Annotated in this window: 43 protein-coding genes, 2 pseudogenes and 1 riboswitch; of the genes and pseudogenes, 12 read left to right on the forward strand and 33 right to left on the reverse strand. The window is 53.5% G+C overall.

What is annotated here, in order from left to right; genetic code table 11:
* Positions 1-342: 342 nt before the first annotated feature.
* Complete coding sequence (locus NWF35_RS12190) at positions 343-1,998, reverse strand: esterase/lipase family protein (RefSeq protein WP_301239418.1); 1,656 nt, start codon at positions 1,996-1,998, stop codon at positions 343-345.
* Between the two features lie 72 nt (positions 1,999-2,070).
* Positions 2,071-2,994 carry an RluA family pseudouridine synthase gene (locus NWF35_RS12195; RefSeq protein ID WP_301239419.1) on the reverse strand — a complete coding sequence of 308 codons (924 nt, stop codon included), beginning with the start codon at positions 2,992-2,994 and terminating at the stop codon, positions 2,071-2,073.
* Between the two features lie 189 nt (positions 2,995-3,183).
* Here NWF35_RS12195 and NWF35_RS12200 point away from each other — a divergent pair, with 189 nt between their 5' ends.
* Together NWF35_RS12200 and NWF35_RS12205 are read left to right on the forward strand one after the other, a co-directional pair.
* Entirely contained in the window at positions 3,184-3,336 is a 153-nt protein-coding gene (locus NWF35_RS12200) for a hypothetical protein (protein WP_301239421.1), read from the forward strand.
* Positions 3,337-3,482: 146 nt separating this feature from the next.
* The gene (locus NWF35_RS12205; protein WP_301239423.1) at positions 3,483-3,647 is read left to right on the forward strand and encodes a hypothetical protein; all 165 of its coding nucleotides are present in this window, start codon (positions 3,483-3,485) and stop codon (positions 3,645-3,647) included.
* A 257-nt stretch (positions 3,648-3,904) separates the two neighbouring features.
* Here NWF35_RS12205 and NWF35_RS12210 read toward each other — a convergent pair whose 3' ends face one another.
* The 5 genes from NWF35_RS12210 to NWF35_RS12230 form a co-directional block, all read right to left on the reverse strand.
* Complete coding sequence (locus tag NWF35_RS12210; protein WP_301239425.1) at positions 3,905-4,375, reverse strand: hypothetical protein; 471 nt, start codon at positions 4,373-4,375, stop codon at positions 3,905-3,907.
* Between the two features lie 190 nt (positions 4,376-4,565).
* Positions 4,566-5,186, reverse strand: a complete 621-nt coding sequence (gene srtD / locus NWF35_RS12215; protein WP_301239426.1) for a class D sortase, LPxTATN-specific — start codon at positions 5,184-5,186, stop codon at positions 4,566-4,568.
* A 1-nt stretch (position 5,187) separates the two neighbouring features.
* Positions 5,188-6,411, reverse strand: coding sequence for a hypothetical protein (locus tag NWF35_RS12220; protein ID WP_301239428.1), 1,224 nt, complete (start codon positions 6,409-6,411; stop codon positions 5,188-5,190).
* Positions 6,412-6,946: 535 nt separating this feature from the next.
* Entirely contained in the window at positions 6,947-8,653 is a 1,707-nt protein-coding gene (locus NWF35_RS12225) for a transglutaminase domain-containing protein (RefSeq protein ID WP_301239429.1), read from the reverse strand.
* A 28-nt stretch (positions 8,654-8,681) separates the two neighbouring features.
* Entirely contained in the window at positions 8,682-8,894 is a 213-nt protein-coding gene (locus tag NWF35_RS12230) for a hypothetical protein (RefSeq protein ID WP_301239430.1), read from the reverse strand.
* Between the two features lie 138 nt (positions 8,895-9,032).
* Between NWF35_RS12230 and NWF35_RS12235 the strand changes: the two genes are divergently transcribed.
* Positions 9,033-10,388 carry a tetratricopeptide repeat protein gene (locus NWF35_RS12235; RefSeq protein WP_301239432.1) on the forward strand — a complete coding sequence of 452 codons (1,356 nt, stop codon included), beginning with the start codon at positions 9,033-9,035 and terminating at the stop codon, positions 10,386-10,388.
* A 360-nt stretch (positions 10,389-10,748) separates the two neighbouring features.
* Here the strand turns inward: NWF35_RS12235 and ligA are convergent, their stop codons facing one another.
* The 5 genes from ligA to NWF35_RS12260 all read right to left on the reverse strand — a co-directional run bounded on the left by ligA (position 10,749) and on the right by NWF35_RS12260 (position 17,388).
* Complete coding sequence (gene ligA / locus NWF35_RS12240; protein ID WP_301239434.1) at positions 10,749-12,770, reverse strand: NAD-dependent DNA ligase LigA; 2,022 nt, start codon at positions 12,768-12,770, stop codon at positions 10,749-10,751.
* 156 nt (positions 12,771-12,926) lie between these two features.
* A complete protein-coding gene (pcrA, locus tag NWF35_RS12245; RefSeq protein ID WP_301239435.1) occupies positions 12,927-15,116 on the reverse strand; it encodes a DNA helicase PcrA in 2,190 nt (729 codons plus the stop codon).
* 18 nt (positions 15,117-15,134) lie between these two features.
* On the reverse strand, positions 15,135-15,884 hold the full coding sequence (gene pcrB, locus NWF35_RS12250; protein WP_301239437.1) for a heptaprenylglyceryl phosphate synthase: 750 nt from the start codon (positions 15,882-15,884) through the stop codon (positions 15,135-15,137).
* Positions 15,885-16,017: 133 nt separating this feature from the next.
* Complete coding sequence (locus NWF35_RS12255) at positions 16,018-16,323, reverse strand: YerC/YecD family TrpR-related protein (RefSeq protein ID WP_205492387.1); 306 nt, start codon at positions 16,321-16,323, stop codon at positions 16,018-16,020.
* Positions 16,324-16,401: 78 nt separating this feature from the next.
* Complete coding sequence (locus NWF35_RS12260) at positions 16,402-17,388, reverse strand: DUF3048 domain-containing protein (protein ID WP_301239439.1); 987 nt, start codon at positions 17,386-17,388, stop codon at positions 16,402-16,404.
* 489 nt (positions 17,389-17,877) lie between these two features.
* Here NWF35_RS12260 and NWF35_RS12265 point away from each other — a divergent pair, with 489 nt between their 5' ends.
* The 4 genes and pseudogenes from NWF35_RS12265 to NWF35_RS12280 all read left to right on the forward strand — a co-directional run.
* On the forward strand, positions 17,878-18,147 hold the full coding sequence (locus NWF35_RS12265) for a hypothetical protein (protein WP_301239440.1): 270 nt from the start codon (positions 17,878-17,880) through the stop codon (positions 18,145-18,147).
* 166 nt (positions 18,148-18,313) lie between these two features.
* Entirely contained in the window at positions 18,314-19,603 is a 1,290-nt protein-coding gene (locus tag NWF35_RS12270) for a UDP-glucose dehydrogenase family protein (protein WP_301239442.1), read from the forward strand.
* Between the two features lie 179 nt (positions 19,604-19,782).
* A pseudogene (locus NWF35_RS12275) lies at positions 19,783-20,039 on the forward strand (transposase).
* Positions 20,040-20,043: 4 nt separating this feature from the next.
* Positions 20,044-20,220, forward strand: a pseudogene (locus NWF35_RS12280) (RNA-guided endonuclease TnpB family protein); the annotation flags it as partial.
* Between the two features lie 216 nt (positions 20,221-20,436).
* Here NWF35_RS12280 and NWF35_RS12285 read toward each other — a convergent pair.
* The 3 genes from NWF35_RS12285 to NWF35_RS12295 form a co-directional block, all read right to left on the reverse strand.
* Complete coding sequence (locus NWF35_RS12285) at positions 20,437-22,026, reverse strand: MDR family MFS transporter (RefSeq protein ID WP_301239444.1); 1,590 nt, start codon at positions 22,024-22,026, stop codon at positions 20,437-20,439.
* On the reverse strand, positions 22,010-22,513 hold the full coding sequence (locus NWF35_RS12290; protein WP_301239445.1) for a MarR family winged helix-turn-helix transcriptional regulator: 504 nt from the start codon (positions 22,511-22,513) through the stop codon (positions 22,010-22,012). The genes NWF35_RS12285 and NWF35_RS12290 overlap by 17 nt, the downstream gene beginning before the upstream one ends.
* Positions 22,514-22,679: 166 nt before the next feature.
* Entirely contained in the window at positions 22,680-24,449 is a 1,770-nt protein-coding gene (locus NWF35_RS12295; RefSeq protein WP_301239446.1) for an adenine deaminase C-terminal domain-containing protein, read from the reverse strand.
* A gap of 115 nt (positions 24,450-24,564) precedes the next feature.
* Between NWF35_RS12295 and NWF35_RS12300 the strand changes: the two genes are divergently transcribed.
* The 3 genes from NWF35_RS12300 to NWF35_RS12310 all read left to right on the forward strand — a co-directional run bounded on the left by NWF35_RS12300 (position 24,565) and on the right by NWF35_RS12310 (position 25,686).
* Positions 24,565-24,825 (forward strand): YgaP family membrane protein, encoded by a 261-nt coding sequence (locus NWF35_RS12300; protein ID WP_301239447.1) that lies wholly within the window; start codon positions 24,565-24,567, stop codon positions 24,823-24,825.
* Positions 24,826-24,847: 22 nt separating this feature from the next.
* Positions 24,848-24,979, forward strand: coding sequence for an EYxxD motif small membrane protein (locus NWF35_RS12305; RefSeq protein WP_301239449.1), 132 nt, complete (start codon positions 24,848-24,850; stop codon positions 24,977-24,979).
* A 71-nt stretch (positions 24,980-25,050) separates the two neighbouring features.
* Positions 25,051-25,686: a CBS domain-containing protein gene (locus tag NWF35_RS12310; protein WP_301239451.1), complete on the forward strand. Its 636-nt coding sequence runs from the start codon at positions 25,051-25,053 to the stop codon at positions 25,684-25,686.
* Between the two features lie 14 nt (positions 25,687-25,700).
* On the opposite strand, the gene NWF35_RS12315 is transcribed toward NWF35_RS12310, so the two are convergent.
* Genes NWF35_RS12315 through NWF35_RS12330 form a run of 4 tightly spaced genes read right to left on the reverse strand, consistent with a single transcriptional unit; the run spans position 25,701 to position 29,859 of the window.
* On the reverse strand, positions 25,701-25,928 hold the full coding sequence (locus tag NWF35_RS12315) for a hypothetical protein (RefSeq protein ID WP_301239452.1): 228 nt from the start codon (positions 25,926-25,928) through the stop codon (positions 25,701-25,703).
* On the reverse strand, positions 25,925-27,118 hold the full coding sequence (locus tag NWF35_RS12320) for a Ger(x)C family spore germination protein (RefSeq protein ID WP_301239453.1): 1,194 nt from the start codon (positions 27,116-27,118) through the stop codon (positions 25,925-25,927). The genes NWF35_RS12315 and NWF35_RS12320 overlap by 4 nt, the downstream gene beginning before the upstream one ends.
* Positions 27,115-28,230, reverse strand: coding sequence for a GerAB/ArcD/ProY family transporter (locus NWF35_RS12325; RefSeq protein WP_363321617.1), 1,116 nt, complete (start codon positions 28,228-28,230; stop codon positions 27,115-27,117). The genes NWF35_RS12320 and NWF35_RS12325 overlap by 4 nt, the downstream gene beginning before the upstream one ends.
* A 54-nt stretch (positions 28,231-28,284) precedes the next feature.
* The gene (locus NWF35_RS12330; RefSeq protein WP_301239454.1) at positions 28,285-29,859 is read right to left on the reverse strand and encodes a spore germination protein; all 1,575 of its coding nucleotides are present in this window, start codon (positions 29,857-29,859) and stop codon (positions 28,285-28,287) included.
* A gap of 301 nt (positions 29,860-30,160) precedes the next feature.
* Here NWF35_RS12330 and NWF35_RS12335 point away from each other — a divergent pair, with 301 nt between their 5' ends.
* Positions 30,161-31,333, forward strand: a complete 1,173-nt coding sequence (locus NWF35_RS12335; protein ID WP_435873890.1) for a S8 family peptidase — start codon at positions 30,161-30,163, stop codon at positions 31,331-31,333.
* Positions 31,334-31,799: 466 nt separating this feature from the next.
* Here the strand turns inward: NWF35_RS12335 and NWF35_RS12340 are convergent, their stop codons facing one another.
* Entirely contained in the window at positions 31,800-32,336 is a 537-nt protein-coding gene (locus NWF35_RS12340; protein WP_301239457.1) for a GrpB family protein, read from the reverse strand.
* Between the two features lie 171 nt (positions 32,337-32,507).
* Here NWF35_RS12340 and NWF35_RS12345 point away from each other — a divergent pair, with 171 nt between their 5' ends.
* Entirely contained in the window at positions 32,508-32,720 is a 213-nt protein-coding gene (locus NWF35_RS12345) for a hypothetical protein (RefSeq protein WP_301239458.1), read from the forward strand.
* A 36-nt stretch (positions 32,721-32,756) separates the two neighbouring features.
* Here the strand turns inward: NWF35_RS12345 and purD are convergent, their stop codons facing one another.
* From purD to purE, 13 genes are all read right to left on the reverse strand, one after another.
* On the reverse strand, positions 32,757-34,028 hold the full coding sequence (gene purD / locus NWF35_RS12350; protein ID WP_301239460.1) for a phosphoribosylamine--glycine ligase: 1,272 nt from the start codon (positions 34,026-34,028) through the stop codon (positions 32,757-32,759).
* Between the two features lie 210 nt (positions 34,029-34,238).
* Entirely contained in the window at positions 34,239-34,520 is a 282-nt protein-coding gene (locus NWF35_RS12355) for a hypothetical protein (protein ID WP_301239461.1), read from the reverse strand.
* A 201-nt stretch (positions 34,521-34,721) separates the two neighbouring features.
* Complete coding sequence (gene purH, locus NWF35_RS12360; protein WP_301239462.1) at positions 34,722-36,263, reverse strand: bifunctional phosphoribosylaminoimidazolecarboxamide formyltransferase/IMP cyclohydrolase; 1,542 nt, start codon at positions 36,261-36,263, stop codon at positions 34,722-34,724.
* Positions 36,242-36,871: a phosphoribosylglycinamide formyltransferase gene (purN, locus tag NWF35_RS12365; protein ID WP_301239463.1), complete on the reverse strand. Its 630-nt coding sequence runs from the start codon at positions 36,869-36,871 to the stop codon at positions 36,242-36,244. The genes purH and purN overlap by 22 nt, the downstream gene beginning before the upstream one ends.
* Positions 36,868-37,905 carry a phosphoribosylformylglycinamidine cyclo-ligase gene (gene purM / locus NWF35_RS12370; RefSeq protein ID WP_301239465.1) on the reverse strand — a complete coding sequence of 346 codons (1,038 nt, stop codon included), beginning with the start codon at positions 37,903-37,905 and terminating at the stop codon, positions 36,868-36,870. The genes purN and purM overlap by 4 nt, the downstream gene beginning before the upstream one ends.
* Positions 37,902-39,317, reverse strand: a complete 1,416-nt coding sequence (gene purF / locus NWF35_RS12375) for an amidophosphoribosyltransferase (protein WP_301239467.1) — start codon at positions 39,315-39,317, stop codon at positions 37,902-37,904. Before purF ends, purM begins: the two co-directional genes overlap by 4 nt.
* A complete protein-coding gene (gene purL / locus NWF35_RS12380) occupies positions 39,287-41,506 on the reverse strand; it encodes a phosphoribosylformylglycinamidine synthase subunit PurL (protein ID WP_301239478.1) in 2,220 nt (739 codons plus the stop codon). Before purL ends, purF begins: the two co-directional genes overlap by 31 nt.
* A gap of 34 nt (positions 41,507-41,540) precedes the next feature.
* A complete protein-coding gene (gene purQ, locus NWF35_RS12385) occupies positions 41,541-42,224 on the reverse strand; it encodes a phosphoribosylformylglycinamidine synthase subunit PurQ (protein ID WP_301239468.1) in 684 nt (227 codons plus the stop codon).
* The gene (gene purS / locus NWF35_RS12390; protein WP_301239470.1) at positions 42,224-42,475 is read right to left on the reverse strand and encodes a phosphoribosylformylglycinamidine synthase subunit PurS; all 252 of its coding nucleotides are present in this window, start codon (positions 42,473-42,475) and stop codon (positions 42,224-42,226) included. The genes purQ and purS overlap by 1 nt, the downstream gene beginning before the upstream one ends.
* Positions 42,472-43,188 (reverse strand): phosphoribosylaminoimidazolesuccinocarboxamide synthase, encoded by a 717-nt coding sequence (gene purC, locus NWF35_RS12395; protein WP_301239472.1) that lies wholly within the window; start codon positions 43,186-43,188, stop codon positions 42,472-42,474. The genes purS and purC overlap by 4 nt, the downstream gene beginning before the upstream one ends.
* Before the next feature lie 107 nt (positions 43,189-43,295).
* Positions 43,296-44,594 (reverse strand): adenylosuccinate lyase, encoded by a 1,299-nt coding sequence (gene purB, locus NWF35_RS12400; protein ID WP_301239473.1) that lies wholly within the window; start codon positions 44,592-44,594, stop codon positions 43,296-43,298.
* Between the two features lie 203 nt (positions 44,595-44,797).
* Positions 44,798-45,979 carry a 5-(carboxyamino)imidazole ribonucleotide synthase gene (gene purK, locus NWF35_RS12405; RefSeq protein WP_435873889.1) on the reverse strand — a complete coding sequence of 394 codons (1,182 nt, stop codon included), beginning with the start codon at positions 45,977-45,979 and terminating at the stop codon, positions 44,798-44,800.
* The gene (gene purE, locus NWF35_RS12410) at positions 45,976-46,464 is read right to left on the reverse strand and encodes a 5-(carboxyamino)imidazole ribonucleotide mutase (RefSeq protein ID WP_301239475.1); all 489 of its coding nucleotides are present in this window, start codon (positions 46,462-46,464) and stop codon (positions 45,976-45,978) included. Before purE ends, purK begins: the two co-directional genes overlap by 4 nt.
* Positions 46,465-46,553: 89 nt before the next feature.
* A riboswitch (purine riboswitch) is annotated at positions 46,554-46,655 on the reverse strand.
* Positions 46,656-46,965: the final 310 nt, after the last annotated feature.

Below are 46,965 nucleotides of genomic sequence, written 5' to 3' on the forward strand. Positions count from 1 at the left end.
GCTAGTTCCTTTTTACTTACTCTCATGGTTTTACCCAGTGGGAGTGATTGGTTCGCCACTGGAACCTCATACCATGACGTACACAGGAAGAAACCCACTACCAGTGGGATGAGCACCGCTTGTACGTTCGATTATACAGCAAATTGGTTGCCCTTACCATCCCCAAAAGGGGATGCCAAGCAACGCCGCCTTCCATCCCACTATTGAAACCGTGGGCTTTCAGGAGACTTTTTCTGTAATAAACAGATCAGAATTTCCCGTCGAGCGACTCTAGCTGTCGATACGGAGTGGAGACGGGAAACCGAAGACCGCTGGATTTCCACTCCCGCACCCCTTCTCAACTCACCGTTTCATCGAGGACGCTTGCCCCGGAACGTACAGCGATTCAATCCAGGTCCGGGCAAATGGGTGGCCATCCGGGGTCCAACCGCTTACATCGACGGTGACATTATACACACCTGTTTGGGTGAAGACAGGCAGTGTACCGACAAATCCACCCGCCTGACGAGAAGGAACGAGGCGCATCTCCATTCTTTGCTGATTCATGGCTGTTGCCGTTTGGGCCGAAGGCGGCACGACACGGACGCGGACGTTCCAACGATCCCAACGAGCCGAAGACGCGGAGGGCATCACTTTGACCGTATACGCTACGGTCTTGCCCTTGACCGGGTGGATCTGATATTGCAGGCCAGACGAAGTAGTGTAGGTGACCGTCATCAGGTACGCATCATCCACGCTGTTTTGAATGCGTACTTTCCAGTTGCCGGCTGCCGGTTGCGCGATTCGGAAAGCGTTTATATTTGCATTCCGAAAAATCCCCTGATCCACACCGGTGAAGTATTGCGGACTTTGGCTGTTGTAGATCTGGCCAGTCGGGGACTCCAGCGTCACCTGTGCTCCGCCATGTCCAGTCATCACATTGAACACCACTTCGGCATTGCCGGATTCGACCGGTACCGTCTCCGTCACGGTTTGCCCTGCCGGGAGCGATTGCCCGCGCACCACCTGTTGGGGGGGAGCCGCTGCTTGCACGCGATTCTTGGTTGCGGACGCATGAGACGCTGGTTCCACCGTCATCGCCGTTTTGCCCGTTCGCAACAACGGTTCAATCCGGTTGAATGAAGCGGTACCGGTGCGGATAAAATCATGGTCGAAATTTTCCGTAAAAATGTGCGTCGCGTAGGGCAATTGGGTACTCCATACGTTAACCAGCCCATCATTGCTGCCATGCACTGACAGATAGGCTCCGCCTGTCCACAATGCGGAGGGGAATGGTCCCCAATTGGTACCCGCAGCGGTGTAGAACGGATTGTTGCTTACCTCGGCTCGTCCGTCCGTATCTGAGCGGAACTGGTCCATGTAACCCGTCTGGAGGACGTATACCCCATCACTTTTGACCCCCAGTAAATCAGCCAACCATCCCGCATACCAACTGTAAGCCAGGTCGGCCAGATGCGATCCGTGATGCGGGGACGCCAACGTGATCACCTTGCCCACATAGGGAGAGGCGCCGTAATACACCAACGCGGTCTGCGTGTCGATCCCGCCTTTGCTGTGCGCCACCACATTGACCGGTTGCCCGAAGTATTGTGAAATCTGGCGCAACAGTCCGGCCAGCAACTGACCGTTGTCCCACATGCTGGCACCGCCGTTGCCCGAAGCATCCCACAACTGGAGGAACGCCGTCCGGTATCCTGCATAGTACGCGTCTTCATACATATCATTGTGACCGTGATACACCGTGTCTTCCCACCAGCTTTCGGCCGTGCCGTTCAACCCCTGGACAAACACGATTGGCGGCTTGCTGGGATCAGCATTGGGCGGTGTCGCTCCCAAATACCATGTTCCCGGCGGATCAGTGGTAGTGGATACAACGCCCCCCTCCTGTCCCATCTTGACGGGAGGCGGAACGCTCGCCTTCCCGACTGCCGGTGCGCCGGGAACCAAGAGGATGCACATCAACAAGGCGGCGAAGACGAACCATTTCCTGTGTCTCACTGGGTATCGCTCCTTTCCGTGAATTGATTGTGCCTTTCTTTGGAAAGGAGCCAAATTCCTGCTACCTGTTTTTCACTTGTTTTCCGCCTGTTTCACCCGGTCCAACAGTTGTTTCATATCCGCAGGCAAGGGGGATTCCCAGGTGCGCGGAGATTTGTCACGCGGATGGATGAGCGTCAATCGTGCCGCGTGCAGGGCTTGCCGCTCCATTCCCCAGATGGCCGCATCTTCCTCATTTCCGTATAAGGTGTCGCCAATGATCGGATGACCGAGATGCGCCAAATGGACGCGGATTTGATGGGTTCGCCCCGTTTCAAGCGAAAGGCGTACCAGCGACGCCTTGGAAAAATCTTCTTCCACCCGGTAGTGAGTGACTGCCTCCGCTCCGTCCGGGGTCACGATCCGGCGGCTAGTGTGGGCGGGGTCCCGACCGATCGGGACGTCGATCGTACCGGATGCCGGCGACACACGCCCGTGCACGATGGCCAAATATTCGCGTTCATACCGCTTATCCGCCATCTGCCCGGATAAAAAAGCATGGGCGTGTGCATGCTTGGCAAACACGATCAGGCCGGACGTATCTTTATCCAGCCTCGTCACCGGCCGCACCTGGTGAGCTTCTCCCCTCTCCCGCCAATGATGTACCAAACCATTGGCCAATGTCCAATCTCGGTAATCTTTGGTCGGATGCACAACAACACCGGGTTGTTTGTCCAACACCAACAGATCTTCGTCTTCATATACGATGTGCAGGGGAACGGGCTGAGGAGGAATGTGGGCTGGCACTTCGTCCGTCAGGGTCACAGTGATCACATCCCCTGTTTTCACACGGGAGGTCAGATAAGCGAATGAACCGTTGACCCGAACACCATCGGTCATCTTCAATCGGCGGAACTGACGGCGGGAAAACCGGAACCGGTTGCGTAGGACCTGACGGACCATCTTGCCGTCCTCTGTTTCGTCAACGCGATGCGTCATGACAGTGTAAGTTTCCATGTTTTCACCCCACTTACCAAACACAAAAACAAAAAAGATCGCGATACGGACGTATACTCCTGTATCAATCCATTATAGTCGTTTACATCGAAAAAGAAGAAATCGAAACCCGTTTCCCCATACATCCGCCTCATAATCCTCCGACCAATTCCCCATAATATGGGTATCACCATTAAGGAGGCCACAAAGATGGACACCAAAAAGAATGATCCCCGCTTCACAGAGATGGAAGACGCGCAAGAAACGGATGCGTCGCAGTTTATTCAAATGGCTTATGAACAAAACAACGAGGCGGCCGACGTCGCCGCGATGAACAAAGAAGCCGAAGAACTGGGCGATTAACGCATATGGAGCTGAAACAACGGTAAAACCAGTTGGGGAGGCGGAGATCAACCTGACCGCAACCGGGTGAATCGGTCCCGGTGGCGAAACGGATAGTGAAAAATCGCCTCTCCATCATGATTGACGTAAAAAGGAGCAAACACCTCATGGAACCGTTCCGCCAAGACCCTGTATCCGTCGACCGCCGCCTGTTGCCCGACGGGCGCGTACAGGTGGAATTCTCCGGCGAGCTCGCTACTTTCGACACGCCGGAACAAGCAGACCGGGCAATTTACGAATATTTGGCCAAACTTTACCCGGATGGAGAATGACGTCGTTTCACTTACCCCGAGGTTGGACACTTCGGGGCTGTTTTTTTGTCACCTGGTCATCGAATTCAGAGGATCTTTCCTTACAATGGTTCGTTGAATCCAGTATTCACTATCATATAGCCATCCAGCATACGTTGGTTATCTTGTTTTCAGTTGAAAAAAGAAAAAGGTTCCACCTGAAAGCTGCATGAAGCTCCCTTGTATGAGCTTGCAACATACCGTCTCCGGATTGGAACCTTTCAGCGGATAGAACCTATCTATCCGCCCATCTTTGTTTTATCAATCCCGATCAATTCTGTCCGCACCCACACGCCGTAAAAAACGGCAGCAAAGAAAAACGCCACAGTGCCTATGGCGGCGAACACCACGTACCCATTGGACATGTCCCCACGGTCGTGCACATTTCCCCAAATCCAAGCCGCAAGACAAACCAACGCCGGAAAAATGAACGCCCAACCACCCATCCAGGCCGCTTTCACCTGGTTTCGCCGATCTTTCGGATACATATCATGTAACACACGTCGGACGTACCACCAGATATACCACCTGCCCGCGATGAAATACACAATCAGCAAGGCCCCCCACATAATCAATGAACCGATACCTGAATCGATAATCCTCAACCGCCCAACCACGAATATCATCAACATCAAATAGACAAAAAAGAACACGGCGCACCCTGTAACGAACAGAAGATGGGGCAACCACAACCGTACTAGCTGTCTCATTGAATCCCCCCAACTCACGATCGGCCCGCAATGAAAATAGGCAGGTTGAAAAACACCTGCCGGCTGCCAGCTGACGATAAAACTCAAATCAAAGAGAAAACCGCTTGCCAGACGTGCGGCTCTTGCCGAAGGCAAAATGGGAACGACCTTTCGTGGGACTCAACAGTCCTTTACTCATGACCCTGCGATTCTATCTTACCATCTTCTTTTTCAAATCAATCCCGATCAATTCCGCCCGCACGATATACCGGTCGGGTGCACTGCCCACATAGTCAAACGGATAGCATGTGGTCAGCGTCAGGATCGGCTTGGGGAGAGGAACGACCACCGTACGGTCATTCGCGTCAGTCACCCACATGGTACGCACCTGATAAACGAACATCCCGTCAGCCGTTTGGACGTACAGTTTGTCCCCTTTTCGCACTTCTCCCATCCGGCGGAAGACCGTATCCCGGTGCCCGGACAGAACCACGTGCCCCGTTTCCCCCGGCATCACGGTACCGTAACCGACATAGTGGCCCACCCCTTTGGCCAGATCATCTGGACTTGTTCCTTCCACGATCGGCAAAATGGCCCCAATCCGGGGGATGATCAGTTTTCCGATCATCTCTCCCGAACGGGGCTGTTGGTGCGAAGTGATTCCTTGCGACAATGCAGGCCGGGGTGAGGTATCCAGTCCATCCTTCGCGATCGACATTGCCAGCTCCGGATCATACACCGCGATATGGAGTTGATCCCACCATTGAAAGCCGTTATACAACAGGGTCAGGCTTCCGATGATGATGAGCAGAATGGCGATCGCGCGCGTCATGTTATCCCCTCACCGTACGGAATTTGAGCAGGGCCAGACCGATCAGGAGCATCAGGCCGCCAAACAGCGTACCCATCGGGTAATCGGTGGCCGTCACCGGCAATTTGCCGCCTTTTTTGGCTTCGTTTATCATTTCTTTGCCTTTTTTCACGGGCATGATCGGCGGTTTTTTCTCATTTTTTCCATCCCCGTCTTTGGGCGGAAGCACCACCGTTTTACCGCCGTCCTTCACCTCGATACTGATCGTGTTGCCCGTTCCCATCGGCACACCGTCTACCTCACCGGCAAACATCGCGACGACATCATAGGTGCCCGGCTCCAGTTTGTCGATGGTATAGGTGAAAGACGTTCCTTTGTAATCCGGTTCGGACATGGTTTCCGTGATGGCTTCTTCGTCTTCCAGATGACCCACACCAATGTACCAGATGCCTTGGGCTTCTTTGGCATAGGTCAACTCGGCCTTAATCACGTGTTTGCCGTTTTCCGTCGTATAGGTGATTTTCATTCCCGGAATGGCGAAGTCATGGTCTTTTTCCAGCGTAACCTCTTTCCCGTCCACCGTTCCGGTGAACTTCACGTGCAGGGTATATTCACCCTCTTGATACAAATCTTCGAACACGGCCGTGCCGTTTTCGGAAGTTACGGGATCTAACCCGTCAATGGTGAATTCCCATTTCCCTTTGACGTCTTTGGCATTTTCAATCTCGGCTTTGAACAGGATGGCCCCTTCGTCATTCAGATCTTGGTGGATTTTGATGTCGTAGTTGCCGGGAACGTCCCCGGGTTGTTCATCGCCGTTTCCTTTTTGATCTTCATTCGTTCCATTTTGTTCGTCTTTGCCCTTGTCATTGTCATTGCCCGGTTTGGACTCATCCAGGTTCACCGATACGTTGCCGGACAACTCCTTATCTTCCGTTCCGTTGTCCACTTTTCCTTTAAAAGTAACCGTCAGTTCCAACACGCCACCTTGTTTCGTCAAGGAAGCCGGAAGCTCGAAGGTGACGGAAGGGCTTTTGGATTCTTTTTTGGTTTCGATATCTGTTTGCCCTTTCAGCGTCCATTCACCATCCGCTTGGGTCGCGCCCGGGATGGTCGCCGTAATCAGGTGTTTGCCGTCCTTAACTTCATGTTTGACATCCAACGCATCAGAACCAGAGTTGGCCCAGGCGGTGGGGATCACCGCAAACACCAACAGGAGGGCCATGAGGGCGGATACCAGTCTCAAGATTCCCAATCCTCCTAAAAGAAAAATAGGAATTACGAGAAAATGATAGCATAGGAGATTTTATTAAGGCAATATTTGTTTTTATTTGAAAAACCTATGTTTGTATACAAAATCGATAAACACGATAAATCGCCACCAATTAATTTTTTTGAAAGAAATTTCCATCTTCTTAGCCTAGCACACTGGTTACAGATGTGCCGCCCATCCGGGCACGTGCTAACCGGGGGATGGGCTGATGACACAGCCCTAGCTTGAGGGTTGCCCGAAACAAAAATGGACTGAGGGTGTTAACCACTCAAGAATCCCACGGCCTTAGCCGTGTAGAGTGTCAAAAACACAATGAAACCCATGAGACACCCTGCTAAGTGTCCCGATGGGCTTCGTTTCGGGAGGAATCTGCTCATTGGATTGGCTCTCCCATCTTTATCTATCCTTCATTTTTGGCCTCCTGCTGCGATGCCATTTTAAGATTCTTTAAAGGGTGACCTTTATGTCATGGAGGAAAGTGGTCACCCTGAGAGATGCAAAATACTTCTCAATACATCACGCCAGTACGCCGGTGTGTTCGGGCGAAGAAAGCCGGGTCCGGATCGAAGTAACGGGGATCGTATTTGGCCACGAAATGACCGTCCGGTGTCAAATACCCTGATCCCCAAGTAGGGTCCATCGTTAACCACCGACCGTCGATGCGTGCTTCCACCCACGCGTGCCGGTTGCCTTGGGACATACCTTCCACGAACCGCGCTTCGATCCCGATTGACCGCAACAAGGCGATGGTGAGAAAGGTATAGTCCTGACAGACCCCTTTTTTCTCGCGCAATGTCTTTAACGCGCTGTCATCCAGCTCGAATGCGTCTGTCCGAAATTTGTCCACATCATAACGCACATGAGTGGCGACGTATCGGTATATGGCTTTGGCTTTGGCTCGATCATCCGATTGGCCAGCAACGATCTGGCGGGCTAACGCTTTAATTTGCGGCGCATCTGACTGAATACCCCTGGACGGCAAAAGATAGCGTAGATCATTCGGTCCCGTGGCGTTCACCTCGAACTGGGCGACACGGAAAAAACGGAAATAGTCACGATGTTGGTGACTGATTTCCGGAACATTGACCGACACCTCATACCGTCCCGGGCCGAACCGGAGCCAAAAAACCCCGTCAAACCGATAATTTTTGACCGGGATAAAGTAAGTGGCTTCCTCACCGTCTTTTACCGTTTGAATGATCAATTCCCTCGTCTCACCGGCGTAAGGCGCGTCCGGGTCGATCCGACCGGCGATCCGATAATTGTATTTTCCGGTACCTCCACTTGTTTGCGGAACCGTGATCTGGATTCCCCGTTTTTCGTAATCAGCAAAATACCGGATCGGCGCTTTTCTCGATTGATCAGTATTATCCACCAAAACCTCCGCGCCTTCCTGGTAGTATCGCTGGCGCTTGGCATCCGGCACCAACACCCGTAACTGATGGATCCCCTTGCCGTAATAGAGGGGGATGTCAGCGGCAAATGCACCGTTTTTCACCGAAACCAACCGGTCCCAGGATTGTGAGCCTTTCACCAGTTGGATCATCACATCGTCGCGCCCATAAGTTTGACGGATCATGCCAGTCACATGAATTCGGCCGTTCGCCCGGACCAACCCCTGCGACGGCTGCGTGAGAGAAAGCCCCGTCTCCCACGCATACGGCGAATAGGCAATGTCCCGTTTTACCCGGGGATTGACGTTGACGACGGTAAATTGCGTCAGCTCGTAGAAAGTATCAGCTTTCTCACGGCTCGGCAAGCGAACCATCACCTGATACTCACCTTTACCGGCAAACAATCGGATGTTTTGCGCAAACCTCCCTTTTTTTATGGGGATATAGATATCAAATTCGTTCTCCGGACCTGACGACTGATCCCCCATTTTCCGGAGACTCACCCATACAAATGGCGATCGCAATCCGCGATCATTCTTCACCGTGCCGGAAAGGGAAAACGTTTCATTTACCGCAAACCTCTGATAACGTGGGGAAGAAAGCGATGCCCCCACTTCCCGCGCGTAGGTGGAGTACTGGAGCGGTTCCTTGATCCATTGTGAGTTGAATTGCTGCACCATCTCCGCCAAGGGATCGGTGGAACTGTCCTGATTAAGAAACGGCAGATCGCAAGCGGAAACCATCGCCGACATCAACAACAGCAAAACGGCGATACCGGTTTGTTTCACTCGTTCCACGCAGTCACCCCGTTTCCGATCCATTTTGCCTCCATTATCTCACGAAACCGGATCAAATCGCAGCAACACATTGATGAAAACAAAAAAATGGGACCGCACGATGCGACCCCGCATTCATATAGACCAAGACCAGACCGAGTGAACGAGCGCCTTCGGTCAATAATAGTGTACACCAGATTTCCGATGCTGTGTTTTTAAAACTTCGACAATATTCGACAAAAACTCCCCGCCATTTTTTCATTTTTTGCTGCTGTTTTTTGATCATGTTTTAAAACCCCCAAAAATTGCATTTTTCAAACCTGTATTTGTTTCTTGACACCAATCGCGTTCCATGTAAGATTGATATGCAAAGGAATCTGTTCAAAACATGATATGTTGCCTCAAAATTAAAGGCAGGTGAACCGTGATCGAGCTCGGTCACAACATCCGGCGCCGGCGAAAGGAACTGGGTTTGACGCAATCGCAATTGGCTAATGGAATTATTTCCACTCCTTATCTCAGCTTGATCGAAAACGGCAAAGCGTTGCCTCGTCCAGACATACTGCTCCCACTAGCCGAGCGGCTTCAGACCAGTGTGGAGAGTTTAATGGGGGTTACCGACGAAAACACAATGGAGCAAGTGCAGTCCCTGATCGAAAAAGCGCGGTCTGCACTTGTCTATGAAGCCAACGGCTACGAGCAGGCTCATCAGTATGTCGACACGCTTCGCAAGCTGGTGGAGTCCGTCTCCGACCCCCATATCCTGATGAAAGTGGATCTTTTGGAAATCAACTTGTATGAGCACAAATTCGATATTGACCGGTATACACAATTGATGAAATCCTTCGAAGAAAAATGGGAAAATTTCCGAAACAATCCTGACATTCTTGTCCAATATTTACGGATCAAAGGGAACATGGAATTTCACATGGCCCGCTACGAAAAGGCCATGTGGTACTACAAGGCGGCGGAGAAACGATTGGCCGATGTAACGGACGAAATTGAGAAAGGTTACATATACGGCAACCTGGGAAAAACATACTTGTTGCTGGCCAATCCCTCCCTCGGGATCCTGTACGCGGAAAAAGCAATGCAGATCATGTCGGCACACGATCGCTGGCTGGAAATGTGTCATCTGCTGCAACTGATCGGATCATGCTACTGTTACAACGGCGAATATGAGGAGGCGTTACAATACTTTGAACGTATCCTGCGCATGTGTGATCAGTTTCTTGTTTCCTCTCTTCTCATCTCGCGGGCCTATCATGAAATCGGCATCTGCCACATGAAATTGGGCAATACCGAAAAAGCCATCGATTTTCTGAATCAATCGCTGGATGTAGTGGAGCCCGGCGAATTGCCCGACTGGGAAATCGGAGTGGTCCACCAATCCCTGTGCCAGACGTACTTGAAACGCGGAGACCTCATCCAGGCCAAGAAACATATCCTCACGGCTCTGGAACTGCTTCAAGGCAGAAAAAACTTTTTGGCGGAATGTTACATCTACCTCGGGAAAATCGCCTACGCCGAAAACAATCCGGAAACATTCGTCACCTACTATATGCGTGCCATCGAGATTTTCGAGGAACTCGACATCGCGGAGAAAATCGCACGTGCATCTCATACGCTGGGAAGATACTTCCTGGAAGAAGGTGAGCATCAACGGGGTGCCCAATTGTTGCTCAAAGCATCCCGACACTACAGTCAATTGATCCCGACCGTGGATTTTGATGTCGATTTGCCCACCCCAACGAAAGCGGCACAACAAAAAAGCGGGTAACCCTTGTAGGAGGATTACCCATTGGTTGTTGACAGAGTGGTGGATGAGGTGTCTGTGGTCATCCATCAAGCAGCACTGTTTCCCAGGCGAGCGACTTTACCAAGCCCGACCGAGCGGAGAACCGGAAAGGCGCAGGAATTCTATCGCGGGCAATTTCCTCTTGAGCAAAGCGTATTTTGCCCGCGTCCCCCGCCCCCGGTTCGCAGCGGACAAGACTAGCTTCCTTGCAGGGCGCAGGTGGAGAGAGCCGGGAAATATGCACTTGATATAGATCAGAATTCGGAACTCTTGGACTTTGCATCAACTTGGCGGGTAACCCTTGTTGGAGGTTGCCCGCCGTTTTTGTAAGGATAACCAAACTCATCCAGCCGATTCTCCCAACATCGCCAGAAATGCTTCTTCGTCCAGGATCTTCACACCCAGCTCCTGTGCTTTGGTCAGTTTGGAACCCGCTTTCTCCCCGGCGATGAGGAAATCGGTTTTTTTGCTGACGCTGCCGGACACTTTGCCGCCGAGCGCCTCGATTTTACCCGCCGCTTCTTGACGCGTCATGCTGTGTAATGTGCCTGTCAGCACGACCGTTTTGCCGGCAAAAGGACTGTCATGCTCCGTTTGCTTCCCTGATACCGGACCCAAGTAGGCGAAATTGACCCCCGCTTGACGCAACCGCTCGATCGTTTCCTTCACTTCCGGCTTCGCAAAATACGTGACGATGGAGTCGGCCATTTTCGGCCCGATTTCCTCAATCGATTCCAACTCTTCCCGTGTGGCTGTCATCAGTTTGTCCAGATGTCCGAAATGCTGCGCCAAAATGCGCGCCCCTTTGGCACCGACGAAACGGATGCCCAGGCCGAAAATCAACCGTTCCACGGAGTTCGACTTGCTCTGTTCGATGGCGGCCAACAGGTTGTCCACCGATTTTTCCCCCATGCGCTCCAGGGGCAATAACTCCTCTTTCTTCAAGTAATACAAATCAGCCACGCTACGCACCAATCCCGCTTCAAACAGTTGGGTGACCACTTTTTCCCCCAACCCTTCGATATTCATCGCACCCCGGGAAACAAAGTGGATGATGCCTTCCCGCGTTTGGGCTGGACATTGAGGATTGATGCAGCGAAGAGCCACCTCGCCTTCCAGCCGAACCAGCCGGCTGCCGCATTCCGGGCAGTCGGTCGGCATTTGATAGGGCCGTTCCTCACCCGTTCGCCGTTCTTTGAGCACACCGACGACCTCAGGGATGATGTCACCCGCTTTTTTCACGATGACGTGATCACCGATCAACAATCCCTTTTCGCGGATGATGTCCTCATTATGCAAGGAGGCCCGTTGAACCGTCGTGCCGGCCAGGGTGACCGGCTCCAGAATCGCCGTCGGGGTGACCGCCCCGGTCCGCCCCACGCGCACCTCGATCCCACGCAGGATCGTCACCGCTTCCTCTGCCGGAAACTTGTAGGCGATCGCCCACCGCGGACTTTTGGCCGTCATCCCCAAGCGTTCGCGCAATGCGAGATCGTCCACTTTGATCACGATACCATCGATTTCGTAGTCCAGGTCTGGCCGTTTCTCCCGCCATTCTTCGACGAACGCCATCACTTCCTCGATGCTGTCCACCGTGCGGCGCTGCGGGTTCACCTTGAGACCCAATCGGCTCAACCATTCCAGGGTCTCCGTATGGGTCGACGGCAACAATGCCTCATCCACGGCACCGACCCCGTATAAAAAGATGTCCAACGCTCGTTCAGCTGCCAGTTTCGGGTCCAGCTGCCGGAGAGATCCAGCCGCAGCGTTGCGCGGGTTGGCAAACAACGGCTCGCCGCGCCGTTCCTTCTCTGCGTTGATGCGGCGGAATTCCCGTTTCGGCATGAACGCTTCACCGCGCACTTCCACCGTCACCGGCTCGCGCAGGCGCAACGGCAGGGAGCGGATCGTTCTCAGGTTTTGCGTAATATCTTCGCCAGTCTGTCCGTCTCCCCGTGTCGCTCCCTGCACAAACACGCCGTTTTCATAACGGAGGGAAACAGCCAGTCCATCGATCTTCAGTTCACAAACATAGCGGACCTGATTCACGCCGCCCATGCGTTTGATCCGCTCGTCAAACTCCCGCAAGTCTTCCTCGTTGAACGCGTTGCCCAGACTGAGCATGGGAACGCGATGCTCCACCTTCTCAAAAAACGGGAGCGGCTCCCCCCCTACCCGCTGGGTCGGCGAATCCGGCGTTTTCAGCTCGGGGTATTGTTCTTCCAACCGGATCAGCTCTTGCATCAGCTGGTCATATTCGGCATCCGAGATGATCGGATCATCCAATACATGATAACGGTAATTGTGCTCTTCGATCTGTTCACGCAACGATTGGGCGCGTCGCGCTGCCTCTTGCCGGTCCATTCGCATCCGCTCCTTTCCCACCCGGATCAAAACCCGTTTTGGCTCCGGGAGACCTCTGTTCCGGCTCGATTCCTGTTGCACTAGAGTTAAGGGTAAAGGTCGCTCGCCGGAAATGGCCATCCTCCACCAAGGCGTGTCAAAACCAGTAGACACGCCCTAGCTTTCCACGCGTGTAATCGGGGCATACCGCGCCAATAGGCGCTTAACGCCGACCGGTGCGGAGAAGGCGATGTTCAGCTCGGTATCGTCGCCTACTCCCTGCACTTTGACTACCGTACCCACGCCCCATTTGCCGTGACGCACCTTGTCCCCCACACGCCAATCGACGTCCGGGTTGGGAGTGGGCCGTCTGACAGGACCATGTCGCAACGTCGGTTTGGTCCCTGCCGTTTCTCTCCCGTCTGCCGGTTGGATCAGATGTTCGGGGATCTCGGTGAGGAAACGGGAAGGCGGATTGGCACTCGTTTGTCCAAACAACATCCGCATCCGTGCCCGGGTCAGATACAACCGTTTCTCCGCCCGCGTGATCCCGACGTATGCCAGACGCCGCTCTTCCTCCATCTCCTCCTCGTCGTCCAACGACCGGATATGCGGAAAAATGCCTTCCTCCATCCCGACAAGGAACACGTGCGGAAATTCCAGCCCCTTGGCGCTGTGCAACGTCATGAGGGTGACACCGCTATCCGCCTCATCCTCCTCTTCCAACGTGTCGATGTCCGAGATCAGGGCCAGGTCGGTCAAAAAGGCAACAAGCGTCTTATCCTCACTACGCTGTTCAAATTCCTGCGCCACCGAAAGAAACTCGTCGATATTCTCCAGACGAGAGGCGGCTTCCAACGTCCCTTCCTTTTTCAACTCCTCCCGATAGCCGGAACGCTTCAACACCTCTTCGGTCAGCTCGACCGCAGAGAGGTACTCCACCATCGCGTGTAGTTCACGGATCAACTGAACGAACGATGAAAGCGGCTTGAGGAAGCGGGCCGACAGTCCGATCGCTTCCGCCTCCAGCAGAGCTTCAAACAGGGAAATGCCGTGATCCGCTGCATGTTGGGCGATCTTGTCCATCGTCGCCTGACCGATGCCCCGTTTGGGCACATTGATCACGCGTTGCAGACTGAGATCGTCATGCGGATTGACCACCAAACGCAGATAAGCCAGAATGTCTTTGATCTCTTTGCGCTCGTAGAACTTGATGCCCCCAACCACCTGGTAGGGAATGTTGGATTTGAGAAAAACCTCCTCCAACACCCGTGATTGCGCATTGGTCCGGTACAACACCGCATAGTCGGAATAGGCGTTGCCTTCCCGGTGTCCCCTGATGATGGTCTCCGCCACAAAATAGGCTTCATCATGCTCATTGTCCGCTTCAAACAACTGAATGCGCTCGCCCCGTTCATTTTCCGTCCACAATTTCTTCGGCTTGCGCGAGCGGTTATGTTCGATCACTCCGTTGGCCGCATCCAAAATGGTCTGCGTCGAACGGTAGTTTTGCTCCAGTTTGATCACCTGTGCCGACGGATAATCCCGCTCGAAATGCAGGATGTTGGATATGTCCGCCCCACGGAAGCGGTAGATCGACTGATCCGAGTCCCCGACAACGCACAGGTTCTGGTGCCGGGCCGCCAGATGTTTCACCAACACGTACTGTGCATGGTTGGTATCCTGGTACTCGTCGATGTGAATGTATTGGAACTTGCGTTGGTAGTAGTCCAGCACTTCCGGTGCTTGTTGGTACAACTGCACGGTGGTCATCAGCAAATCGTCGAAATCAAGCGATTGGTTTTGCCGCAGACGGTGTTGGTACCCCTTATACACCTCCGCCGCCACTTCATCCATGAGTCCATCGACCCGTTCCTTCATCTGGCGGGGAGTAAGCAACTGGTTCTTGGCCTGGCTGATCCGATGCAGAACGCCCCGAGGTTCAAATTTTTTGGGGTCCAGGTTTTGTTCCTTCATCACCTGTTTGATGACGGTGAGCTGATCAGAGGTATCCAGTATGGTGAAATTGCGCGAATATCCGATTCGATCGATGTCCCGCCGCAAAATCCGGACACACATTGCATGAAACGTGGAAATCCAGATTTCCTCGGCTGACGGACCCACCAGGGAGACGATCCGCTCTTTCATCTCCCGCGCCGCTTTATTGGTGAATGTGATAGCCAGGATGTTCCATGGGTGTACTCCCCTGGAAAGCAAATACGCCACGCGCCGGGTCAGCACCCGGGTCTTTCCACTTCCGGCGCCAGCCACGACCAGCACGGGGCCTTCGGTCGTTTCCACCGCCCTCCGTTGTTCCGGATTGAGCCCTTGCAGCAAGGCTTCTGTCGTGTCCGCATGTTGTGCCATAAAAATGGATCGCACCTGTTACGAGGCGCGATGCCCTCCTTTCCCTTTGTCGCTTTTCACGTCGACTTCCACATCCGTTTCCTTCACCCATTTTACCGTTTGGACGGCCGCATCCACGTTGTAATAGACCAAATTTCCCACCACGACGGTATCTGCGATCTTCGCCATCGTGCGGGCACTCTCCTCGGACTGGATCCCGCCGCCGTAAAACAGACGCGTACCCGCCAAGCCCTTCCGCGCCGCACGCACGATATCGGGTTCACCGAACGTACCGCTGTACTCGACATAAAATACAGGCAATCCAAACAGATATTCCGCCATGCGAGCATACGCGGTCACATCATCCTTGTCCAACGGGTAGCGTGATTTCGTCAACCGTGCCACCTTGGACTCAGGGTTGAGCACGACGTAACCCAATACCATGACATCTTCCCACGGGATCATGGTACCGTAAATCTTTACCGCCTCATGATGCGCTCCCACGATCCAATGTGTGGAACCCGAATTCAATACGGTAGGAATCAGATAGCCATCAAATCCGGGAACCACCGCCGATTTTTTGGAGATCTCCTGTACGCACTCCACTGGGTAGCGCCGCACGCGTGTCAGCAGTTCCCAAGTATTGTCGAATGTGATGCCGTCCGTACCACCGATGATGATCGCGTCCGTATCCGATTGACATATCCGTTCCAACGCCCGGTCCGACAACACACGGTTGGGATCGAGCTTGAAAACGTGTCGCCAACTTTTTGCTCGCTCTTTCAGCATGGATGCCGGCTCCTTCCCGTCCCCTTACATTCAGCAACATTATACACAACCGGACAGCGGAGAAAAAGAAAACCCCCGGAAGGATTCTGGGGTCCTTTCATGGGGGCATGTTCTGTAAGGCGGTTTCATCCCGTCACTTTTCCTTTTCCTCTTCCTCCAAACGCTCCAACACCAGCTTGTATCCGTCCGTTCCGTAATGAAGACAACGCTTCACACGAGAAATGGTGGCCGTGCTGGCCCCTGTTTCCGATTCGATCTGGCTGTATGTGTACCCTTTGCGGAGCATCCGGGCAACTTCCAGGCGCTGGGCCAAAGACTTGATTTCGCCGACCGTGCAGAGGTCGTCGAAAAACTGGTAGCACTCTTCCACATTACGCAGTGTCAAGACCGCTTTAAACAGCTGCTCCAACTCTTTCTTGCGCAGTTTGTTCAGTTGCATCCGTTCACCCCCTGCGGCAGACGAACACTTTCACGATTTAAAGTAGAAGATTCGACAATCCGTCCCGTTGTTCCTCCCCTATTGAAATGTAACCTTTCCATTTTCGGGGATCACATTCACCCACGTCTTGCCCGGGACCAACGATACGATTTTACCATGAACCGTCGGTACGATGACACCGGAACGATTTTCCCATCGAATGGGGATCGCTTTGCCTTTTTGGAACAGATAACCGTCTCCCGATCCTGAAAGGTCCACTTCCCGATGTCCGGCACTGTCGAAAATGTGATGTTTCGCACGTATGACCAGCACGTTTTGCATGGTGAGCGGCTGACCGCTTTCCCTGTCCACTTGTTTCTCCCCTTGCGTGAAACGGACATATGCCTGCTGCCCGCTGTCGTATGCATATCCACAGCTGTACAGACGATGATACACGATGTGGATCTGTTCGGCCGGCTTTCCGCTGTCGGTGGCCCCGTGCGCCGAAAACGTCAGCGGCAAATGCAGAGGAGCGGTATGGTATCCTTTGGATCGAGCGCCTTGTACCAGCTTGCTCAAATCGGTATATAAATTGTGCGGCGGCTTCCGAAATCCCACCCGCCAAAAATACCGGGAATCCTCGTGAATCCCGTCAAGATGATGGAGTCCTTCCTGTTTGATTGTCTCCATGGCGTTGGTCGCCCCGCCGGCATGAGCGACCACGGCATGAAGACCCTTTGCCAAGTCCAGATAGTACTCCCGCACACTGCGAACCGGACCCACCACCCCGGATGTCTCACTGTGATAAAACGCCGCAAACCGCGTGATCTCCCCTTCAGCCAGGATCTCATACACCCAGTCGGCACGACCCAATCCCGTTTGCGGACGGGCTTGGTGATGATTGTTGATCATCACCATCAAAATCATAGGGTCCCGGTTCTTCGTTGGCAACCCCGTAAGCGGTTCCCGATTTTGCTGCACAGCGGGTTCCTGCCGCGGACCTGGCTCCTTTCCTACATGACCGCACCCGGCCAACCACACCATCAATCCACAGATGACCAATCCAAGAAGCCACTTCCGCATCATGTATCTACCCCTTTTTCAAAATATTTCCTTTCACTCTTTCCACACGAAAATCCCTGTCCCTTTTTTCCGTTATAAAGAGCGTGCAGGAAAAACCAGCCCTTCAGAGTTGGAGTGATCGCGAGCGTCGGGCGAGAGAGGGCTTCACGCCTCTCACAAGTCCGACAAAATTTTGGTAAAACCAAGTCGAGGAGTGAGAAAACACTTAAAAAATACTATGTGAGTGAAAACTCAAGAAACGAAAATCACCCAAGCTTGATCAAAGCCTTCGTGGATGGATGTGGGTTCCACGCCGGATGAAGCGAGAAGACCACGGCGACCAATGGGATTGCCTCTGGTGCTTCAGCCGCTAGAGGGCAAGTCACGAAAAAGTATGTAGACGTTTGCCAATTATGACAGGTGGAAAATAACAAGGGTAAGGATGAAGTAGGAATCCGTTGTGTGGATGACGAATGTTGCTGACGTCAAAGCGAAGAACAAAGGAGGAATGACATGTCCATTCGGGTGGAGACGCGCGGAGTCGAGGAACACCAGCATCCGTTTTACATCATTCGCTACGCCGTTGTCAGGGACGGTGAGGAATACATCGCCAGTGTCGCCCGTTATGTACATAACACTCAAGGGGGAAAAGTGCAGTTTCTGGAACAGGACATGCGAAAAATCCAGCAACTGCCCAACGCCATTGAACACCTGAACGAAGTGGAGCGCGTCGTCAAAGAAGAAGCGGTGCGGTTGATGGAACAGTTGAAAACGGATGACTGATCAATGAAAAAGCGCCTGACCGATCACGGCAGGCGCTTTTTCATTGAATTTTCTATTGTTTGTCCGAGGGGAGCAACAACGGTACAATGATGTCGGCATGGGATGTACGAAATCATAGTTGTCCGGAACTGCAACGGGCCATCAGGGATGGAAAAGGGGAATGACCATGATTGTCACCGTACTCGGCCTGGGATATGTAGGCCTTACCACCGCCGCGGGATTAGCGGAGCTCGGTCACTATGTGGTAGGCGTTGACATCGACAACGATAAAATCGAGATGCTGAATCGAGGCGATGTGCCGATATGGGAACCTGAATTGGCTCCGCTGATTGCGAAAAATCGGCAGGCACAACGGCTGGCTTTCACCACGGACGTGCAAAAGGCCGCTTCACAATCCGATGTCATCCTTGTCGCAGTAGGGACCCCTGCCGGCCCGGACGGAAAACCAGATCTGACCCAACTGGAACGAGCCGTATCGGATCTCACCAGTTGTTTGCCTTCGGACGCACTCCTCATCATCAAAAGCACAGTTCCTGTCGGAACCACTGATCAAATCGCCACTCGTCTCCGCCGGGATGTGGTTCACAATCCGGAGTTTTTGCGCCAAGGGAGTGCAGTGCACGACTTTTTCCACCCGGATCGCATCGTGATCGGATGCGGATCCGAGTGGGCCGCAGAGCGTATCCGGCGGCTGTATCAAGGGATCACCGCACCCATGATCGTAAGTGACCGCCGCAGTGCGGAAATGATCAAATATACGGCCAACGCCTTTTTGGCGATGAAAATCTCCTATATCAACATGATCGCTGATCTGTGCGAGAGCTTGGATGCAAATGTGGAGGATGTGGCCCGCGGGATCGGTGCCGACCATCGCATCGGCCACGCCTTTCTGCAAGCGGGGGCCGGTTACGGTGGTTCCTGTTTCCCCAAGGACACGCATGCACTGTTGTATTTGGGGGCACAAACGGGCTGTTCCCTCCCTTTGGTCGAATCGGCCGATCGGATCAACCAACTGCGTCCTCAGAGGTTGGTGACGAAAGCCGAACATGCGCTGGGTACGCTCCGCGGGAAACACATCTCCCTGCTTGGATTGACATACAAACCACAAACTGACGATGTCAGGTCCGCTCCATCCATCGCCGTCAGCCGACTGCTGTTGGAACAAGGGGCCAACGTGCACGCATACGACCCCCGTGCACGCCGTTTTCCAATTGAACAGGTTGAAATTTGCCCGGATGTGGAAACGGCCGTCCACGACGCGGACGCTGTGATGATACTGACGGAATGGGACGAGTTTCGTCATTTGGATTGGAGACGGCTGTTGCCGATCCTGCGGTGTCCCGTCATCATCGACGGCCGCAATCTGTATCGACTGGAAGAGATGCGCAAGTTGGGAGTAGCGTATCCTCTCCGTTATCTCTCTGTCGGCCGACCGGAAGTGAATACATGGAGATAGGCATATTACAGAAAAAGTCGCCTGAAAGCCCACGGCGCCCATAGGAAGTACCCTTGGGGTATTTCAATTGTGGGATGAAAGTCGGCGTTGCTCGGTGCCCTCTTGAAGAGGGCGCTTAGAGCAACATTTTTTGTTTTTAGTTGTTTCAGTATTAATAAAATACTGATACAACTAATACCATGGGACAAGCATACAGAAGGACGAAAAAGACGGTATCTCTGATTCACTACCACTTTGTTTTCTGCCCACGTTATCGCAGGAAAGTGTGAGAAGCCAAGTGGAAGAGCGATTCAAAAAAGGGGGTGACTTCTAGAAAACTGAGGCAAGAATTCAATCACTTGTCTCACGCAGCTTGTGGACACGCTCATTCTTTGTTAGTACGGCTTCAAGAAAAACGATCCGACGATATGTGGAAGAACAAAAGAAAAGGGGGTGAATGGATGCCCACCATCACACTCAAGCTGGAACTGTATAAACCAACCAAATTCAAACAGGCCATGTATGAACGAATGACCCAGATCAACACGAAGTTTGCAAACTGGCTCTTGCTTCATCCCGACATAAACAAGGCGACCAGCAAGATTTTCAAGGAGTTTTCTGACGAAAAGTTCCCGTCTTTAACCAAACGATGATGACACAGCCCTAGCTTGAGGGTTGCCCGAAACAGAAATGGACTGAGGGCGTTAACCACTCAAGAATCCCACGGCTTTTGCCGTGTGGAGTGTCAAAAATGGAATTATGAGCAGACGGACGCCGCTATCTGCGGGGAGACGGAAAAGTCGTGGAGTTGGCGACGTGCTGAGACAGGAAATCCAGTAATAAAGCGCAAGCGGTTATTCCGCTTGCGCTTGTTCCGGTTTGCGTTCGGAGATTTGAATGCGGCCCATAAAAAGAGTACAAACAGCGCCAAGCAGCACAAAGATCAACCCGAAAAGGAAGACGCTGTGCAATGAATCGACCAACGAAGTCTTCAAAACATCCACGAATGTCGGCGGCAATTTGGTCAGCATCGCCGGATTCAACAGGGAATTATAGAGACCTTGCGCATCGCCATGAATCATAGACGATAGCCGAGAGGCCATCTCACCAGGCAGATGCTGAAGCAGCGGTGCCATTTTTTCGTTCAACGTTTCACTGGATCGGGCGTTCATCACCGCTCCCAGCACTGTCATCCCGAACGTGCCGCCGATCTGCCGGAAAAATTGACTGGATGAAGTGACCACACCACGCTCGGAGCGAGGGAAACTCTCTTGCAACGCCAGCGTCAAGAGCGGCAAGACCAAGCCCATTCCCAATCCCAGTACCACCATATAGATCGATGCGGTGAGAGCGGAAGTATGAATATCCATAGTGGAGAGCAAACCAAAACCGCCAACCATGATCAGCATACCCAACACCATTTGGACCCGCATGCCGATCTTATACACCAACTGTCCGCCCAACACGCTACCCACAATCATGGTGATCATCATCGGAGTCATGACAGTGCCGGAAGAGGATGCACTGACCCCCGTAACGCCTTGCATAAACAGCGGAACAAACATGATGGAGCCGAACATGCCGACACTCATCAAAAAACCGATACTGTTGACGATGGTAAACGTCCGGTTGCGAAAGAGACGAATCGGGAAAATCGGTTCGGTCGCCCGCGATTCCACAAGAGCAAACAGGATCAACGATATTAGTCCCAACGCAAACAATCCGAGTATTTGCCAAGAAGTCCATTCATACTCTTTTCCTCCGAGGGATAGCGCGAGAAGGAGACTGACCACACCCAACACCATTGTTGACATGCCTGCCCAATCCAATCGAACGGATGTGGGAGACCGATGTCCTTTCAGACCGATCGCGATCAGGACCGCTGCCAGTATCCCGATCGGCAGGTTGATGTAGAACACCCATCTCCAGTTAAGCGCATCCACCAACCATCCGCCCAACTGGGGACCGATCACGGAGGAAAGACCGAAAATCGCCCCAAAGACACCTTGCCATTTTGCCCGTTGTTTGCCTTCAAAAAGATCTCCGATGATAATCATCGCCATCGGCATCATCATGCCGCCGCCGATGCCCTGAAAACCCCGAAACAGGATCAATTCGATCATGTTTTGTGCGGCCCCACACAACGCCGAACCGATTACAAAGATGCCCAAACCGGCCACATAGACCACTTTGCGCCCCATCAAATCGGCCAACTTTCCGGTAATGGGAACCACGGTGGTGGCCGTCAGCATATACGCGGTGGTAACCCAAGTCAACAACGAAAGTCCGCCCAGTTCACCCACGATTCGCGGCATGGCCGTACCTACGATCGTTTGATCCAATGCGCCGAATAACATAGCGATGATCAAACCAGCGATCAATACCCCTCGACGGTACGTAGTAGAAGGGGCATCCCATTCCACTTGGTCATGTACAGTTTCCATCCGTATTCCCCCTTTTCTCTTCGTCATTCATGGTTGATAGAAACTGCTGCACATCCAAATCGGCAGCGATACGGGCCAGCTTTTCAAATGCCTGGACGAAAACAGTGAGCTCTTCGCCATCCAATTGTTGTAAACAGTATCCGACCACGCGTTTGCGCAGGTTCCAGATTTTTTGCAGCACGTCCGCACCGGTTTCCGTCAATTGAACGATGACCACGCGGCGATCCTGTTGATCGCGGAACCGTTCAATATAATGGCGGTTTTCCAACCGGTCTAGCATGACAGTGATGGCACTGGGTTTGACCTCCATTTTTTCCGCCAACTTTGATACCGTGCAGTGTTCTTCTGTTTTGATCAAGTGCAATAGAAACACTTGACCAGGTGTCAGATCGAACGGTGCCTGCATCACAATGTTCGCTCCCAAATGTTGTGCAACGGACCGGAGAGCGGCATCAAACCGATCAACCCAGTTGTCCGTTTCTCTCACATTGTTTGACCTCCCGTTTAACCATTTGATTTCATAGTTTAATATTTAATTCAATTAATGATTAAACCGTATAATTATATGCACGATGTTGTCAATAGCTGAGAAAATGGAAAAAAGCTGCGCCTTATTCGCGCAGCCAGATTGTTGAAACAAGAATCCGCAGGATTTACCCCCACCGCTCTGCCGGGTACACGATCTTCCGGTCCTTCACCCGCAGGACACCGTCCGCCGTCAAGCGAACCTGTGGCAGATGCGTGGAGGAAAGAAACAAAAACGTGTAAATGGGATCGTAAAAGGGATGACCGAACCGTTTCAGTTTTTCCGTCAGCTCGTCCGCTTTCTCCGTCAACCGTTCCATCGGCCATTCGCTCATCATGCCCAATAGCGGAAGCGGCAAATGAAAATATGTCTCTCCTCCTTGTATCCATGTGATCCCACCGCCATCGTCGGATGCGCGACGGACGGCTTGGACCATCGCCTCGATGTTTCTGCCGATCACCAGCCAATCGCCGGAACCATTGTAGGTGGATACCAATGCATCGATGTTTCGCCCGAACCCGCGGATCAGGCTCCGCGTGATCCAGCGCCCGTTCCGGTCGATCAGATAGGCGAACAGCCGGTCGTCATCCTCGGACAATAACGCTCCGTCGGGTCCTGTTGATACCGTTTCTTCAGTCAACTTGGTGATCACGGGGTTGACCAGATTGAGCACGGGCACGGTTTCTCCCTCTTTTACCTGCCACCGCAGTTGCCGCACATCCGCCCGCCACGGAGAAGAGTGTTGCGTGGCGGAAAAACGTGACCACTCAATGGACGGTGGTGATTTCACCCACTGTCCATCGGTCGCCACCAGTTCCCCGTTTGCAATCACTTGCAGGGGGACGGGCTCGTCCAGGGAAGAAAGCACATTGATATCCGCGAGTCGACCGGGTGCGATCCCCCCGATCCGTTCATCCATGCGATAATAGACGGCTGGATTGATCGTCACCATCTGATACGCCCGCACCGGATCACACCCGGCGTCGATGGCCGTTCGAATCAGATGATCGACGAACCCGTGACGGAAATAGGACGGGGTCGATCCGTCCGTGGTCATCATCAGTCGATGCCATGGGACTTCCTGTTCCCGTACCAATCCTTCCATCAACACCGGCAAATCAGGACGAAGCGAACTGTGTCGAAGCGTTACCATGTATCCAAGACGCAGACGTTCCCACACTTCATCCGGTGAGATACTTTCGTGATCTCCCGTCACCCCCGCCGCGGCCAACCGTGCCAACGTACGGTGGGAGGCACCGGGTGCATGACCTTCCACCCGTTTGTTCCACTCATGGGCCGCTCCGATCCATCCCTGCATTCGTTTGTCCCCATCCAACAGCGGCATCCAGTCGGACAGCTCACCTGCTTGCAACACCAGCGGATGGTGCAAGGCCCGTCGGACCCGCTCATCATCAAACAAATGCACCAGAGATTCCGGCAAATGGGATTGCGGGTCCAAACGCGCCCACCATCCGTATTTGACCGGTAAGCGGGACAGTTCGTCCCAAAGCCGGATCATTTCCTTTTCTTCCATCCGAGTGAAAAGGAACAAATTATCACTGATCAGCATGGTGGTCCCGAGGGGCAAGACATACTCGGCCAGCGTGACGGGATTGTACAAAATAAATGGATGAGCGTGTACCTCGATATATCCGGGAACGAGCACACAACCCGACACATCCAGTACCCGCGTACTTGTTCCCGGCTGGATGCGGGCCTCTTCCAGATCGCCCACATAGGCAATCCACCGGCCCGCCACCGCCACATCGGCCCGTTCCGTCCGACCTGTATACACATTGAGCACTTCTGCTCCACTCAGAACAAGCGAAGGTGATCGGCGCCCCATCGCCGTTTCAACTAATTTCCGACGTTCCTTGGCATCCATCGGCAAAAACATCTTTCTCTTCCCCCTTTTCTGTCATCGATACTTCCATGCTATCACATAGGAGCGGGAATAAGGAATCGGGACGGGCACATAATAAAACCCAGCCAATCGCAAGGAGGGAGTGCCGATGCAAAAAAATGTGGGAACCTGGGATGCCATCATGCGCATCACGATGGGAACGGCTGGTTTGGCTTGGAGCATCGCCCGAATGGTTCGCCGTCCGTACCGCGGTTTTCCGCTGTTGATTGCTTTGCTCTCCGGTATGAAGGTGGCCGAAGGCATCACCCGCTTTTGCCCGATGCTGTACTTGTTGGGCCAAAGTACCGCGGAGTCTCCTGGGCCACGACCGCCGGTCACTTCGTCACCGAAACCGGAACCTTCTCCGTAATCGAAAAGGGGTGGAAGCATTGATGCCAACACAACCCTGGTCTTGGGTGATCGAAACGATCAATGATTATGGATTCGTCATCCTGACCGCGGTCGGCTCGCTCGTGGTGATCGGCCTGGTCATCCGGCGTTTTTGGCGGCGGACATATCTGTGAAAAACACCGTTCTGCTCCGATCCTCCCCCTAATATATTGAATGTGGATCTCACAGGGGAGGATTGTGTTTTGTGTTTATCAAAAATTGCTTAACGCCACGCGAGCAGATTGTGACCGTCACGCCCGAGACCCGTTTGGAACAGGTGATCGAAACGTTGCAAGCCCAACAGCTCCATACGATTCCCGTCGTCGACCGGTTTAACCGATTTCTGGGCATCACCGGATACGGCCACATGATGAAAGCCATCTTGGAAAACAGCCGCTCTTGGAAGGAAGGGACCGTAGCCGACGCATTGGAGCCCATTCGTCCGTTGACCGTTTTCAGTGATTTTGAAGAGACATTTCCTGTCATCGTACGCCATCCGTTTGTGCCGATCGTGGATGAAGACCGGATGACATTTCTCGGAATTGTAAAGATCAGTGATATCGAGAACGCATTGTCATCCGCTTTTGGTACACGCATTCCAGGTATTCGTCTGTTGTTAGGCGTGGTTATCGATATGCCGCACCAACTGGAACACGTGGTGGATGCAGTCAAACCTTTTGATGTCAACATCATTTCAATCACTACGTTTGATGCCGGCGATCCGGCGGCGCGTCGCATTTTGCTGAAGATCGAACCGACTCCCTATCTGTCCGCCATCCAGCAACGTCTTGTGGACAAAGGATTGCGTGTCCTCAGTGTGAAAGAACGGAGAGTCCCGTGAATTTCAGCAGACGCCTACTTTGGAAAGATCTGGCCCAAGGGCCGAAACAGCGCATCGATCCATTGAGTGGGACCGGGTAAATTCGGAAGGAACAGAAGCGTAACGGCCAGCGACCATCCCATCAATGTCAAGCCGATCAATACGGCTTTTTCTTTTTTTTGCCCCGGCTTGATCCTCGGCCACTCATACAATACCAACAGGCTTGCGAGGAACGTGATGCCAATGATGGCTCCCCATTTCACGGTTGCTTCACCTCTGTGACCGGGCTTTCATTAGTCATACCAGGGCGAAGGATGGATACACGGGGGGCGACCTTCACTTCCACATTCGGGAACACTTCGTCCCACCGATCCTTCACCTTGTGCCATCGATCGGGATATTGACGATGGAACGCTTCTGCAAAACCGAAAACATCCGCTTTCATTCCCTTTTGGACCTGATCCAGTGACGCCATGATGACGCGTTGAATATCCCGTTCAATATCCTTTTCCAACTTTTTAGTGACGTTGGGGTTATCAATTTCCTGATCGGTTGTGTTCTGGATGACGTTCCCTTCCGTTTTGATCCGGACAGTCATTTTCCATTTGCCCCCTGTGACGGAGGGCACCAGTTTGGTATCGGCCTCCAATAGTTCAACCGATACTTTCCCCTTGGTTCCTTTGGGTTTGACTGTGACAATGGCCGTTTTGACTTTATTCCTCACCCACATCACGCCTCTCGTGATTGTGTCGTCAATCCGGCCCACGATTTTGTCTTTTTTCAGTACGGCCACTCCGCTGACTCGCAGACTGGTATCCTGTTTTTCCTCTTCTCCCGGAACGGCCGGATTCTGTTCAATCCAAGGTAAAATAACTGCATGCGCGTCGCTATTCAGCATCTGCAACACATCTTTCACGGTCATTTCTACACCGACTTCCGTTTTCGTCAAATTGAGCATCACTTCCCCACTACTTCGTCCGACAGGTGGGGTAGCTTGCAACAGAGCGGAAGCCGGGCTTTTGGCGGCAAACACGTAGTATTGTTTCCGCGTAGCGTAATAACGGTCAAAAAAATCCAACTGCCCACCGATCCCTTCCCTCAATAACCTTTCACCAAAAATCACGCTCATATTGTGAGCCCAAAAAATTTTGCGCGGGAGTTTTTCCTGCAATTTCCGAATGGCGTCGGCGACATCGGCTCCTTCCGCGGCAACGACGTACGTCTTGGCACCACCGCCATCACCTCCGCCTCCCATCATATCGCTACCTCCTCCCGCCGCTTGCGGAATGATCAATTCAACCGCCAACTCCACGTTTCCATTCTCCTTTTTGTCAACCACTGTACCCACCACTAACGCCAGATCGTTGACTTCTACCCGGTCCCAACATCCCGAAAGAAGCATAACACACATACCAAGCCACATCATTTTTCGAATCGGAAGAAATACATTCATCCTTTCCCCTCCGCGACTTGGCGAAGATTTTTCCGCAACAAAGCGATCAACAACAGGACCGTCGGAATCAGGACTTGAACCGTGATCTTGTAAAAGGGGTATGTGGTCGCAATAAAATCAAACATCTCCTGCAGATTGGGCGCCGCCCAAATGGCCATGACTACGATGAGAAATCCGGTGGGAAGTACCACTGGACGAGGATCGGAGAGATTCAACCACTGAGACAGCCCGATAACCACTGCATAATAAAACACCGTGACTTTGACGAACATTCCCATGACCCAGATGGCTGTCAGAATTGACTCCACATGTTCGATAAAACCAGCAACACTGATATAACGACCAGCTTCTAACACGGGGAAGATAAAATTCTCCGTCAATTTTCCAAACACAAGATAAGTTGCCAGACTGACCGCCTCCAGGGTGACGATAACAGCCACCACCGATACCATCCCCCACTTTATTTCGTTTTTTCGATCACTGACACAAGGCAGTAAAAAAGTCATGAGAAAATATTCACTTAACCAACCTTGCGGAGGGATCGATCCCAACAAGGAAGGCTTTATCCCCTTCTCCATGAAAGGAAGCAAATGATTTAGATCCATCTCCGGGAGCAACAGGAGAGTGATGATCATCACCAGTAGAACGAGAAACGGCACGAAAATCTGAGCCGCTCTCCCCATCACTTCCACACCGCCGCGAACGGCGTAGGCGGACACCAATACCATACTCCCCAACACCACGAACAGCGGCGTTCGGATCAAAAAAACACTGATGATAAACGAGCCATACTGTCTGAGCACAATCCCGCTGACATGCAAGTAAAACAACAGGAAGAGCAATCCTAGTATTTTTCCCGGCACTTTCCCGAGAATGCGCTCACTGTACTGGAACACAGTACATTCCGGATACAGACGGTTTAATGCCACTGTCACGAACACGGTGAAAAACCCCATCACGGAAGCCCAAATCGGGGAAAGCCACATGTCCTGCTGGGCGTATTTGCTTATTACGGCGGGAACGAACAAAATTTCAGTCGCCACGATGGTCTTATACATCATCACACCCATTTGTAAAGCAGATATCTTGCCTTTCTCCAACAAACTGTTCATGGCTCATTCTCCTCGGGGCCAACATTCGACATTCAAATCTGTCGTCTCCAATTCTTATTTCTCCCCACCCTTCGAAGGGTCAGGCTTGAGATTGGGTCCCATACGGTTTGCATTATGCTTTCCCGTGAAATGGGGACGGCGGTCCATTTTCCACCACGGTGCTCGGATAATTACATCTTTGAATTCCGCCACTTGGGTGGTGGCGAGCGGTGCGAGATAGGGGACACCAAAGGATCGCAACGTGCACAAGTGAACAACGATGAAAATGAGACCGAGAATGATCCCGACAAGCCCCATGCTTCCTGCCAACACCATGATCGGAAAGCGTAGCAATCGAAAGGCGATTCCGGTGGTGTAGCGCGGGGTCGCAAAAGAGGCGATTCCCGTGATGGCCACCACCATCACCATCGGAGAGGAGACCAAACCGGCCGAAACCGCCGCTTGCCCGATCACCAGCGCCCCGACGATGCTGACAGCTGCTCCCACCTGTTTGGGCAATCGGATACCCGCTTCACGAAGAATTTCAAACATAATCTCCATCAGCAACGCTTCTACCAATGCAGGAAAGGGCACTCGGTCCCTTGACGACGCGATGGTAACCAGCAACGAAGTGGGGATCAATTCCTGATGATAACTGATCACGGCCACATACAGGGAAGGGAGCAGGAGGGAAAGACCGACAAACAAATACCGTAACCAACGGATAGCAGTACCGATGATAAAACGTTGGTAATAATCCTCGGGCGATTGCATCAGCGTGGCCAATGTCGCCGGCACAACGATGGCAAAAGGGGTACCTTCCATCAAAATGGCCACCCTCCCCTCTAGCAAATTGGCAGCCACAATATCAACTCGCTCCGTATTGATCACTTGGGGAAAGGGAGAGTAGGGATTGTCTTCGATAAATTCTTCAAGATAACCGCTCTCCAGCACCCCGTCGATATCAATCCGCTGTAACCGGTTGAAGACTTCCTCCACCAAGGTGGAATCGACGTTCTCTTGGATGTAGGCGACGACCACCTTTGTCCGGGTTTGACGCCCGATACTTATTGCTTTCATCTTCAGCCCTGGATTCCGGATTCTTCGGCGGATCAAAGACGAATTGACAGTCAGCGTTTCGGTGAACCCTTCTCGTGGCCCCCGGATGATCGTTTCGGCCGTCGGTTCTTCGACTGCCCGTTTGTCCCATTTTTGCAAACCGAAAAACAACGCCCGCGCTTCCCCGTCGATCAACAATACCGGTTCCCCTGTCGACAGATGTTCGACGCACTCGTCGCGCGTATGACCCTCACCCATATCGACAACCGGAATGAGCTTGTTTTTCAGGGACGTGAATAGGGAATCCGACCCCGCCTCATGCTCTTGCATCAGTGGTTCCAAAATATGCTCGTGGATCTCCTCAACGTTGCTCAAACCCACAATATAAATGAGCGCAGCGTTTCTTTTTCCCCCGATGAGAAAAGAACGGATGGTCACGTCGAAGCTGTCGGCATAAATGGAGCGGAAGAAGTCCAGATTTTCCTCCAAATCCGTGGAGAGAATGGAACCATCATGACGCAACGCTTCGTGGTTCGTCTGGCCCTTTTCCGATCGCCTTTTCTTTTTTCGAGTCCACGGACGCACCCTCATCGTTTTTCTCCCTTTCGGTAAATCGTGCCATATTTTATGGTTAATATGGCTCACCAAGCAGAAGTTTATCCCCCTCGGGTGTCGTCGAGAGATATCGATTTTGATCCCATTTGGTTCGGTGTTCTCCATTGCCACCCCGTTATATTTATGAGTGATATTAGTAATTTTTTTAATTATTTACCTATATTTAGAAGAAATAATGGAGTATATATGACGTTTTCTCTTGAAAAGGGGAGGAATTTGCAGAAAGTGATAGAATATTGATGTACCCAGAATCAAGGAGGTTCTTCCATTGAAAAGGATTTCGTTTGCCCTCATCACTATTCTACTGACCGTTAGCTTCGTTTTCGCCGGAACTCCCGGCGTGCATGCACTGTCGCTGTCGTCCGCTCCCACGGATGCACAGACGGACTCTTCCAGTCAAGAGATCATCGTCAAATTCAAACCGGGGATCTCCCAGGTCACCCAATCTCTCATACATACCGAAATGGCCACCCGGTTATTGTTTCATAACAATGCGCTCGGTTTTGACGTAGTCAAACTGAATGGTCAGTCGATTGAAAAGGTTCTTGATGCCTATCGTAACAATCCACTCGTCGAATATGCAGAGCCCAATATCGTGTTCCACGCGATGATGACCCCAAATGACACGTATTTCAGCGATCAATGGTCCCTTAAGAAGGTACAAGCCCCTACAGCATGGGATCTCAGTCAGAGCTCGGACAGCGTGAAAATCGCCGTCATCGATACGGGCGTGGACAGTACCCATCCGGATTTGTCCGGCAAAGTGATCAATGGGCACGATTATGTGGACAATGACGACGATCCGATGGATCTCAACGGACATGGCACGCACGTGGCCGGAGTGGCCGCCGCCGTTACCAACAATCAACAGGGAATTGCGGGCATGGCGCCCAAAGCGAAGATTTATGCCGTCCGTGTGTTGGATGAAAATGGGGAAGGAACGTTGGACAAAGTGGCCAGCGGTATTGTCGAAGCAGCCGATCACGGTGCCAAAGTCATCAATCTGAGCTTGGGTTCTTCCCAAAGCGCTCAAACCCTGAAGGACGCCATTGATTACGCTTGGAACAAAGGGGCGGTGGTGGTGGCTGCAGCAGGCAATGACGGAACCTCCGCTCCCACTTATCCAGCTTACTACAATCAAGTGCTCGCTGTAGCGGCGACAGATAGCAGCGATCACAAGGCTGATTTCTCCAACTATGGCAAATGGGTGGATGTAGCGGCACCGGGTGTAGATATCACTTCCACCTATGTCGGAGGCGGTTATAAATCCATGTCCGGTACCTCGATGGCCGCACCTCATGTTTCAGGATTGGCTGCACTTCTCGCGGCGAAGGGGAAAAACAACACGCAAATTCTCGGCACCATTCAAAGCACAACCGATAGCATTTCAGGCACCGGTTCTGATTGGGAATACGGTCGAATCAACGCGCTGAGTGCCCTGCAGAAGTGACGAACTGATGCAGGACAAGACAAAGGGAACGCAGACATGCGTTCCCTTTTTTCAAACCATCTATGATGGCTTCGTCCAAGACTGGGGGATTTCTTTTAACGTACGGTATTCGCGATGATCCAACCCTGGAAGGCCGGTTTTCCCACTCTATGTGTATAAAAGCGGGCCGAGATCACAAAGATTAACGTTGTGAGTGAGATAGCCGGTGAACGCTCCGCTCTATAGGGTCTGTTTGGTAAATCCGTGAGGGAGCTAATGCTTTCCAGGTGTGCGAAGACCTAAGCCCGGCCGAGTGAAGACCCGGAAAGCGCAGGAATGAAATTGCGAGCAACTTTTCCTTTAAGCGAAGCAATACTTTGCCCGCGTCCTGCGCTCCAGTCGGAGCGGCCATAACCTGCTTCCTTGCGGGAGCGAACCGGGCAAGCAATTGGAAAGTATTCACCAGACACGTTCTAATGCCCGACCGTCATTCAATCGATGGGTTCTTGCCATCGTCGTCCCCATACCGTGACAATATGCGGCGAATCCAGTCGGCTTTTCCCGACACATAAGCGGCTCGGTCCTCCCGATATCGTTGAGCCAAACGCCGTTTCAGCGCCGCATATTCGTCTGCCAGATCCGGGTTTAATCGAAGAAAATCACGGAAAAATAGGTGATGACGAAATCCTTCGCTGTCCTGTTCCATTATGTGAAGATGATGCGTACGCGGCATTCCCTTGCGGAAAAACAACCTCCCCTCCTCACGGTCATGAAACTGGAATACGTATCCGCACGAACGAAGTCGTTCTTCATATGCGGAGGGTGGCAGGAGAGTGGACACTCCGGCTAGAATATCAACGATAGGCTTGGCCGATAAACCAGGAACCGCCGTACTGCCGATATGATGAATGGACAAAACCAATGATCCCAGTGCTTCTGTTAAGATCTCCCTTTCCCGTTCGTACACGTTTGGCCACGCCGGATCATAAGGTACTACCACGATAGGGTCGGAATGAGGGGGCAAGAATTTCACCTCTTCACGGTCCAATTTCACTGATCTATAATAAATTCTCACAGAAGTTTCAAACTTGTACAAGGTCATGGTGGAAAATCGGCGAAGCCAAGGGTACAATAAGGGTACACGAACAAATGATCGCTTCCATTGACACCGGAAAGTTCAAGGGGGTGGGTAACCATGATGCTCAGCGAAGAGGAAAAGGAAACCGTCATTCAATTCGATGAAGCGGGCACCACGGCGACGGTGTACACTGCCAGCTGGAATGTAGCGCGTTCATTCAAGCGCGCAGGATACCAACCCGTCAAAAAAACCAAAGGAGCATGGTGGTTTGAAATCCCGGTCGGCGCCTTCACCATTCAAGGTAGCAAACAGACCACCACCATCGGTTAAGAAAAACCCTGGGACCACCCAGGGTTTTTGAGATGATTATTCTTCCGCCGCCAGGGCTTTTGCCGCAATGTCCCGTCGATAATGCGCACCGTCAAAGTCAATTTGGTTCACCGTTTCATATGCGGCCGCTTGTGCCGCTCTGACGTCTGCACCCAATGCAGTCACAGCCAGCACACGCCCTCCGGCGGTGACCAATTGATCGTCTTCCTTTTTGGTACCGGCATGAAACACGATACGATCCGGACGGGATTCGGGAAGCGAACGAATCAGAACGCCTTTGCGATAATCACCCGGATATCCTTCAGACGCCATCACGACGCAGACAGCCGCTTCTTCCTTCCACCGGATCTCGATATCGGCCAGTTTGCCACTAACAGTCGCCAGCATGATTTCAGCCAAATCACTGTCCAATCGGGGCAAAACCACCTGCGTTTCTGGGTCGCCAAATCGGGCATTGAACTCGATGACTTTCGGCCCCGCTTCCGTCACCATCAAACCTGCGTACAACACCCCGCGGAACAGCCGCCCTTCCCGTACCATCGCTTGGGCGACAGGTTGCAGGATCTCGGCCACCGCACGATCCACCACCACAGATGGTATCTGCGGAACAGGTGAATACGCACCCATCCCGCCCGTATTGGGACCTTGATCGCCGTCAAATACGGGTTTGTGGTCTTGGGAAATGACCATCGGCCGCACTGTTTCCCCATCGACAAATGCCATCAGGGACATTTCCTGACCAGAGAGGAACTCTTCGATCACCACGCGATTGCCTGCTTCACCGAATACTTTTTCGTTCATAACCCGTTCGATGGCCACTTCCGCCTCTTCCACTGTCCGTGCCACGGTGACGCCCTTGCCTGCCGCAAGACCGTCGGCTTTCACCACAATCGGCGCTCCTTGTTCCCGTACATACTGTTTCGCTTCCTCCGCAGTAGTAAACGTACGGTAATTCCCGGTGGGAATGCCATAGCGCGCCATCAAATCCTTGGCAAACGACTTGCTCCCTTCGATTTCAGCCGCTTTTCGATTGGGTCCGAACACGGCCAATCCTTCCGCTTCGAAAGCATCGGTTACGCCAGCCAACAAAGCCGCTTCAGGACCGACCACGGTCAGATCAATCTCTTGATCCTTCGCAAACGCCAGCAACCGTTCCACATCCGTCACACCGATCGAAACGCACTCGGCCAGCTCGGCGATCCCGCCGTTGCCGGGCGCGCAGAACACTTTCTTTACTAACGGACTTTGTGCCAATTTCCACACCAATGCGTGCTCCCGGCCTCCACTGCCAATCACCAGTACGCGCAAAACCATTTCCTCCTTTTTTCCTAACAGCTTGTCCACCTCGTCGCGAAGAGCCGTCTCCCGTCACGGCTCCATTGACGCATCTATCGCTTCGGGCTCACCATTCACGACAATGTCCTGCAACCACCCGGTGGGGAGACGGCTATCGTTCCACATCGCGTTACGAAACATGGCCGTCTTTTCCATTGGAACGGTGAGAAGACGCAACTCACCCTATGTGGGCCAAATCCAGCTCAGACCAAACAGCCAGACCGATACCAATAAAAACGTGAGCGTCCAATCATGCCTGGACATCCGCCCGACCTGTCCCGCAGATATATACGACATGCGAAGCGACAACACACCGCTGGTGATGACGGCGAGGACGAAAAAGAGTCCACCCATCACTCGCATGCCGCCCTGCCAACCGTGCTGACCATAGATCAGTGGCAGGATCAATCCGAGTAGCAGCAATGAAAACAGGGTCAGAACGAAAGACCAACGGAGACTGCGCACGGGAATCCCTCCTTCTTCGCTCGATTCCATCATACGCAGCTGCTTCTCCGTTGGTCGCTATTGCGTCTCCTTCAAAAAGCACACGACTAGGTCAAGTCTGATCCATATCGCGTGCAACACTTCCCTGCTTCCGCTCAATCGGGCTTAGATCGGCGCTCGCCTCGGAAAATCTTGCCCTCTGATGGAATTACCAGACACGCTTTAGTGTTTGAAATGGCGCACGTCGGTAAACACCATCGCGATACCGTGACGGTTGGCCGCCTGGATCGATTCTTCGTCACGGATGGACCCGCCGGGTTGGATAATGGCCGTAATCCCTGCGCGGGCAGCTGCTTCCACCGTGTCACTCATCGGGAAGAAGGCATCGGAAGCGAGTACTGCTCCTTTGGCCAGTTCTCCCGCTTGACGAATGGCGATTTCCGCTGCGCCTACGCGGTTCATCTGACCGGCTCCCACCCCGATCGTCCGGTTGTCGCGTGCCAATACGATCGCATTGGACTTGACGTGCTTCACCACTTTCCAGGCGAACAACAGTTGCTCCCACTCGTCTTCGGTCGGAATCCGTTCGGTGACCACCCGGCAATCTTCCCGGGTGATCCGTTTTTGATCTGTCTCCTGCACCAAAAAACCGTCCCCGGCAGTGATCTGTTTCCACGAAGGTTTCCCCGTTGTCGGAGCTTCCGGCATCTCCAGCAGTCGGAGGTTTTTCTTTTCGCGCAAAATGGCCAAGGCCGGTTCATCAAATCCGGGCGCCAGGATGATTTCCAGGAAAATTTCCCGCAGCTTCCGGGCCGTCGCTTCGTCCACGGTGCGGTTGAACGCAATAATGCCGCCGAAGATAGAAACCGGATCAGCGTCATGCGCTTTTTGGAAAGCTTCCGCCACCGTAGAGCCGATTCCGACACCACACGGGTTGGTGTGCTTCACAGCAACCGCTGCCGGTTGATCAAACTCGGACACAATCTCCCAAGCCGCTTGTGCGTCTTGAATATTGTTGTAGGACAACGCTTTGCCATGAAGCTGCTTCGCAGAAGCGATCCCGAGTGTTGACGGGAGCGGCTGACGGTAAAAGGCCGCCCGCTGATGGGGGTTTTCACCGTAACGCAGATCCTGCGCTTTTTCAAACGTCACGGTCCAGCGCTCCGGGAACGTTTCTCCCGTCTGCTCGGTGAGGTATCCTGCAATCAAAGCATCATACGCCGCTGTGTGGCGGAACGCCTTTGCTGCCAACCGCAGGCGGGTCTGCGCGTCCACTTCTCCGTCTTTCTCAATCTGATCCAGTACGTCGCCGTAGTCGGCCGGATCGACCAGTACAGTGACGAAACGGTGATTTTTGGCGGCTGCGCGCACCATGGACGGTCCGCCGATATCGATGTTTTCCACGGCCGTTTCAAAATCCGTATCGGGTCGGGAAATAGTTTGTTGGAACGGATACAAATTGACGACCACCAGGTCGAACGGTGTCACCCGGTGTTCCTCCAGTTGTTTCAGATGCGTCTCATTGTCGCGGATCGCCAACAATCCGGCGTGGATGAGCGGATGCAGGGTTTTGACCCGTCCGTCCAGAATTTCCGGAAAACCGGTCACGTCGGATACACCCGTAACCGATACACCTGCTTCTTCCAAAGCGCGCTTTGTTCCCCCTGTGGAGACGATCTCCACACCACGATCGGCAAGACGGCGGGCCAACTCCACCACACCGGTCTTGTCGGATACGCTGATCAACGCACGTCGGATGGACATGTTGTTTGCTCCTCCCTTTGCTTCATCAACGCGTCGGTGTCGATCTCACCCCGGATCAAACGAAGTACTACTTCCGGATACAACCGGTGTTCCACCGTTTGAATCCTGTTTGTCAACGATGTCTCATCGTCCCCGTCTTTCACGGGTACCGGCTCCTGCGCGAGGATTGGCCCCGTATCCATCCCTTCGTCCACCAGATGAACGGTGACGCCGGTCCATTTGACGCCTTTTTCCAGCGCTTGTCGAACTGCATCCTTGCCAGGAAACGCCGGCAACAGCGAAGGGTGGATGTTGACGATTCGACCGTAATAGGCCATCAACAGTGTCGGACCGATCAAACGCATGTATCCGGCCAGCACGATCCAGTCCACGCGATACTCCCGCAACAGGTGAAGGACATCGGCTTCATACGCCGCCTTATCGGGATACGATTTGGGAACGAACGATCGGGCCGGCACCTTCAACCGAGCTGCCCGCTCCAACGTTTTTGCTCCGGGACGGTCACAGACGAGCAGCACGATCTCACCCGGCCATCCCTGCTCGCGGGACGCCTGGACCAGTGACTCAAAGTTGGAGCCGCTCCCGGAAGCGAATACGGCGATTCTCATGACTCACCGCCTCCGATCCATCGAATCCCGCCGGCACCTTCCGCGATTCGTCCGATCAGATGGGCTGTTTCCCCCATCTCCTGCAGGACGGACAGCGCTTCTTCCGCCTGATCTGCCGGCAGGATCACGACCATGCCGATTCCCATGTTGAATGTTCGGTACGCATCCGTCTCGTTCAGCCGTCCCTCGCGCACAATCCATTCGAACACGGGCGGTACTTCCCACGTGGAGCGGTCAATCTCGGCCTGGCACCCTTCCGGCAGCACGCGCGGGACGTTTTCGATTAATCCACCGCCGGTGATATGTGCCCCCGCCTTTACCTCAAACCGTTTCATCAGTTCCAGAAACGGTCGGACGTAGATCTTGGTGGGGGTGAGCAGCACTTCTCCGACAGTGGCCCCGCCCCATGGAACTGTGTCGTGTAAACGATCGGGATTTCCCTCCAACAACACTTTGCGAACCAATGAAAAGCCATTGCTGTGAATACCGCTGGAAGCCAGCCCGATCACCACATCACCCGGAACGATGTTCTCTCCCGTCAACAAACGCTCCCGTTCCACGGCACCCACGCAAAAACCGGCCACATCGTATTCACCTGCGCCGTACATCCCCGGCATTTCCGCCGTTTCACCGCCGATCAGCGCGCATCCCGCCTCCTGGCAACCGTCGGCGACCCCTTTGACGATCGCTTCCGCCTGGGCAGGATTCAATTTGCCCGTAGCCAAATAATCGAGGAAAAAGAGCGGTTCCGCTCCCTGCACCACCACATCATTGACACACATGGCCACGCAATCGATCCCGATCGTATCATGTTGATCCATCGCAAATGCGATCTTCAATTTGGTCCCCACACCGTCAGTGGAAGAAACCAACACCGGGTTCCGATAGGAAGGAAGGGAGAAGAGCCCGCCGAAACCGCCCAATCCACCGATCACTTCGGGTCTCATCGTTCGTTTCACATGAGATTTGATCCGTTCCACTGTTTCATTGCCCGCGTCGATGTCCACACCAGCCGCGCGGTACGCGTCGCTCATCGCTCTCCCTCCAATACCAGACTCTCCTCTACCAGCGTAGGATAGTTCCCGTCAAAACAGGCCAGGCAATGTCCACGATCGGGTTCCCCGGTCGGGCGACCGATCGCTTCCAGCATGCCCTCCTTGCTCAGGAACACGAGACTGTCCGCCCCGATCAATTGGCGGATCTCCTCGACGGAGTGAGAGGCAGCGATCAACTGTTTCCGATCCGAAGTGTCGATTCCATAGTAACAGGGGAATCGCACCGGTGGAGAGCTGATGCGCACATGCACTTCTGTCGCTCCTGCTTCGCGTAGAAGATTGACGATCTGTCGGCTGGTCGTCCCGCGAACGAGCGAGTCATCCACCATGACGACTCGTTTGCCTTCCACCACTTTGCGGACAGCGCTCAACTTCATCTTGACGCCCTGCTCCCGCAATTCCTGACTCGGCTGAATGAAGGTACGGCCTACATACCGGTTTTTGATCAGGCCCAATTCATACGGGATCCCCGTCGCTTCCGCATACCCGATCGCCGCGGAAATGCTGGAGTCCGGCACACCGGTGACCACATCGGCTTCGACCGGGGCTTCCTTGGCCAGTTGTTGACCGAGTCGTTTCCTTGCGGCATGCACGTTGATACCGCTGATGTCGCTGTCCGGGCGGGCAAAGTAAATGTATTCAAACGAGCAGACCGCTCGCCGTGCCGGTGGGGTAAACCGGTCAACACGCATCCCTTCGGCGTCGACGATCAGCATCTCACCCGGTTCGACCTCTCGCACATATTCCGCACCGATCACGTCCAATGCGCACGTCTCGGAAGCAAACACGATCGCATCCCCCAGCCGTCCCAAGGAGAGCGGACGCAATCCATGAGGATCAGATGCGGCAATCAATTGATCATTGGTTAAAATCAACAGGGCAAACCCGCCCACTACCTGATTCAATGCTTCCTTGACTGCATCCACCAGATTGGTATGGCGGGAACGGGCGATCAGATGGGGAATCACTTCCGTATCGGTCGTCGTCTGGAATATGGAACCTTCCCGCTCCAATGCCCTGCGCAACCGTTGTGAGTTAACCAGGTTGCCGTTGGTGCACAACGCCAGCTCACCCGCTACATAGTTGAACACCAGCGGTTGAGCATTATTGATCCCGCTTTCGCCGGTGGTGGAGTAACGAACATGACCGATCGCCGTGTGCCCCGTCAATTTGGACAGCACATCCCCTTGGAACACCTCGGTCACCAGTCCCATCCCCCGGTGATGGCGAAACTTGGTCCCATCGGTCGTAACGATGCCGGCGCTTTCCTGCCCGCGATGCTGGAGTGCGTGCAAACCGTAATACGTCAATTGCGCTGCCGATGGATGACCGATGACGGCAAACACCCCGCACTCCTCTTTCAGTTCGTCGAAGATGCATTCATCGCGCATGGTATCGCTCCTTCCCATACAGCGGCCAACTCGGCCACCGACACATCCATCGCCTGCACATCGTTGACCGTCACCCGCAACTGGTCACCACCGACCCGACCGATGCGCTGGAGGGGTACGCCGTATTCGTCGGCCAGCGATGTCAATGCGGATGCATGGTCCTCAGACACACTAAGCAACACACGGGACTGACTTTCACTGAACAGGAACGTTGTCACCGACAGCGTTGTAGCGATCTCTACTTGCGCACCGCGATTGCCGCTGATGCAGGATTCAGCCAGGGCCACGGCCAATCCGCCTTCGGACAGATCGTGTGCCGAAGCCACCCAACCTTGTCGGATCGCTGCCAAGGTGAAGTCTTGCACCCGTTTTTCCTTTTCCAGATCGATGCGCGGCGGACGTCCGGCGATGCGGCCCGTCACCACCTTCTGCAGTTCACTGCCGCCCAATTCATCCAACGTCTCTCCCACCAGGTAGATCACATGGCCGTCTTCTTTGAACGCTTGCGTGGTGATGTGCTCCCGTTTTTCGATCAACCCGACCATGCCGACCACGGGAGTGGGCAATACCGCTTGACCATTGCTTTCGTTGTACAGACTGACGTTGCCCCCGATCACTGGCGTGTTCAGCGCACGGCATGCTGCGCTCATCCCGTCGATCGCCCGGGACATTTGCCAGTAGATTTCCGGTTTTTCCGGGTTGCCGAAGTTCAGGCAGTCCGTAATCCCGATTGGCTCTGCACCGGAGCAGACCACGTTGCGTGCCGCTTCAGCCACGGCGATGGCCCCGCCCTGTTCGGGATCGAGATAGACATAACGACCGTTGGCATCCGTGCACATGGCCAACGCTTTCTCCGTACCGCGCAGTATGATCACCGCCGCATCCGATCCCGGACGTACTGCGGTGGAGGTGCGTACCATGTGATCGTATTGGCGGTAGATCCACTTCTTGCTTGCCACCGTCGGAGATGCCAGCACCCGTTTCACGGCATCTTGCGGATCAATGTCCTTCAGTTCGGCACTGGTGTCGAAATCAGCAAAGCTACGATAATATTCCGGCTCTCGTGCTTCTCGTACGTACACGGGCGCGTCATCCACCAACGTTTTCACCGGGATATCGGCCACCCACTCATCCCGATGGCGCAGGCGCAGACGGCCGTCATCCGTCACGCGGCCGATCACAGCGGAGTTGAGACCCCACTTGTCGAACACGCGCTTCACTTCTTCTTCGCGCCCTTTTTCCACGACCAGCAACATGCGCTCCTGCGATTCGGACAGCATGATCTCATACGGTGTCATGCCGGCTTCGCGCTGGGGAACCCGATCCAAATCCAGTTCCATCCCGCATCCGCCTTTGGCAGCCATTTCGGAGCTGGAGCAGGTCAACCCGGCCGCCCCCATGTCCTGGATGCCGATCAGGATACCCATTTCCACCAATTCCATGCAGGCTTCCAACAGAAGCTTCTCCATAAAGGGGTCGCCCACTTGCACGGACGGACGCTTCTCCTCCGATTCCTCGCTCAGTTCCTCGGATGCAAACGTGGCACCGTGGATGCCATCGCGTCCCGTGCTGGCACCGACATAAATCACCGGGTTGCCGACGCCTTTGGCCACCCCTTTTTGCAAATGCTCATGAGGCAGAATACCAACACACATCGCGTTGACCAACGGATTGCCTTCGTACCGCTCATCAAACGCCACTTCGCCACCCACCGTCGGAATCCCGATCGAGTTGCCGTAATTCGCAATCCCCGCCACCACACGTTCCAACAGGTACCGTACGCGTGGGGAGCTCAATTCACCGAAGCGGAGCGAATTGAGCAACGCCACTGGACGGGCGCCCATCGAAAACACGTCGCGGATGATGCCGCCCACTCCGGTCGCCGCACCCTGGAATGGCTCGATGGCAGATGGATGGTTGTGGCTTTCAATCTTAAACACCACTGCCTGCCCGTCACCGATATCAATCACGCCGGCTCCTTCACCAGGTCCCTGCAACACTCGCGGCCCCTCTGTGGGAAAACGGCGCAGCAAAGGCTTGGAGTTTTTGTAACTGCAGTGTTCCGACCACATCACACTGTAAATGCCCGTTTCCGTCCAGTTGGGCAGACGCCCCAAATGGCCGATCACCTGCTCATACTCCTCTTCAGTTAAGCCCATTTCCCGATACAGTTTTTGATCCCGAATCATCTCGGGCGTCGGTTCCGACACCTTCGTCGTCTGTTCAAGCCGCACCGTGATTCTCCTCCCAGTAAGCCAGCATCGAAGTGAAGAAACGCACACCGTCCACCGATCCCAACCAATCATGCACCGCCCGTTCCGGGTGGGGCATCATGCCGAGCACATTGCCTCGCCGGTTGACGATCCCGGCAATGTCGTCGACCGATCCGTTCGGATTTTCCCCGGTATAACGGAACACGATTTGGTTGTGTTGTTTCAACTCCGCCAATGTCTCCTCGTCACAGTAATAGTTGCCTTCGCCGTGCGCGATCGGAATGTGGATGATTTCTCCTTCCCGGTAGTCCCGTGTAAAAGGCAATTCGGCGTTTTCCACCCGGAGCGGTTGGATGTCACAACGGAATTGCAGGTGGTCGTTGCGCCGCATCGCGCCCGGCAGCAAACCTGCTTCCAACAAAATCTGAAACCCGTTGCAAATGCCGACGACCAATTTACCCCATTCGGCCGCTTCCATTACACTGTCCATCACTGGAGAAAAGCGCGCCAGTGCACCCGTACGCAGATAATCGCCGTAAGAAAAGCCGCCGGGAAGAATAATCGCATCATATTTGCTCAAACTCCGTTCTTGGTGCCATACCGGTTCGACTGGAACGCCCAGCACATCTTCGACCGCTCTCAAACAGTCCACGTCACAATTGGAACCGGGAAACACCGGAACCGCAAAGCGCATCAGGCTCCCTCCTCCAGCTCGAACGTGTAATTTTCGATCACCGGATTGGCCAGCAGCTTGTCGCACATGGCCGCCACGCGGGCTTCCGCTTCCGCCCGGTTGTCGGTGTTGAGCCACACTTCCATCCGTTTCCCGATACGGACCTCCGTCACCTCTTCAAACCCAAGCGAGTGGAGCGAGCCTTTGACCGCACTTCCCTGTGGATCGAGCACACTCGGTTTCAACATAACTACAATTGTCGCTTTGATCATGGTGTTGTCCCCTCCAACCGGTTCCAGATTTCCCGATACGCCTCCACCACATCGCCCAAATCGCGGCGGAAGCGGTCCTTGTCCAATACTTTGCCCGTCTTCACATCCCAGAAACGGCACGTATCCGGCGAGATTTCATCTGCCAAGATCAAACGCCCGTCCGGATCGATCCCGAATTCCAGTTTGAAATCGACCAACGTCACCCCGAGCTCCCGCATCTTTTTGCCCAACAAGTCGTTCACCTGCAAGGCGATGCGTTTCATCTCCTCACGTTGCTCGGCAGTGGCCAATCCCAGCACATCGATATGATCTTCCGTGACCAAGGGATCCTTCAAATCATCGTTTTTGTAGTAAAACTCGACGATCGGGCGCGGCAACATGCGGCCTTCCTCCAATCCCAACCGTTTGGCCATGCTACCGGCCGCACGGTTGCGCACCACCACCTCCAGCGGTACGATGGTGACTTTTCGGACCCATTGTTCGGTCGGGGAGACTTCCTGAAGGAAGTGGTTGTCCACGCCGTTTTCGCGCAAGTACCGGAAAAAGAATGCAGCGATGCGGTTGTTCATCTCCCCCTTGCCGGCCAGTTGCGCTTTTTTCTCCCCGTTGAAAGCGGTGGCGTCATCTTTGTACTCCACCCACAACACGTTCGGATCATCCGTCTGATATAGTTTTTTGGCTTTTCCTTCGTACAGCAGGTCTCCCCGATTCATGTTCGGTCTCTCCTTTTCCGCATTTCCCGATTCATCGATCCGTTTTGTCGGAATGTTCCCGAGCAGGTTCATCTTTCTCATGGGCAAATCGTTCAGCCGGCCTAACTTCATTCCACCAAACCCAACCGACGGAAAATGGTGTCCACATGCTTCAAGTGATGACGATAGTCGAAGCAATCTGCAATTTCTTCTGGCGACAACGTGCGCGTGATCAATTCGTCGCTTTCCACCAGCCCGCGGAAGGGACGTTGTTCCTCCCATGCCTGCATGGCCAGCTTTTGCACGCGGTCATAGGCTTCTTCCCGCTTCAGTCCCTTGTCGATCAGAGAGAGCAGGACGCGTTGCGAATAAATCAGTCCATAGGTGGCTTCCATATTCCGTTTCATGTTGTCCGGTAGCACCGTCAGTTCTTCCACGATTCCCGCAAACCGTCGCAACATGTAATTGAGCAGCGTCGTTGCATCCGGCAGAATGATGCGCTCCACGGACGAGTGGGAAATATCCCGCTCATGCCAGAGCGGCACGTTTTCGTAGGCCGACAGCATATGTCCGCGGATGACACGGGACAAACCGGTGATATTTTCCGATCCGACCGGGTTACGCTTGTGCGGCATCGCCGAGGAACCTTTTTGACCTTTTTTGAAGGCTTCCTCCACTTCGCGAATCTCGCTTTTCTGCAGACCCCGAATTTCCACCGCAAATTTCTCCAGCGACGTGGCGATCAAGGCCAGTGTCGCCATATATTCCGCATGACGGTCCCGCTGCAGGGTCTGTGTAGAGATCGGTGCCGGTTTCAACCCCAATTTGTCGCAGACATACTGTTCCACAAACGGGTCGATATTGGCGTAGGTACCAACGGCGCCGGAGATTTTGCCGACCCGCACCTCTTCCATCGCCTGCACGAAACGGTCGCGGTTACGCTTCATCTCGGCATACCACAGCGCCATTTTCAGTCCGAATGTGGTGGGTTCCGCGTGTACTCCATGCGTCCGTCCCATCATGACAGTCTCTTTATGTTCCAGCGCTTTCCTTTTCAAGACATCGAGAAAATGATCGATATCCTTCAGCAGGATGTGGTTGGCTTGTAGCAGCAGATAGGAAAGAGCCGTGTCCACCACATCGGTGGAGGTCAATCCATAATGAACCCATTTGGATTCGGGCCCCAACGTTTCCGCGACCGCACGGGTGAACGCCACCACATCATGACGGGTATCCTGCTCAATCTCCAGAATACGTCCGATGTCGATCCGGGCGTTTTGCCGGATTTTCTCTACATCCTCTTTGGGAATGACGCCCAATTCCGCCCAGGCCTCACACGCCAAAATCTCCACTTCCAGCCATGCGCGGTATCGGTTTTCATCGTTCCAGATTTCCTTCATTTCCGGTCGTGTGTATCGTTCAATCACAGCATTCCCTCTCCTTCAACAACGACTCGATGATCCGTTTTGATCGGGCTGTGCACCCCATTTCCCACTCAATCCCATCGGGAATGAGCAGGTTCTGTGTGGAGCTGAAGACGGAAAATCGTAACTCACGTCCTTGTGAACAACCTGGAAATTGGTTAACCCTTCCTTAGGTCAAGCTCCACCCTCACCGTTCTCAGTAAGGGTTAAATGTTCTCGAACCTGACCATGTCTTCGTCTTCCCAAATACCGAGCTGTTGAACCGTTCCCCACGCTTCTGCCAGCGACTCGCCCAATACGGTGACGTGACCCATTTTGCGTCCGGGTTTCGCCTCTTTTTTCCCGTACAGATGCACCTTCACATTGTCAGGTAAGGTCGGAATCCGCTGCATCAACGGCTCCACATGCTCCCCCAGTATGTTGACCATCACGGCCGGGGTTAACAAGCGAGGCGAGCCCAACGGCAGCCCGCAAATCGCCCGCAGAAACTGCTCAAACTGCGAAGTTGCGCAAGCATCGTACGTAAAATGTCCGGAGTTGTGCGGACGCGGGGCCAACTCGTTCACCAGCAATTGTCCGTCCTCCAAGAGGAACATTTCCACTGCGCAAAGTCCCGTTATTTCCAGTTTCTCCGCTACATCGCGGGCCAGCCGTTCGGCACGGGCGGCGATGCGTTCGTAGACCGGCGCAGGTGCCAGCGTCGCGTGCAAAATATGATGGCGGTGAATGTTTTCCACCACAGGGAATGTGGCAATCTGGCCATGGATATTTCGTGCCACCACCACCGACAATTCTTTGATAAACGGGACAAACTGTTCCAGAATGCAGGGTTCCCACGGACGGGACAGCGACTGCCAAGCGGGCTCCACGTCTTCTACCCCGCGCAAAATTCGCTGACCTTTCCCGTCGTATCCGCCCGTGACCGTCTTCAGCACACACGGATACCCCAACTCTGCAGCGGCGTCACGCAATTGCTTCGCGTCGTGGACCACCCGAAATGCGGCGACGGGAATGCCGCAAGCGTCCAGCGTCACTTTTTCCCGTATCCGATGCTGGGTGATTTCCAGCAGCCGACTGCCTTGTGGGACAAAAACTTTTTGCTCCAACCGTTTGACCACTTCAGGATCGATGTTTTCAAATTCGTATGCAACCACGTCCGACCATTCGCCCAACTGCTCTGCGGCAAGAACATCATGATACCCGGCGGCGAAGTGGTGGTCTGACACTTGGCTGCCAGGACAATCTGGCGAGGGATCCAGCGTGACGAAACGATATCCCAACTTTCGCCCCTCGAGGATCACCATACGTCCCAATTGACCGCCGCCCAAAATACCCACAGTGCTTCCCGGCAACAATACGGTTGGCGGTTTGACTTGCAGTTCCATCATGTCAGCTCACCTGATTCGATGACTTGTTGACGGATCCGAATCCGCCGTTGTTTTAAGCGTTCTCGAATGTTAGGGTCCCCTATTCCCAGCATTTCCGCCGCGAGCAAACCGGCGTTCACCGCGCCGCTCTCCCCGATCGCCACGGTTGCCACTGGTACGCCGCCCGGCATCTGGACGATCGACAACAGGGAATCCAAACCGTTCAGTGACGAAGATTTGACTGGGACACCAATCACAGGCAATACCGTTTTAGACGCGACCATTCCCGGCAAATGGGCCGCACCGCCCGCCCCAGCAATGATCACCTCGATTCCGCGCTCCTCCGCCTCTTCCGCATAGGCAAACATCTCATCCGGCGTCCGATGCGCGGAAACGACACGTGCCTCATAGGGGATGTCCAATTCCTCCAATACTTCGCAAGCCCGCTTCATTGTGGGCCAATCCGACGTGCTTCCCATGATTACGCCGACACGTGGTTGATTCATGGCACAACTCCTCTACATCGAGAATCTATCCAAGAAAAAATCCGAACGCAGATATTCCCCCAGGAAAAATCTGCCGTTCGGAGGACACACCGAAGGAAGATTTTTCCCATAGTCCGGAAATTTACGGTTTCCGGGTAGAGACACTCGAGCCATATTCCCGAGCATATATGAGAAAAATCACATGCAGTATCAGTTTAACATTCCGCACAAACTGGAGTCAATGGAAATACGAACATTTAATTGACCATTCATATTTTCTGTTCGTGTTTTTCGGAGTATCCCTCAGCGGATACAACCGGTACGTCAGGAAAAACGGCTTCTTCGATGAAAGGGTCAATCAGTCCGTTCAACGACAGATCATACACTCGTCAATCGAATTTGTCGTCTATCATATACGATCCCGTCTCAACTGATCAAATGTTTGTTCATTCCTCCGCAAACAAAAAAACAGCTCACCGTTATGGTGAGCTGTTTTCGTCCGACCTGCCTGGCAGCGTCCTA

It is taken from the genome of Polycladomyces subterraneus (assembly GCF_030433435.1).
Classification (GTDB): Bacteria; Bacillota; Bacilli; order Thermoactinomycetales; family JIR-001; genus Polycladomyces; species Polycladomyces subterraneus.

Bases quoted from the DNA above. Each gene is read 5' to 3' on its own strand.
- NWF35_RS12195 (WP_301239419.1), bottom strand. From the start codon at position 2,994: ATGGAAACTTACACTGTCATGACGCATCGCGTTGACGAAACAGAGGAC.
- NWF35_RS12200 (WP_301239421.1), top strand. From the start codon at position 3,184: ATGGACACCAAAAAGAATGATCCCCGCTTCACAGAGATGGAAGACGCG.
- NWF35_RS12205 (WP_301239423.1), top strand. From the start codon at position 3,483: ATGGAACCGTTCCGCCAAGACCCTGTATCCGTCGACCGCCGCCTGTTG.
- NWF35_RS12210 (WP_301239425.1), bottom strand. From the start codon at position 4,375: ATGAGACAGCTAGTACGGTTGTGGTTGCCCCATCTTCTGTTCGTTACA.
- srtD (WP_301239426.1), bottom strand. From the start codon at position 5,186: ATGACGCGCGCGATCGCCATTCTGCTCATCATCATCGGAAGCCTGACC.
- NWF35_RS12225 (WP_301239429.1), bottom strand. From the start codon at position 8,653: ATGGATCGGAAACGGGGTGACTGCGTGGAACGAGTGAAACAAACCGGT.
- NWF35_RS12230 (WP_301239430.1), bottom strand. From the start codon at position 8,894: ATGATCAAAAAACAGCAGCAAAAAATGAAAAAATGGCGGGGAGTTTTT.
- ligA (WP_301239434.1), bottom strand. From the start codon at position 12,770: ATGGACCGGCAAGAGGCAGCGCGACGCGCCCAATCGTTGCGTGAACAG.
- pcrA (WP_301239435.1), bottom strand. From the start codon at position 15,116: ATGGCACAACATGCGGACACGACAGAAGCCTTGCTGCAAGGGCTCAAT.
- pcrB (WP_301239437.1), bottom strand. From the start codon at position 15,884: ATGCTGAAAGAGCGAGCAAAAAGTTGGCGACACGTTTTCAAGCTCGAT.
- NWF35_RS12255 (WP_205492387.1), bottom strand. From the start codon at position 16,323: ATGCAACTGAACAAACTGCGCAAGAAAGAGTTGGAGCAGCTGTTTAAA.
- NWF35_RS12260 (WP_301239439.1), bottom strand. From the start codon at position 17,388: ATGATGCGGAAGTGGCTTCTTGGATTGGTCATCTGTGGATTGATGGTG.
- NWF35_RS12265 (WP_301239440.1), top strand. From the start codon at position 17,878: ATGTCCATTCGGGTGGAGACGCGCGGAGTCGAGGAACACCAGCATCCG.
- NWF35_RS12270 (WP_301239442.1), top strand. From the start codon at position 18,314: ATGATTGTCACCGTACTCGGCCTGGGATATGTAGGCCTTACCACCGCC.
- NWF35_RS12285 (WP_301239444.1), bottom strand. From the start codon at position 22,026: ATGGAAACTGTACATGACCAAGTGGAATGGGATGCCCCTTCTACTACG.
- NWF35_RS12295 (WP_301239446.1), bottom strand. From the start codon at position 24,449: ATGTTTTTGCCGATGGATGCCAAGGAACGTCGGAAATTAGTTGAAACG.
- NWF35_RS12300 (WP_301239447.1), top strand. From the start codon at position 24,565: ATGCAAAAAAATGTGGGAACCTGGGATGCCATCATGCGCATCACGATG.
- NWF35_RS12305 (WP_301239449.1), top strand. From the start codon at position 24,848: ATGCCAACACAACCCTGGTCTTGGGTGATCGAAACGATCAATGATTAT.
- NWF35_RS12320 (WP_301239453.1), bottom strand. From the start codon at position 27,118: ATGAATGTATTTCTTCCGATTCGAAAAATGATGTGGCTTGGTATGTGT.
- NWF35_RS12325 (WP_363321617.1), bottom strand. From the start codon at position 28,230: ATGAACAGTTTGTTGGAGAAAGGCAAGATATCTGCTTTACAAATGGGT.
- NWF35_RS12330 (WP_301239454.1), bottom strand. From the start codon at position 29,859: ATGAGGGTGCGTCCGTGGACTCGAAAAAAGAAAAGGCGATCGGAAAAG.
- NWF35_RS12345 (WP_301239458.1), top strand. From the start codon at position 32,508: ATGATGCTCAGCGAAGAGGAAAAGGAAACCGTCATTCAATTCGATGAA.
- purH (WP_301239462.1), bottom strand. From the start codon at position 36,263: ATGTCCATCCGACGTGCGTTGATCAGCGTATCCGACAAGACCGGTGTG.
- purN (WP_301239463.1), bottom strand. From the start codon at position 36,871: ATGAGAATCGCCGTATTCGCTTCCGGGAGCGGCTCCAACTTTGAGTCA.
- purM (WP_301239465.1), bottom strand. From the start codon at position 37,905: ATGAGCGACGCGTACCGCGCGGCTGGTGTGGACATCGACGCGGGCAAT.
- purF (WP_301239467.1), bottom strand. From the start codon at position 39,317: ATGCGCGATGAATGCATCTTCGACGAACTGAAAGAGGAGTGCGGGGTG.
- purL (WP_301239478.1), bottom strand. From the start codon at position 41,506: ATGATTCGGGATCAAAAACTGTATCGGGAAATGGGCTTAACTGAAGAG.
- purQ (WP_301239468.1), bottom strand. From the start codon at position 42,224: ATGCGCTTTGCGGTTCCGGTGTTTCCCGGTTCCAATTGTGACGTGGAC.
- purS (WP_301239470.1), bottom strand. From the start codon at position 42,475: ATGATCAAAGCGACAATTGTAGTTATGTTGAAACCGAGTGTGCTCGAT.
- purC (WP_301239472.1), bottom strand. From the start codon at position 43,188: ATGAATCGGGGAGACCTGCTGTACGAAGGAAAAGCCAAAAAACTATAT.
- purK (WP_435873889.1), bottom strand. From the start codon at position 45,979: ATGATGGAACTGCAAGTCAAACCGCCAACCGTATTGTTGCCGGGAAGC.
- purE (WP_301239475.1), bottom strand. From the start codon at position 46,464: ATGAATCAACCACGTGTCGGCGTAATCATGGGAAGCACGTCGGATTGG.